This window comes from Pseudomonas sp. F007 (assembly GCF_057814275.1).
The window spans coordinates 617363-675033 of record NZ_JBVATA010000001.1 but is presented as its reverse complement, the minus strand read 5'-3'; the positions used below and the strand labels follow the sequence as shown (position 1 = coordinate 675033).

At 60.5% G+C, this 57671-nt stretch carries 50 protein-coding genes, 1 tRNA gene and 2 pseudogenes (2 of these 53 running past the window's edge); 37 read left to right on the top strand and 16 right to left on the bottom strand.

Going from position 1 to position 57671, the window contains the following annotated elements; all coding sequences use genetic code 11:
- Both ACZYR5_RS03180 and ACZYR5_RS03175 read left to right on the top strand, forming a co-directional pair.
- Positions 1-850, top strand: partial view of an HD-GYP domain-containing protein gene (locus tag ACZYR5_RS03180; RefSeq protein ID WP_017530054.1) — the 3' portion only. 266 nt of this gene lie to the left of the window's left edge; only the last 850 of its 1116 coding nucleotides appear in the window; the start codon falls outside the window, past its left edge; its stop codon occupies positions 848-850.
- A 254-nt stretch (positions 851-1104) separates the two neighbouring features.
- Positions 1105-1533 carry a hypothetical protein gene (locus tag ACZYR5_RS03175; protein ID WP_489061239.1) on the top strand — a complete coding sequence of 143 codons (429 nt, stop codon included), beginning with the start codon at positions 1105-1107 and terminating at the stop codon, positions 1531-1533.
- Positions 1534-1590: 57 nt separating this feature from the next.
- Here ACZYR5_RS03175 and ACZYR5_RS03170 read toward each other — a convergent pair whose 3' ends face one another.
- The 4 genes and pseudogenes from ACZYR5_RS03170 to ACZYR5_RS03155 all read right to left on the bottom strand — a co-directional run bounded on the left by ACZYR5_RS03170 (position 1591) and on the right by ACZYR5_RS03155 (position 5404).
- A complete protein-coding gene (locus ACZYR5_RS03170) occupies positions 1591-1866 on the bottom strand; it encodes a hypothetical protein (RefSeq protein ID WP_489061238.1) in 276 nt (91 codons plus the stop codon).
- Positions 1863-2842 (bottom strand): annotated as a pseudogene (locus ACZYR5_RS03165) (integrase domain-containing protein). Before ACZYR5_RS03165 ends, ACZYR5_RS03170 begins: the two are co-directional and overlap by 4 nt.
- Positions 2843-3827: 985 nt before the next feature.
- Positions 3828-5156 (bottom strand): tyrosine-type recombinase/integrase, encoded by a 1329-nt coding sequence (locus ACZYR5_RS03160; protein ID WP_489061235.1) that lies wholly within the window; start codon positions 5154-5156, stop codon positions 3828-3830.
- Positions 5157-5319: 163 nt separating this feature from the next.
- Positions 5320-5404 (bottom strand) — tRNA-Leu (locus tag ACZYR5_RS03155).
- Between the two features lie 106 nt (positions 5405-5510).
- Here ACZYR5_RS03155 and queA point away from each other — a divergent pair.
- The 6 genes from queA to ACZYR5_RS03125 all read left to right on the top strand — a co-directional run bounded on the left by queA (position 5511) and on the right by ACZYR5_RS03125 (position 11592).
- Positions 5511-6560, top strand: a complete 1050-nt coding sequence (queA, locus tag ACZYR5_RS03150; RefSeq protein ID WP_489087947.1) for a tRNA preQ1(34) S-adenosylmethionine ribosyltransferase-isomerase QueA — start codon at positions 5511-5513, stop codon at positions 6558-6560.
- A gap of 14 nt (positions 6561-6574) precedes the next feature.
- On the top strand, positions 6575-7690 hold the full coding sequence (tgt, locus tag ACZYR5_RS03145) for a tRNA guanosine(34) transglycosylase Tgt (RefSeq protein WP_162130301.1): 1116 nt from the start codon (positions 6575-6577) through the stop codon (positions 7688-7690).
- 43 nt (positions 7691-7733) lie between these two features.
- Complete coding sequence (gene yajC, locus ACZYR5_RS03140) at positions 7734-8069, top strand: preprotein translocase subunit YajC (protein ID WP_027619646.1); 336 nt, start codon at positions 7734-7736, stop codon at positions 8067-8069.
- A 62-nt stretch (positions 8070-8131) separates the two neighbouring features.
- Entirely contained in the window at positions 8132-10000 is a 1869-nt protein-coding gene (gene secD, locus ACZYR5_RS03135; RefSeq protein ID WP_489087948.1) for a protein translocase subunit SecD, read from the top strand.
- A gap of 9 nt (positions 10001-10009) precedes the next feature.
- Complete coding sequence (secF, locus tag ACZYR5_RS03130) at positions 10010-10924, top strand: protein translocase subunit SecF (RefSeq protein WP_489087949.1); 915 nt, start codon at positions 10010-10012, stop codon at positions 10922-10924.
- 119 nt (positions 10925-11043) lie between these two features.
- Complete coding sequence (locus tag ACZYR5_RS03125) at positions 11044-11592, top strand: glycine zipper 2TM domain-containing protein (RefSeq protein WP_489087950.1); 549 nt, start codon at positions 11044-11046, stop codon at positions 11590-11592.
- A gap of 50 nt (positions 11593-11642) precedes the next feature.
- Here ACZYR5_RS03125 and ACZYR5_RS03120 read toward each other — a convergent pair.
- A pseudogene (locus tag ACZYR5_RS03120) lies at positions 11643-11741 on the bottom strand (outer membrane lipoprotein carrier protein LolA); the annotation flags it as partial.
- Between the two features lie 89 nt (positions 11742-11830).
- Positions 11831-12649 (bottom strand): type III secretion system regulator SuhB, encoded by an 819-nt coding sequence (gene suhB, locus ACZYR5_RS03115; RefSeq protein WP_072388174.1) that lies wholly within the window; start codon positions 12647-12649, stop codon positions 11831-11833.
- Between the two features lie 146 nt (positions 12650-12795).
- On the opposite strand from suhB, the gene trmJ reads away from it, so the two are divergent.
- From trmJ to ACZYR5_RS03010, 21 genes are all read left to right on the top strand, one after another.
- Positions 12796-13566, top strand: a complete 771-nt coding sequence (trmJ, locus tag ACZYR5_RS03110) for a tRNA (cytosine(32)/uridine(32)-2'-O)-methyltransferase TrmJ (RefSeq protein ID WP_489087951.1) — start codon at positions 12796-12798, stop codon at positions 13564-13566.
- Between the two features lie 2 nt (positions 13567-13568).
- Positions 13569-14345: a serine O-acetyltransferase gene (cysE, locus tag ACZYR5_RS03105; RefSeq protein WP_489087952.1), complete on the top strand. Its 777-nt coding sequence runs from the start codon at positions 13569-13571 to the stop codon at positions 14343-14345.
- Positions 14346-14603: 258 nt separating this feature from the next.
- Complete coding sequence (gene iscR, locus ACZYR5_RS03100) at positions 14604-15095, top strand: Fe-S cluster assembly transcriptional regulator IscR (protein ID WP_027619653.1); 492 nt, start codon at positions 14604-14606, stop codon at positions 15093-15095.
- 50 nt (positions 15096-15145) lie between these two features.
- Complete coding sequence (locus ACZYR5_RS03095; protein ID WP_489087953.1) at positions 15146-16360, top strand: IscS subfamily cysteine desulfurase; 1215 nt, start codon at positions 15146-15148, stop codon at positions 16358-16360.
- A gap of 89 nt (positions 16361-16449) precedes the next feature.
- Positions 16450-16836, top strand: a complete 387-nt coding sequence (gene iscU, locus ACZYR5_RS03090; RefSeq protein WP_027619655.1) for a Fe-S cluster assembly scaffold IscU — start codon at positions 16450-16452, stop codon at positions 16834-16836.
- 34 nt (positions 16837-16870) lie between these two features.
- A complete protein-coding gene (gene iscA, locus ACZYR5_RS03085) occupies positions 16871-17194 on the top strand; it encodes an iron-sulfur cluster assembly protein IscA (protein WP_003227904.1) in 324 nt (107 codons plus the stop codon).
- Between the two features lie 8 nt (positions 17195-17202).
- Positions 17203-17724 (top strand): co-chaperone HscB, encoded by a 522-nt coding sequence (gene hscB, locus ACZYR5_RS03080; RefSeq protein WP_027619656.1) that lies wholly within the window; start codon positions 17203-17205, stop codon positions 17722-17724.
- Positions 17725-17775: 51 nt separating this feature from the next.
- Positions 17776-19638, top strand: coding sequence for a Fe-S protein assembly chaperone HscA (gene hscA / locus ACZYR5_RS03075; RefSeq protein WP_489087954.1), 1863 nt, complete (start codon positions 17776-17778; stop codon positions 19636-19638).
- A gap of 2 nt (positions 19639-19640) precedes the next feature.
- A complete protein-coding gene (gene fdx / locus ACZYR5_RS03070) occupies positions 19641-19982 on the top strand; it encodes an ISC system 2Fe-2S type ferredoxin (protein ID WP_027619658.1) in 342 nt (113 codons plus the stop codon).
- Positions 19983-19996: 14 nt separating this feature from the next.
- Entirely contained in the window at positions 19997-20197 is a 201-nt protein-coding gene (iscX, locus tag ACZYR5_RS03065; protein WP_027619659.1) for a Fe-S cluster assembly protein IscX, read from the top strand.
- 88 nt (positions 20198-20285) lie between these two features.
- Entirely contained in the window at positions 20286-20711 is a 426-nt protein-coding gene (gene ndk, locus ACZYR5_RS03060) for a nucleoside-diphosphate kinase (RefSeq protein WP_003227894.1), read from the top strand.
- Between the two features lie 28 nt (positions 20712-20739).
- The gene (gene rlmN, locus ACZYR5_RS03055; protein ID WP_027619660.1) at positions 20740-21888 is read left to right on the top strand and encodes a dual-specificity RNA methyltransferase RlmN; all 1149 of its coding nucleotides are present in this window, start codon (positions 20740-20742) and stop codon (positions 21886-21888) included.
- 12 nt (positions 21889-21900) lie between these two features.
- On the top strand, positions 21901-22659 hold the full coding sequence (pilW, locus tag ACZYR5_RS03050; RefSeq protein WP_489087955.1) for a type IV pilus biogenesis/stability protein PilW: 759 nt from the start codon (positions 21901-21903) through the stop codon (positions 22657-22659).
- On the top strand, positions 22659-23651 hold the full coding sequence (locus ACZYR5_RS03045) for a RodZ domain-containing protein (protein ID WP_489087956.1): 993 nt from the start codon (positions 22659-22661) through the stop codon (positions 23649-23651). Before pilW ends, ACZYR5_RS03045 begins: the two co-directional genes overlap by 1 nt.
- Positions 23652-23654: 3 nt before the next feature.
- Positions 23655-24764, top strand: coding sequence for a flavodoxin-dependent (E)-4-hydroxy-3-methylbut-2-enyl-diphosphate synthase (gene ispG / locus ACZYR5_RS03040; protein WP_489087957.1), 1110 nt, complete (start codon positions 23655-23657; stop codon positions 24762-24764).
- 22 nt (positions 24765-24786) lie between these two features.
- The gene (gene hisS, locus ACZYR5_RS03035) at positions 24787-26076 is read left to right on the top strand and encodes a histidine--tRNA ligase (RefSeq protein WP_489087958.1); all 1290 of its coding nucleotides are present in this window, start codon (positions 24787-24789) and stop codon (positions 26074-26076) included.
- A gap of 40 nt (positions 26077-26116) precedes the next feature.
- Positions 26117-26758 (top strand): YfgM family protein, encoded by a 642-nt coding sequence (locus ACZYR5_RS03030; RefSeq protein WP_489087959.1) that lies wholly within the window; start codon positions 26117-26119, stop codon positions 26756-26758.
- The gene (gene bamB, locus ACZYR5_RS03025) at positions 26751-27902 is read left to right on the top strand and encodes an outer membrane protein assembly factor BamB (protein ID WP_489087960.1); all 1152 of its coding nucleotides are present in this window, start codon (positions 26751-26753) and stop codon (positions 27900-27902) included. The genes ACZYR5_RS03030 and bamB overlap by 8 nt, the downstream gene beginning before the upstream one ends.
- Positions 27903-28058: 156 nt before the next feature.
- Positions 28059-29522: a ribosome biogenesis GTPase Der gene (der, locus tag ACZYR5_RS03020; RefSeq protein ID WP_027619667.1), complete on the top strand. Its 1464-nt coding sequence runs from the start codon at positions 28059-28061 to the stop codon at positions 29520-29522.
- Between the two features lie 143 nt (positions 29523-29665).
- Positions 29666-30814 carry a pyridoxal phosphate-dependent aminotransferase gene (locus ACZYR5_RS03015; protein WP_489087961.1) on the top strand — a complete coding sequence of 383 codons (1149 nt, stop codon included), beginning with the start codon at positions 29666-29668 and terminating at the stop codon, positions 30812-30814.
- Positions 30802-31593: an amidohydrolase gene (locus ACZYR5_RS03010; RefSeq protein ID WP_489087962.1), complete on the top strand. Its 792-nt coding sequence runs from the start codon at positions 30802-30804 to the stop codon at positions 31591-31593. Before ACZYR5_RS03015 ends, ACZYR5_RS03010 begins: the two co-directional genes overlap by 13 nt.
- Positions 31594-31749: 156 nt before the next feature.
- Here the strand turns inward: ACZYR5_RS03010 and leuA are convergent, their stop codons facing one another.
- From leuA to ACZYR5_RS02990, 4 genes are all read right to left on the bottom strand, one after another.
- Positions 31750-33429: a 2-isopropylmalate synthase gene (leuA, locus tag ACZYR5_RS03005; RefSeq protein ID WP_489087963.1), complete on the bottom strand. Its 1680-nt coding sequence runs from the start codon at positions 33427-33429 to the stop codon at positions 31750-31752.
- A gap of 334 nt (positions 33430-33763) precedes the next feature.
- Positions 33764-34585, bottom strand: a complete 822-nt coding sequence (locus ACZYR5_RS03000; protein WP_489087964.1) for a peptidoglycan DD-metalloendopeptidase family protein — start codon at positions 34583-34585, stop codon at positions 33764-33766.
- Positions 34586-34588: 3 nt separating this feature from the next.
- On the bottom strand, positions 34589-35968 hold the full coding sequence (gene xseA, locus ACZYR5_RS02995; RefSeq protein WP_489087965.1) for an exodeoxyribonuclease VII large subunit: 1380 nt from the start codon (positions 35966-35968) through the stop codon (positions 34589-34591).
- A 53-nt stretch (positions 35969-36021) separates the two neighbouring features.
- Positions 36022-36915, bottom strand: coding sequence for a LysR family transcriptional regulator (locus tag ACZYR5_RS02990; protein ID WP_489087966.1), 894 nt, complete (start codon positions 36913-36915; stop codon positions 36022-36024).
- Positions 36916-37015: 100 nt separating this feature from the next.
- Here ACZYR5_RS02990 and ACZYR5_RS02985 point away from each other — a divergent pair, with 100 nt between their 5' ends.
- The 4 genes from ACZYR5_RS02985 (at position 37016) to guaA (ending at position 41864) form a co-directional block, all read left to right on the top strand.
- Positions 37016-37783 carry a sulfite exporter TauE/SafE family protein gene (locus tag ACZYR5_RS02985; RefSeq protein WP_489087967.1) on the top strand — a complete coding sequence of 256 codons (768 nt, stop codon included), beginning with the start codon at positions 37016-37018 and terminating at the stop codon, positions 37781-37783.
- Between the two features lie 142 nt (positions 37784-37925).
- On the top strand, positions 37926-38474 hold the full coding sequence (locus ACZYR5_RS02980; protein ID WP_489087968.1) for a sugar ABC transporter ATPase: 549 nt from the start codon (positions 37926-37928) through the stop codon (positions 38472-38474).
- A gap of 245 nt (positions 38475-38719) precedes the next feature.
- Positions 38720-40189, top strand: a complete 1470-nt coding sequence (gene guaB / locus ACZYR5_RS02975; RefSeq protein WP_489087969.1) for an IMP dehydrogenase — start codon at positions 38720-38722, stop codon at positions 40187-40189.
- A gap of 97 nt (positions 40190-40286) precedes the next feature.
- Entirely contained in the window at positions 40287-41864 is a 1578-nt protein-coding gene (gene guaA, locus ACZYR5_RS02970) for a glutamine-hydrolyzing GMP synthase (RefSeq protein ID WP_489087970.1), read from the top strand.
- 104 nt (positions 41865-41968) lie between these two features.
- Here the strand turns inward: guaA and ACZYR5_RS02965 are convergent, their stop codons facing one another.
- Positions 41969-42694 carry a cache domain-containing protein gene (locus ACZYR5_RS02965; protein ID WP_489087971.1) on the bottom strand — a complete coding sequence of 242 codons (726 nt, stop codon included), beginning with the start codon at positions 42692-42694 and terminating at the stop codon, positions 41969-41971.
- Positions 42694-43446, bottom strand: coding sequence for a FadR/GntR family transcriptional regulator (locus ACZYR5_RS02960; protein ID WP_489087972.1), 753 nt, complete (start codon positions 43444-43446; stop codon positions 42694-42696). The genes ACZYR5_RS02965 and ACZYR5_RS02960 overlap by 1 nt, the downstream gene beginning before the upstream one ends.
- Positions 43447-43674: 228 nt before the next feature.
- Between ACZYR5_RS02960 and ACZYR5_RS02955 the strand changes: the two genes are divergently transcribed.
- On the top strand, positions 43675-45168 hold the full coding sequence (locus tag ACZYR5_RS02955) for an aldehyde dehydrogenase (protein WP_489087973.1): 1494 nt from the start codon (positions 43675-43677) through the stop codon (positions 45166-45168).
- A 52-nt stretch (positions 45169-45220) separates the two neighbouring features.
- Positions 45221-46699: an APC family permease gene (locus tag ACZYR5_RS02950; protein WP_489087974.1), complete on the top strand. Its 1479-nt coding sequence runs from the start codon at positions 45221-45223 to the stop codon at positions 46697-46699.
- A gap of 47 nt (positions 46700-46746) precedes the next feature.
- On the opposite strand, the gene ACZYR5_RS02945 is transcribed toward ACZYR5_RS02950, so the two are convergent.
- Complete coding sequence (locus ACZYR5_RS02945; protein ID WP_489087975.1) at positions 46747-49695, bottom strand: membrane-targeted effector domain-containing toxin; 2949 nt, start codon at positions 49693-49695, stop codon at positions 46747-46749.
- A gap of 209 nt (positions 49696-49904) precedes the next feature.
- Complete coding sequence (locus ACZYR5_RS02940) at positions 49905-54101, bottom strand: membrane-targeted effector domain-containing toxin (protein ID WP_489087976.1); 4197 nt, start codon at positions 54099-54101, stop codon at positions 49905-49907.
- Positions 54102-54315: 214 nt separating this feature from the next.
- Here ACZYR5_RS02940 and ACZYR5_RS02935 point away from each other — a divergent pair, with 214 nt between their 5' ends.
- The gene (locus tag ACZYR5_RS02935) at positions 54316-55692 is read left to right on the top strand and encodes a multicopper oxidase family protein (RefSeq protein ID WP_489087977.1); all 1377 of its coding nucleotides are present in this window, start codon (positions 54316-54318) and stop codon (positions 55690-55692) included.
- On the top strand, positions 55692-56189 hold the full coding sequence (gene tadA / locus ACZYR5_RS02930) for a tRNA adenosine(34) deaminase TadA (protein WP_489087978.1): 498 nt from the start codon (positions 55692-55694) through the stop codon (positions 56187-56189). The genes ACZYR5_RS02935 and tadA overlap by 1 nt, the downstream gene beginning before the upstream one ends.
- Positions 56190-56330: 141 nt before the next feature.
- Here the strand turns inward: tadA and cmoB are convergent, their stop codons facing one another.
- Both cmoB and cmoA read right to left on the bottom strand, forming a co-directional pair.
- Complete coding sequence (gene cmoB, locus ACZYR5_RS02925; RefSeq protein WP_489087979.1) at positions 56331-57287, bottom strand: tRNA 5-methoxyuridine(34)/uridine 5-oxyacetic acid(34) synthase CmoB; 957 nt, start codon at positions 57285-57287, stop codon at positions 56331-56333.
- Positions 57284-57671 carry the 3' portion of a carboxy-S-adenosyl-L-methionine synthase CmoA gene (gene cmoA, locus ACZYR5_RS02920; RefSeq protein ID WP_489087980.1) on the bottom strand. Its footprint extends 356 nt past the window's final position, so the window shows 388 of its 744 coding nt (coding positions 357-744); its start codon lies beyond the right edge, outside the window; its stop codon occupies positions 57284-57286. The genes cmoB and cmoA overlap by 4 nt, the downstream gene beginning before the upstream one ends.

The following is a 57671-nucleotide window of genomic DNA, read 5'->3' as shown; positions in this document are numbered from 1 at the left end:
CATCACCGCCATGGCGACAATGGAAGACGAGATCCTGGGTTTGCAGATGGGCGCCGTGGACTACATCACCAAGCCGATCAATCCACCCATCGTGCTGGCACGGGTGGAAACCCAATTGAAGGTCAAGGCGGCCGCCGACTTTTTGCGTGATCAGAAGGCTTACCTTGAGCAGGAAGTTCAGCGCCGCACCGCCGAGGTCATCGCCATCCAGGATGTGACCATTCAGGCCATGACCTCGCTGGCCGAAACCCGCGACAATGAGACGGGTAACCACATTCGACGAACTCAGCACTACGTCAGACTACTGGCCGAGATGCTTCGCGAACATCCGAGGTTCCAGCATTTTCTCAATGACGAGAGCATCCGCCTGCTGTTCAAGTCGGCTCCACTGCATGACATCGGCAAGATCGGCATACCCGATGGCATACTGCTCAAGCCGGGGCGCCTCACGCCGGAAGAGTTCGAGACGATGAAGACCCATACGGTACTGGGACGCGATGCCATCCGGAATGCCGAAGAGCAGTTAGGCACCTCGGTGGCATTTCTGCGCCTTGCCAAGGAGATCGCCTACAGCCACCATGAAAAGTGGGATGGTACCGGTTATCCCGACGGGCTGAGTGCCGATGACATCCCCATCAGCGCCAGGCTCATGGCGGTGGCGGATGTCTATGACGCGCTGATTAGCCGACGCGTATACAAGAAGGGCATGTCACACGATCAGGCGCTGGAGATAATCCGCCAGGGATGTGCTACGCATTTCGATCCAGAAATCTGCGAGGTTTTCCTGGCCAACCATGAGCAATTCCAGGCTATCGCGGTGCGTTTTGCTGATAGCGGTCAGGATGGCTAATCAACGCGTCGCCGTGAAATCAATGCCCAGGGCTTTTGGTCATTTTTTTTGAGGTTTTGAAATACCCCGTAGAGGCAATGCGCACTCCATCGATCATTTGGCATCACATCTGCTCGAACGTCCGTCATGGGTCGTTTTCTGCCTCTCGCGATGGACAGAAAACGGCCAGAAGCGGACAGCGCTTACCTAGAGCTTTGCACGGTAAAAATACTCTAATAGCCTGCTCAACAAACTTCGCTCCTGGCCCTCAACATATGCTCCCTTCCGACATCGAAGAATGGCTCCAATCTAACTCTTCCTCTGGCTATAGAGCACATTTGCTAGCTCACCAAGCTGACGTCTCGTTTTACGTCACCACGTTGGAAATCGAGGGTACTGAGCTAGCCGATCTTTATTTTCGTCACGGCGCAATGCCTGTTCGGGGATGGTATGAGTTGATCGAAATCGATCAGGTTGAGCAGGTGACTACCTACGCGATCAACGAGCTTGGAGTACCAGTTGGTTATCTGGCTCTTACCGGAGTAGTGGGGCAAGGCATCGTGCTCTACAACCGCTCATCCCAAGCTGTGTTTGATGTAGAGTTCGGTCAGTTCGACCTTCTTCTAAAGGGCGAATTAGCACCTATCGCAACTACGTTTAGTGGCTTCCTCCGGTGGTGTCGTGACCGCGATCAGGACGACTAAAGCAATGGGGAGCGGAAATAGTTTTTCGTCCGCTTCTGGCCGTTTTCTGACCTTCCCTTAGTGGGTGAACTGCCAGGATTTTCCTAGACGATGAGTGAGTAATTGTATGGTCAACAAATAGTAATAGCGCGTCGATTCAGTGCGCTGGTTTAGATGGTGATTCAAAAACCATGCAAGGTGTTTTCTCTGCCAAGTCCATGGATTGTCGCATTGCCAGCGCTCAGCGATCGCTGTTTGGATAGTCTTCGCCTGACGCAGGTGGCGTTGGCGTGTGGTGTGTGATCCGGTCAAGACGCCCGCCAGGAACAGCTCCATATCGAATGCCGTGTTCATGCTCGACCACCAATGTAAGCCGATACCACGCCGATACGGCCGTGCCCCAGCTCATAGCTGATTTGTACTCGGGCCTCCTGATCGAGGTGTCGGTTGAGCTGATAGCAATGGCCACCGTTGATAGGCGCGGGATGATGGGTGATTTGCTCGTAACGTTCGCATGCATAGGCTGCCCGCAATTCATGGAAGCCTTTGAGGTTGTTCTTGTGGAGGATGTCCCGTGCGGGGCCGACGATTCCCTGCAAGAAATCGAGGTAGCGTTCGTTCGGTGCAAGCAGGTTGCGGCTATCGTCGGGCGAGACCTTTTCGGCAAACTTCAGTGCGTCACGAATATGATCATCCTCCCTGATCCAGCGAGGTGCTGACGCGCCTGAACGGCCACCTTTGGTACCGTCCTGGATGTTGATCTTGCCGTATTGTTCGGCCTCATGCTTCAAGCGCGGAAGGTCGGCCAAAATCGCCTCGCGTAAGCGCATGCCTGTGGCTCGTGCCAGCTGCACGATGGCAGCCGCGCGCGGTAGTTGGTATTCGCAGAGCGCCTCGACGATCCGCTTCACCTGTTCACGATCCTGGCCTTGCGGGGCTGCTGTGCGGACGGTTGTGCGCTGCAGTCCTAAAGCCTTGCTCGGACTCGACACCTTCACATACTGATCACCTCGCAGCGCGGCCATGGTCCGATTCGCACTGGATAATCGGTTTGTGCAGTCGCGATAGCGAGCTCATCTTGTTCAACTTGCTGGCGCAGATAACCGGCGTAGTCCAGCAAGGTCTGCCGATCAATTTGTCGCGCATCGTTAAACCCTGGTCCATCCTCCGACCGACACCAGCGTACAAACGCCTGCCAGCGATCACTGTGCGCCTTTACCGTGCCGTAATGCCCACCGCCGAACATGTCTTTCAACGCCTGCGGCCCGGCGTAGCTCAATTGCCGGCCATAGCCAAAATTGCGCTCGTCCCGTTTACCGACCAACGCCATGATCAAACTCCTCTCGAAGTCAAAACGTTGAAGCTTTTCCCCACGTCATCCCGCTAAGAATGTTGAGTGTTATCAGGGATCAAGGCCCCTGCGACCTGTGAGGGTTGTCCACTAACGCGGGACTGGCGGCTCTTTACGACCGGGAGCTTGGGCATCTCATGATCTGGCCTCCTGAACACCGTTACCGGTGGGCGGGTGGAGGCTGCACTGGCTGACGAGACCAGTGCCGCGAGATCCTGAGTCAGGTGAAGGCAGTGAAGCGATGACCGGGGCATGCCTGACTGTCAGTCAGGTGCAGTCAATCCCGTGGGCTGCGGCACCATCATCTGCATCGCTGTTGCTGGTGACTTCGGTGTTTGTCATGCCGATTGTCACGTGGGGAAATGCCGCAATGCCTTGTACGAGTTGGGTTGCAGCAGCGGTAGGAGCGCCCGTCTCTTTCCGGGAGAAAGAGACGGGCGCAGGTTGGCGCAATGAAATGACCAAGCGGATAGGTTGCTGCAGGGCTGCTATGAAAGGGGGAAGTTGCCGCAGTGGGCACACTGGTAAAAGTAGGCATCCATCACATCGCTGTGACCGTGCGAGCCGCCGGACGCTAATCGCACTTTGGAAGAACCACCACGGTGTGGCGTAGCCTTAAAGGTTCTGGCTACCTGGGTTGCTGTCAACGACAGCGCTTGCCCGATCTTTTCTACGCCTGTCGATAATTCAGGTCAAGGCTCGAATTTTCCGGAGTTCTGCGGCGGTGGATGAAATTATCCACCGGTGGAAATCAGTGGTTTTCCACAGATAGCTGTATGGGCTTTAGGTTTTTTAAGTGAGGTCCATCCAAGCAGGGCGGCTTTGCAGCCCTGCTTGGATGGACCCGCGTGGAAGGCTGGGCTGTGAGATCTCACCGACTTACCAGTGTTGGAATGCGCCTCGGTAGTTTTGCAAGGCGATGATGTTGTCGTCGACCGGGTCGAATTGGTTAGGCGTCACGTGATCACTGAGTCGCCGTTGAGTCTGTCTCGATAGGCAACTTTTGGAGGTGATCATCTTTGTGTGCATGGGATGCTGTTAGAGGCGGTGCAGGAGGGCGTGCGAGGAACTGATTAACGCGAGTATCAAATTGATCGCGAAGGTTGGCTGTAATGCCTTCTTTGAGGGCGTCAAGATAGTCTGCATACCACTGCATCATGATCCGACGTTGCGGCAGGTATAGGGCTTGATTGTACTCGCCAGAGATGCCGCCCTCGACGTGAGCCAGCTGGCTTTCGACATGGTCCTTCAGCCAGCCATGTTCACGCAGCAGCGTGCTTGCGGTATGACGAGTGCCATGGCTGACGAGTCGTCCTTTATAGCCGATCTTGGCGAACACCAGGTTGATCGTGTTTTCACTGATGACTGGCTGCTTTTCACCATTGCCTGGGAATAGATACCGACTGCGGCCAGTGCTTTGGTTCAGTTTGGTAAGCATGGCGATCAATTGATGAGGTAGAGGGCTGACGTAGTCTCTGCGCATCTTCATGCGGGCGGCCGGGATGGTCCATATCCCTTCCTCAAAATCGATTTCCTCCCATTTTGCGTAGCGAACCATGCCAGGGCGGCTCGCCGTCAGAATTGTCATCCATGATGCAACCCTCGCTGGTAGCCGGCTGGTGGTCTTGCTTAAGGCCCGGAGAAACTCAGGTAGTTCGTGTTCGTGCAGATGTGGGTAGTGTTGAGTGGGCGGTGGGGCTATCGCAATGGCATGGAGTTCGGAGGCTGGATTGTGTTCGCACAGGCCGCGTGCAATGGCTTGACTGAAAATCTGTTTCAGCCAGGTCCGGGTCTTGTCCGCAACATTGAAGGCGCCTCGTTTTTCGATGCAGGCCTGCAGTTTTGCGCAGTCGCTTCGCGTGATGAGCTCCAGTTGCTTCTCGCCGAGAGCGGGCAGTAGATCCTTATCGAGATAGTCGCGGATCTTCTTCAGCGTCGCGCTGCTGCGGCCGGAGTCCGATTTGAATTGGTACCAGTACTCCGCGGCTCGCCTGAAGGTGTTGAGCCCGGCCTCCTGCTGTCGCAGTTTGTCATCGCGGCGTTTGGCGCCGGGGTTGGTGCCTTGCTTGAGTAGGTTGCGGCATTCTGCAGCTCGTTCACGGGCTTCCTGCAAGGAGATATGCGGATACACGCCCAGTGACATGCGCGCCGCCCGCCCCTGATAGGTGTACCGGAAGTGCCAATACTTGCTGCCGTTGGGTTTCACCAGCAAGGCAAGACCCGAACTATCACTCAACGTGAACGGTCTGTCGGCAGGCTTGGATGCTTTGATTTGCAAGACGGTCAATGGCATCGCTGTACACCTCCGGTTCTCGAACTGGAATATGTACAGAAAATGTACCAAAAAGAGGCTGGCTTGCAAGAGAAGGGGGTGGAACCCCAGAGACCAAAAAGCCCGCAGTTAGCGGGCTCTAGGGGTGTTACGTAGACGGTGGTAGTCGTCTATGTACTGCAAATGGTGCCCCGAGGGAGACTCGAACTCCCACTCCTTTCGAAAACGGATTTTGAATCCGCCGCGTCTACCAATTCCGCCATCAGGGCAATGGCCGCGGAGTATAGAGAGGTGATTACCGTCGGTCAATCAGGTACATAGAGAATTTTTGATATTTCCGCTAGACTTCCCGGCCCTGCTAGACGACACCCCATCATGCGCGTTGCTGACTTTACTTTCGACCTTCCTGATTCGCTGATCGCCCGCCACCCGTTGGCCGAGCGGCGCGGCAGTCGCCTGTTGACTCTCGATGGAGTCAGCGGCGCCCTGGCACACCGTCAATTCACTGATTTGCTCGAGCATTTGCGCCCGGGCGATTTGATGGTGTTCAACAATACCCGGGTGATTCCGGCGCGGCTGTTTGGCCAGAAGGCTTCCGGCGGCAAGCTGGAAATCCTGGTGGAGCGGGTGCTCGACAGTCACCGCGTGCTGGCCCATGTGCGCTCCAGCAAGTCGCCGAAACCGGGGTCGAAGATCCTGATCGATGGCGGTGGCGAGGCCGAAATGCTGGCACGCCATGATGCGCTGTTCGAGCTGGGCTTTGCCGAGGAAGTGCTGCCGCTGCTCGACCGCGTCGGGCACATGCCGCTGCCTCCTTATATAGACCGCCCGGACGAAGTTTCGGACCGCGAGCGGTATCAGACGGTGTACGCCGAGCGCCTGGGCGCGGTGGCGGCGCCGACGGCGGGGTTGCATTTCGACCAGCCGTTGCTCGAGGCGATTGCCGCCAAGGGCGTCGAGACCGCGTTCGTGACCCTGCATGTCGGCGCTGGCACTTTCCAGCCGGTGCGCGTGGAGAAGATCGAAGATCACCACATGCACAGCGAGTGGCTGGAAGTCGGCCAGGACGTGGTGGATGCGGTTGCCGCCTGCCGTGCTCGCGGCGGTCGCGTGGTGGCGGTGGGCACCACCAGCGTGCGTTCGCTGGAAAGCGCCGCGCGTGATGGCGTGCTCAAGCCGTTCAGTGGCGACACCGATATCTTTATCTACCCGGGCCGGCCGTTCCACGTGGTCGATGCCCTGGTCACCAACTTCCATTTGCCGGAATCCACGCTGTTGATGCTGGTTTCGGCCTTTGCCGGTTATCCACAGACCATGGCGGCCTACAAGGCTGCGGTCGACAACGGATACCGCTTTTTCAGCTACGGTGATGCGATGTTCATCACCCGTAATCCCGCTCCAAGCGGCCCAGAGGAAACCGTATGAGTCGCGAATGTCGTATGTCGTTTGAATTGCTGGCCACCGACGGCAAGGCCCGTCGCGGTCGCCTGACGTTCCCCCGTGGCACCGTCGAGACCCCGGCGTTCATGCCGGTGGGCACCTACGGCACGGTCAAGGGCATGTTGCCACGGGATATCGAGGCCACTGGCGCCGAGATCATCCTGGGTAACACCTTCCACCTGTGGCTGCGTCCTGGCACCGAAGTGATCAAGAAGCACGGCGACCTGCACGATTTCATGCAGTGGAAAGGCCCGATTCTGACCGACTCCGGCGGTTTCCAGGTGTTCAGCCTGGGCGCCATGCGCAAGATCAAGGAGGAGGGCGTGACCTTCGCCTCGCCGGTCGATGGCGCGAAAGTGTTCATGGGCCCGGAAGAGTCGATGCAGGTGCAGCGCGACCTCGGCTCCGACATTGTGATGATTTTCGACGAATGCACGCCGTACCCGGCGGATGAAGACGTCGCGCGGATTTCCATGGAATTGTCCCTGCGTTGGGCCAAGCGTTCGAAAGAAGCCCATGGCGACAACACGGCGGCGCTGTTCGGCATCGTTCAGGGCGGCATGCACCAGGACCTGCGCATGCGCTCCCTGGAAGGCCTCGACAAGATCGGCTTCGATGGCCTGGCCATTGGCGGTTTGTCGGTGGGTGAACCGAAGCACGAGATGATCAAGGTGCTGGATTACCTGCCTGGCATGATGCCGGCTGACAAACCTCGTTACCTTATGGGTGTTGGCAAGCCGGAAGACTTGGTTGAGGGTGTGCGCCGCGGGGTGGACATGTTCGATTGCGTGATGCCAACCCGTAATGCCCGCAATGGGCACCTGTTCATTGATACTGGTGTGCTGAAGATCCGTAACGCGTTCCATCGCCATGATGATTCGCCGCTCGATCCGACCTGCGATTGCTATACCTGCCAGAACTTCTCCCGCGCTTATCTGCATCACCTGGACAAGTGCGGCGAAATGCTGGGGAGCATGCTCAATACCATCCATAACTTGCGCCATTATCAAGTGCTTATGGCTGGTTTGCGCGAGGCTATTCAACAGGGTACATTGGCCGCCTTTGTCGATGCCTTCTATGCCAAGCGCGGCTTGCCTGTTCCGCCCTTGGACTGAGTTTCAAACGTTTAAGACCCTAATTCAGCAACTGGAGTGCTAAATGAGCTTTTTTATCTCGAACGCGATGGCGGACGCCGCTGCACCTGCTGCCGGTCCTGCTGGCACTGGTTTTGAGTGGATTTTCCTGGTCGGCTTCCTGGTCATCTTCTACCTGATGATCTGGCGTCCACAGGCCAAGCGCGCCAAAGAGCAGAAAAACCTGCTGGGCAGCTTGCAGAAGGGTGATGAAGTGGTCACCACTGGCGGTATCGCCGGCAAGATCACCAAAGTAGCGGATGATTTCGTGGTTCTCGAAGTTTCTGACTCGGTAGAGCTGAAGTTCCAGAAAGGCGCCATCGCTGCCACGCTGCCAAAAGGCACGCTGAAAGCGATCTGAGTTTCATCTTCTACCAATCGACGGGGCGCGCAAGGCGCCCCGCGTCATAAGCGGGCGGCGTGATGCTGAACAAATACCCTCTGTGGAAATACCTACTGATCCTGGCGGTGCTGGCGATCGGTCTGATTTATTCCGCTCCCAATCTTTACCCTGATGACCCGGCCATTCAGGTCAGCGGTGCAAGCACTGCGCTGCAGGTCAATCAGGCGGATCTGGATCGTGTGAGCAAAGCGCTCAACGATGCCGGGATCAACGTCAAGGCAGCCACCCTGGCAGCCAACGGCAAGGGCGGCCTGATTCGTCTGACCAAGCAGGAAGACCAACTTCCGGCCAAGGACGTCGTGCGCAAGGCGCTGGGTGATGACTATGTCGTTGCACTGAACCTGGCCCAAACCACCCCGCAATGGCTGCGCAGCCTTGGCGCGCACCCGATGAAGCTGGGTCTGGACTTGTCCGGTGGCGTGCACTTCCTGCTCGAAGTCGACATGGACAAAGCCATCGACGCGCGCATGAAAGTCTACGAAGGCGACGTCAAGAGCCTGTTGCGCAAAGAGCGTCTGCGCTATCGCAGCCTGCCGCAACTCAACGGTGCGATTCAGCTGGGCTTCACTGATGAAGCGGCCCGCGAACAAGCCCGTGGCCTGATCCGCAAGAGCTTCAACGATTTCGACATTGTTCCCGCCGACCTCAATGGTCAGCCGGTACTGCGTCTGGCGATGACCCCGGCCAAGCTGGCGGAAATCCGTGAATACTCCATCAAGCAGAACTTGACCACGGTCCGTAACCGGGTCAACGAGCTGGGTGTTGCCGAGCCTATCGTTCAGCGTCAGGGTGCCAACCGCATCGTGGTTGAGCTGCCAGGCGTGCAGGACACTGCCGAAGCCAAGCGTATCCTCGGCAAGACGGCCAACCTTGAGTTCCGTCTGGCCGCTGAGCCGGGCGCATCGAAAGCCACCTCCGAGATGTTCGAGTTCCGCGAGGGCAAGCGTCCTCCTGCGCAAATCGAGCGTGGCCTGATCATCACTGGCGACCAGGTGACTGACGCCAAGGCCGGTTTCGGTGAGCACGGCACGCCGGAAGTGAACATTCGCCTGGACGGTCACGGCGGCGAGCTGATGAACCGTGCGACCCGTTCCAATGTGGGTCGCAGCATGGCGGTGATCTTCATCGAGCAGCGTCCGGTGACCACCTACGTCAAGCAGGTAGTCGACGGCGTCGAGAAAGACGTGCCGGTGCAGACCTTCAAGGAAGAGAAGAAGATCATCAGCCTGGCGACCATTCAGTCGCCGCTGGGTGCGCAGTTCCGCATCACTGGCCTGAACGGCCAGGGCGAGTCCTCGGAACTGGCCCTGCTGCTGCGTGCCGGTGGTCTGGCGGCGCCAATGTACTTCGCTGAAGAGCGCACCATCGGTCCAAGCCTGGGTGCTGACAACATCACCAAGGGTATCGATGCGTCGCTGTGGGGCATGTTGTTCGTCTCGCTGTTCATCATCGCCATCTACCGCTTCTTCGGCCTGATCGCCACGGTGGCGCTGGGCGTGAACATGGTGCTGCTGCTGGCCCTGATGTCGCTGCTGGGGGCTACCCTGACCCTGCCGGGTATCGCCGGTATCGTCTTGACCATGGGTATGGCGGTCGACGCCAACGTGCTGATTTTCTCGCGGATTCGTGAGGAAATCGCCGCCGGCATGACCGTACAACGGGCAATCAACGAAGGTTTCGGGCGCGCATTCACTGCGATTCTCGACGCCAACCTGACCACCTTGCTGGTAGGCGGGATTCTGTTTGCCATGGGTACAGGTCCGGTCAAGGGCTTCGCCGTGACCATGTCCCTCGGGGTTCTGACCTCGATGTTCACGGCCATTATGGTTACTCGCGCGATGGTCAACCTGATCTTCGGCGGTCGTGACTTCAAGAAGTTGTGGATTTAAGGGGCTGCCATGTTACGTACAATCAACTTCATGGGCGTTCGCAACGTTGCCTTCGGCATCACGTTGCTGCTGACCCTGCTGGCGATGTTCAGCGTCGCCACCAAAGGCATGAACTACGGCCTCGACTTCACCGGCGGTACGCTGATCGAGCTGACCTATGAGCGTCCGGCCGATGTGACCAAGGTGCGCGAGCAGCTGGTGACCTCGGGTTACCACGAAGCCGTGGTGCAGAGCTTCGGCGCGACCACCGACCTGCTGGTGCGGATGCCGGGTGAAGACCCGCAACTGGGCCACCAGGTAGCAGAGGCGCTGCAGAAAGTCGGCGGCGACAACCCAGCCGTGGTCAAGCGCGTCGAGTTCGTTGGCCCGCAGGTCGGTGAAGAGCTGCGCGACCAGGGCGGCCTCGGCATGCTGATGGCGCTGGGCGGCATCCTGATCTACCTGGCGTTCCGCTTTCAGTGGAAATTCGCGGTCGGCGCCATTGTGTCGCTGGTCCACGACGTGATCGTGACCATCGGTATCCTGTCGTTCTTCCAGATCACCTTCGACCTGACGGTGCTGGCGGCGGTGCTGGCGATCATCGGTTACTCGCTCAACGACACCATCGTCGTATTCGACCGGGTGCGTGAGAACTTCCGCGTACTGCGCAAGGCGACGCTGATCGAGAACCTCAACATCTCGACCACCCAGACCCTGCTGCGGACCATCGCGACCTCGGTTTCGACCTTGCTGGCGATTGCTGCGCTGTTGATCTTCGGTGGCGACAACCTGTGGGGCTTCTCGGTGGCGCTGCTGGTGGGTGTGTTGGCGGGTACTTACTCGTCGATCTACATCGCCAACGTGGTGCTGATCTGGCTGAACCTGAGCAGCGAGGATCTGATCCCTCCTGCCAATACCGAGAAGGAAGTGGACGACCGTCCTTAAGACGTTTTCCTACCCTGCGGTACCCAAAAAAGGCGCGAGTATTGAACTCGCGCCTTTTTTTGTGCTCCAAGGCTGGGAGAAGCGCGGGCATGCCCGTATGTGATGGTCAGGAGGTTCATGTGAACAAGTCGTTGCTGGTTGGTGCAGTATTGGGTGCTGTCGGTGTGACTGCCGGGGGTGCTGTGGCCACCTACAGCCTGGTGAAAAGCGGCCCTGAGTATGCGCAAGTGCTGGCGGTCGAGCCGGTCAAGACACAGATCAAAACGCCACGTGAAGTGTGCAAGGACGTCACCGTGACCCGCCAGGCGCCGGTCAAGGACCAGCATCAGATCGCCGGTACGGTGGTCGGTGCGTTGGCGGGCGGCCTGCTGGGTAACCAGATCGGCGGCGGTACCGGCAAGAAAATCGCCACCGTGGCCGGTGCGGTAGGTGGTGGTTACGCCGGTAACAAGGTGCAGGAAGGCATGCAGGAGCGTGACACCTACACCACCACTCAGACCCGTTGCAACACGGTGAATGACATCAGCGACAAGGTCGTAGGCTACGACGTGCGCTATTCGCTGGACGGCAAGGAAGGCAAGGTGCGCATGGACCGTGATCCGGGTAACCAGATTCCGGTGGATAAAGAGGGTCGGTTGATCCTGTCGGAGAATCAGCAGGGTCAGTGATGCGCTGATGGCTGATGGTCAAAAAAGCACCTTTCGGGGTGCTTTTTTGTGCCTGCTGTCACCCGGCCCACTGTAGGAGCGAGCTTGCTCGCGAAAAACCTGAGATCGCCGCGAACATTCAGGCGGCCAGCGTTATCGTTGACGACCATCGCGAGCAGGCTCGCTCCTACAGTGGGCCGGGTGATATCGCAGGCATAAAAAAAGCACCCCGCAGGGTGCTTTTCATGTCGCGTGAAGCTTAGCGCTTCAGCGAGGCTGGCAGGTGCGGCTGGATGGCCGTCAGGACTGCCTTGAAGCACTTGGTGTTGCCGGCAACGATGTGGCCTTTTTCGAGGAAGTCGTGACCGCCGGTGAAGTCGCTCACCAGGCCGCCTGCTTCTTGAATCAGCAGGGCGCCAGCGGCCATGTCCCACTCGGACAGACCCGACTCCCAGAAGGCGTCGAAACGGCCCGCAGCCACGTAGGCCAGGTCCAGGCTCGCGGCACCAGCGCGGCGGATGCCGGCGGTCTGGCCAACCAGGGCGCGGAACATGCCCAGGTAGTTGTCGAGGTTGTCCATCTGGTCGTCACGGAACGGGAAGCCGGTACCCAGCAGGGCGCCGTCCAGGCTGGTGCGACCGCTGACGCGCAGGCGACGGCCGTTCAGTTGGGCGCCGCGACCACGGCTGGCGGTGAATTCTTCCTGGCGAACCGGGTCGAGGACCACGGCGTGTTCCAGGCGACCACGGTATTTGCAGGCGATGCTGACGGCGAAGTGCGGGATGCCGCGCAGGAAGTTGGTGGTACCGTCCAGTGGGTCGATGATCCACAGGTACTCTTCGCCTTCGATGCCGGTGCCCGCGTGCATACCGGTCTCTTCACCCATGATCGAGTGGTTCGGGTAAGCCTTGCGCAGGGCATCGACGATTTTCTGTTCGGCGGCACGATCCACTTCGGACACGTAGTCCTTGGCGTCTTTTTCATCGACCTTGATGGTATCCAGGCGCTCGATGGAGCGGAAAATCAATTCACTGGCGCTGCGGGCGGCGCGCAGCGCGATATTCAGCATGGGCTGCATGGATGTGTCACCTAACGTTGTTAAAGAAAGCCGAGCATTCTAACAGAAAGTTTCTACAGATGAACGACGACGTTCGCTTTCGTAGCTTAACTTTAGGATGGACTGTAAGATTTGCCGCCTAAATTCCCTGTCAGAGAGCGCCTCCCTTGCTGCAGAACATTCGTGTCGTCCTGGTCAATACCAGTCATCCGGGCAATATCGGTGGGGCTGCGCGTGCCATGAAGAACATGGGGCTGTCGCGGCTGGTGCTGGTCGAACCACGGGTTTTTCCTCATCACGAAGCCGACGCACGGGCTTCGGGCGCCGGCGATATCCTCGAAAACGCCCAGGTGGTGGCCTCCCTCGAAGATGCGCTGGTCGGCTGCAACCTGGTGCTCGGCACCAGTGCCCGTGACCGGCGTATCCCCTGGCCGCTGCTGGATCCGCGCGAATGCGGGACCAAAGTGGTGGAAGAGGCCGGGCAGGATGCGCAGATCGCCCTGGTGTTCGGTCGTGAAGATTCCGGCTTGACCAACGAAGAGCTGCAGCGATGTCATTATCACGTGCACATTCCCTCGGATCCTGAGTTCAGCTCGCTGAACCTCGGTGCCGCGGTGCAGGTGCTGGCCTATGAAGTGCGCATGGCCTGGCTGGCGGCACAAGGCCAGCCGAGCAAGGTCGAGAAGGAAGAGGTGGCCTCGACCAAGAGCGCCGAGTTGGCGACGATGGATGAGCTGGAGCGCTTTTATGAGCACCTCGAGCAGACCCTGGTGGCCATCGAGTTCCTCAATCCGGAACAGCCCCGGCACTTGATGGCGCGCCTGCGCCGGTTGTACGGTCGAAGCTCGGTCAGTCGGGCGGAAATGAATATTTTGCGTGGCATCCTCACGGAAACCCAGAAAGCGGCCCGTGGCGAGCTCTCTAAACGGAAGGATTAATGATGTTCGAGCGTTTGCGTGAAGATATCCAGAGCGTTTTCCACCGTGACCCGGCGGCACGTAATGCGTTCGAGGTGCTGACGTGCTACCCGGGCATGCACGCGATCTGGATTCATCGCCTGTCGGCAGCGTTGTGGGGCCGGAACTGGAAGTGGCTGGCGCGGTTGGTGTCGAACTTCGGTCGCTGGCTGACCGGGATCGAGATCCATCCGGGCGCCAAGGTGGGCCGTCGCTTCTTTATTGACCACGGCATGGGCATCGTCATTGGCGAAACCGCCGAAATCGGCGACGACGTCACTCTCTACCAGGGCGTGACCCTCGGCGGCACCAGCTGGAACAAGGGCAAGCGTCACCCGACCCTCGGCGATGGCGTGGTGGTGGGTGCGGGTGCGAAAGTGCTCGGTCCTTTCACCGTCGGTGCCGGGGCCAAGGTCGGCTCCAATGCGGTGGTGACCAAGGAAGTGCCGCCGGGCGCGACCGTCGTCGGGATCCCTGGGCGGATCATCATCAAGCCTGATCATGAGCTGGATGCCCGGCGCAAGGCGATGGCCGAGAAGATCGGCTTCGATGCCTACGGCGTCAGCGAAGACATGCCCGACCCGGTGGCGCGCGCCATCGGTCAGTTGCTCGATCACCTGCAGGCAGTGGATGGGCGCCTGGAGGGGATGTGCGGCGCGTTGAAGGATCTGGGCAGTAATTACTGCGCCAAAGACCTGCCGCAGCTGCGTGAAGAAGACTTTGCGTGTGTGAAGGACAAGGATCAGAGTCAGGCGGGTTGATCGCGAGCTATTTCGTAGGAGCTGGCTTGCCGGCGAAAGCTGCGTGTATGACGCAAGGCGGCGCCTGGTTCGCTGGCAAGCCAGCTCCTACACCGATGAACGATAACGCAGTACCGCTGGCCGATTGCAACCCGTCTTTGCTACAATTCGCGCGCTCTTTTACGGGTAATCCTGACTAAAGTACTAGGTCTTATAGTTGACTTAAATACTCGGGAATCGCATACTCGTCCCCATCTCGAAACTCCGCGGTAATTGTCCATGCGACTCACTACTAAAGGCCGATACGCTGTCACCGCCATGCTTGACCTGGCGTTGCATGCGCAGCATGGGCCTGTGTCCCTGGCTGACATCTCCGAGCGCCAAGGCATTTCCCTGTCCTACCTCGAACAACTCTTCGCCAAATTGCGCCGCAGCAACCTGGTGTCCAGCGTTCGTGGTCCTGGCGGCGGCTACCAGCTGTCGCGTGACATGCAGGGGATCCAGGTCGCCCAGGTGATCGACGCGGTTAACGAATCGGTTGACGCTACCAAGTGCCAGGGTCTGGGCGATTGCCATGGCGGCGATACCTGCCTGACCCACCACCTGTGGTGTGATCTGAGCCTGCAAATCCACGAATTTCTCAGCGGTATCAGCTTGGCTGATCTTGTCACCCGCCGTGAGGTGCAAGAAGTAGCCCAGCGTCAGGACCAGCGTCGTTGCAACAGCAAGGCGCCGCGTCTGGACAAGATTGAAGCGTCCGCCGTCGAATGACAGCCAAAGAGCTAGCGGCACGCCAGCCAGCCTGATTTAGGAGATAGTCCATGAAATTGCCGATTTACCTTGATTACTCTGCGACCACCCCGGTTGATCCGCGTGTCGCGCAAAAGATGAGTGAATGCCTGCTGGTCGACGGAAACTTCGGTAACCCGGCGTCCCGCTCCCACGTGTTCGGCTGGAAAGCCGAAGAGTCGGTGGAAAACGCTCGTCGTCAGGTCGCCGACCTGGTCAACGCCGACCCGCGTGAAATCGTCTGGACTTCCGGCGCCACCGAGTCCGACAACCTGGCAATCAAGGGTGCGGCACATTTCTATGCCACCAAAGGCAAGCACCTGATCACCACCAAGATCGAGCACAAGGCTGTGCTGGACACCATGCGCCAACTGGAGCGTGAAGGTTTCGAAGTGACCTACCTCGAGCCGCGCGAAGATGGCCTGGTGACGCCTGAGATGGTCGAAGCCGCACTGCGTGACGACACCATCCTGGTTTCGGTCATGCACGTGAACAACGAAATCGGCACCATCAACGACATCGCCGCGATCGGCGAGCTGTTGCGCGCGAAGGGCATCCTGTTCCACGTCGACGCCGCTCAGTCCACTGGCAAGGTCGAGATCGACCTGCAGAAGCTGAAAGTCGACATGATGTCGTTCTCCGCTCACAAAACCTACGGCCCTAAAGGCATCGGCGCACTGTACGTAAGCCGCAAGCCGCGTGTGCGCATCGAAGCGACCATGCACGGCGGCGGTCACGAGCGCGGCATGCGTTCCGGTACCCTGGCGACTCACCAGATCGTTGGCATGGGTGAAGCGTTCCGCGTGGCCAAGGAAGACATGGCCGCCGAGAACGTACGCATCAAGGCCCTGAGCGACCGTTTCTACAAGCAAGTGGAAAACCTCGAGGAGCTGTACGTCAACGGCAGCCTGACCGCTCGCGTTCCGCACAACCTGAACCTGAGCTTCAACTACGTTGAAGGCGAGTCGCTGATCATGGCGCTCAAGGATCTGGCTGTGTCGTCCGGCTCGGCTTGCACCTCGGCCTCGCTCGAGCCTTCGTACGTACTGCGCGCCCTGGGCCGCAACGACGAACTGGCCCACAGCTCGATCCGCTTCACCTTCGGCCGCTTCACCACCGAAGAAGAAATTGATTACGCCGCGCAAAAAGTCTGCGAGGCCGTTACCAAGCTGCGCGCTCTGTCGCCGCTGTGGGACATGTACAAAGATGGCGTCGACATTTCGAAGATCGAGTGGGCGGCACACTGATATTTAAGTCGCCGCACGCAGGCCCGGTCTTGAAACTTCGGTTGGCCGGGCCCAAAGAGCGACTCTCTGATGAGTGAGGATTGAGAATCATGGCTTACAGCGAAAAGGTCATCGACCATTACGAAAACCCGCGCAACGTCGGCAAGATGGACGCGGAAGATCCTGACGTCGGCACCGGCATGGTCGGCGCTCCGGCGTGCGGCGACGTGATGCGCCTGCAAATCAAGGTCAACGAGCAAGGCGTGATCGAAGACGCCAAGTTCAAGACCTACGGTTGCGGTTCCGCCATCGCCTCCAGCTCCCTCGCCACCGAGTGGATGAAGGGCAAGACCCTGGATGAAGCCGAAACCATCAAGAACACTCAGCTGGCTGAAGAACTGGCCCTGCCGCCAGTGAAAATCCACTGCTCGGTACTCGCAGAAGATGCCATCAAGGCCGCTGTTCGCGACTACAAGCAGAAAAAAGGCTTGATCTGACTTTCAGGTTCTGGCGACGAGTAAGGAGTCAACGATGGCTATCAGCATGACAGAAGCGGCCGCTCGGCACGTGCGACGCTCCCTCGACGGGCGCGGCAAAGGTGAGGGGATTCGTCTGGGTGTGCGCACCACAGGCTGTTCCGGCCTTGCCTACGTGCTGGAGTTTGTCGACGAAGTGGTGGCAGAGGATCAGGTGTTCGAGAGTCACGGCGAGAAAGTGATCATCGACCCGAAAAGCCTGGCCTACCTGGACGGCACCGAACTCGATTTCGTCAAGGAAGGGTTGAACGAAGGCTTCAAGTTCAACAATCCCAACGTGCGCGGTGAATGTGGCTGCGGCGAAAGCTTCAACATCTGAGGCGGCTTGTGGGAACTCCTTGTCATTTCGCTTTATTCGAGCTGCAACCGAGCTTCAACCTGGATCTCGATCAGCTGGCTACGCGCTACCGTGAGTTGGCGCGCGGCGTTCACCCGGACCGTTTTGCTGATGCTTCCGAGCGTGAGCAGCGCCTGGCGCTGGAGCAGTCGGCGAGCCTCAACGAGGCTTACCAGACGCTCAAGAGCCCACCCAAGCGTGCGCGATACCTGCTTGCGCTCGGTGGTGGCGAGTTGCCGCTGGAAGTCACGGTGCACGATCCGGACTTCCTCCTGCAGCAGATGCAATGGCGTGAAGAGCTCGAAGACCTGCAAGACAGCGCCGATCTGGCCGGTGTCGCGGTGTTCAAGCGTCGCCTGAAAACTGCCCAGGATGAGCTGAACCAAAGCTTCGCAGCTTGCTGGAATGATGCAGCGCAACGCGAACAGGCCGAACGCCTGATGCGGCGCATGCAGTTCCTCGACAAGCTCACCTACGAAGTGCGCCAGTTAGAAGAGCGCCTCGACGATTAACCCAGTGCCGCCTCGGTCGCACGCCTGATATACAGATAAGTCCTGATAACGATGGCCCTACTGCAGATCGCCGAACCCGGCCAAAGTCCTCAACCGCACCAGCGTCGCCTGGCTGTGGGGATTGACTTGGGCACTACCAATTCGCTGGTCGCTGCGTTGCGCAGTGGTCTTTCCGAGCCATTGGCCGACGCTGCAGGGCAGGTGATCCTGCCGTCTGCGGTGCGCTACCACGCCGACCATGTCGAGGTCGGCGAGTCCGCCCGCCAGGCCGCGGCCGCCGATCCGCTGAACACTGTGCTGTCGGTCAAGCGCTTGATGGGTCGTGGTCTGTCCGACGTCAAGCAATTGGGCGAGCAACTGCCGTATCGCTTCGTCGACGGCGAGTCGCACATGCCGTTCATCGACACCATCCAGGGGCCGAAAAGCCCGGTCGAAGTCTCTGCCGATATCCTCAAGGTCCTGCGCCAGCGTGCAGAAGCGACCCTGGGCGGTGAGTTGGTGGGCGCGGTGATCACTGTTCCGGCCTACTTCGACGACGCTCAGCGCCAGGCGACCAAGGATGCGGCCAAGTTGGCCGGTCTCAACGTTTTGCGCTTGCTCAACGAGCCGACCGCTGCGGCGGTGGCCTATGGCCTGGATCAGCACGCCGAAGGGCTGGTGGCGATCTACGACCTGGGCGGCGGTACCTTCGATATTTCGATCCTGCGCCTGACCGGCGGTGTGTTCGAGGTGCTGGCCACCGGTGGCGACACTGCCCTGGGCGGCGATGACTTCGATCACGCGATTGCTGGCTGGATCATCCAGAACGCCGGCCTGTCGGCTGACCTCGATCCGGGGGCGCAGCGTCATCTGTTGCAAACCGCCTGTGCGGCCAAGGAAGCGCTGACCAACGCCGCCAGCGTCGAAGTTGTCTACGGCGAGTGGAAAGCCGCGCTGACCCGCGACGCCTTTGATGCGCTGATCGAGCCGATGGTCGCGCGCAGCCTCAAGGCTTGCCGCCGTGCCGTGCGCGATTCCGGTGTCGAGCTGGAAGAAGTCAATGCGGTGGTCATGGTCGGCGGTTCGACTCGTGTCCCGCGTGTTCGTGAAGCCGTCGCCGAAGCCTTCGGTCGCCAGCCGCTGACCGAAATCGACCCGGATCAAGTGGTCGCCATTGGTGCTGCGATCCAGGCCGATACCCTGGCCGGCAACAAGCGCGATGGTGGCGAACTGCTGCTGCTCGACGTGATTCCGTTGTCCCTGGGTCTGGAAACCATGGGCGGACTGATGGAGAAGGTGATTCCACGTAACACCACCATCCCGGTTGCCCGCGCCCAGGACTTCACCACGTACAAAGATGGCCAGTCGGCCATGATGATTCATGTGCTCCAGGGCGAGCGCGAGCTGATCAGCGATTGCCGCTCCCTGGCGCGCTTTGAATTGCGCGGCATCCCGCCGATGGTAGCCGGTGCGGCGAAGATTCGCGTGACCTTCCAGGTCGACGCCGATGGCCTGCTCAGCGTGTCCGCTCGCGAGTTGGGGTCGGGTGTCGAGGCGAGCATCCAGGTCAAGCCGTCCTACGGCCTGACCGACGGTGAAATCGCGCGCATGCTCAAGGACTCGTTCCAGCACGCCAATGACGACAAGGTGGCTCGCGTGTTGCGCGAGCAGCAAGTCGATGCCCAGCGCCTGATCGAAGCGGTGCAGGCGGCCCTCGAAGCTGACGGCGAGCGCTTGCTGGATGCCGACGAGCGCATGGTCATCGAGTTGCAAGTGCAGGAACTGACCGAATTGATGCAAGGCACCGATGGTTTCGCCATCGAGCAGCAGACCAAGCGTCTGTCGCAAGTGACCGACGCTTTTGCTGCCCGCCGCCTGGATTCGACGGTGAAAGCCGCGCTGGCGGGGCGCAACCTGAATGAGATTGAGGAATAACGATGCCGCAGGTCATTTTTCTGCCCCACGAGAAGTTTTGCCCGGAAGGCCTGGTTGTCGACGCGGCCCCTGGCATCTCCATCCTCGAACTGGCCCATGAGCACCACATCGAGATGGAAAGTGCCTGTGGCGGCGTGTGTGCCTGCACCACCTGTCACTGCATCGTTCGCGAAGGCTTTGATTCGCTGGAAGAAGCGGACGAGCTGGAGGAAGATTTCCTCGATCGAGCCTGGGGCCTGGAAGCGCAATCGCGCCTGGCCTGTCAGGCCATCGTCGGTGAAGAAGACATCACCGTCGAAATCCCGAAATATTCGCTTAACCATGCGGCCGAAGCGCCGCACTGACTGGTAAGACTGTCATGAGCTACGGTTGGAATGATGTTCAACGCATCGCAGAAGAACTGGCTGAAGCCAAGCCGGATGTAGATCCGCTTTCGGTCAATTTCGTCGACCTGCAGCGATGGATCATGGAGCTGCCGGACTTTGACAACACTTCTGGCCGGGTCGGCGAGAAGGTGTTGGAAGCGGTCCAGGCGCTCTGGATTGAAGAAGTCGACTGATCGTCCTCGCAGGTTAGGCAATACCCAAGAACCCGCGTATAATTCGCGGGTTTAATTTTTCGCACATTACCGTTTCTGGAGTTACATCATGGCTGTTCAACGCACTTTCTCCATCATCAAGCCTGACGCCGTTGCAAAAGGCGCAGCTGGCGAAATCGTTACTCGTTTCGAAAAAGCAGGCCTGAAAGTTGTTGCTTCGAAAATGAAGCAACTGTCCAAAGCTGAAGCTGAAGGCTTCTACGCTGAGCACAAAGAGCGCGGTTTCTTCGGTGACCTGGTTGCTTTCATGATCTCCGGTCCAGTCGTTGTTCAGGTTCTGGAAGGCGAAAACGCTATCGCTCGCAACCGTGAGCTGATGGGCGCTACCAACCCTAAAGAAGCAGCTGCCGGCACCATCCGTGCTGACTTCGCTGAATCGATCGACGCCAACGCTGTACACGGTTCGGACTCCGAAGCCGCTGCTGCTCGCGAAATCTCGTACTTCTTCGCAGCTACTGAAGTAACCACTCGCTAAGCATTGGCTTAAGAGTGAAGGTGAATCCATGACTACATCGACTGTAAAAACCAACCTGCTGGGTCTGACTCAACAGGAAATGGAAAAATTCTTCGACTCAATCGGGGAGAAGCGTTTCCGTGCCGGTCAGGTAATGAAATGGATTCACCACCTTGGCGTCGATGATTTTGACGCCATGACGAACGTCAGCAAGGCCCTGCGCGACAAGCTCAAGGCCATTGCCGAAGTTCGCGGCCCCGAAGTGGTCAGCGAGGACATTTCCAGCGACGGCACCCGTAAGTGGGTGGTGCGCGTGGCGTCCGGCAGCTGCGTCGAGACCGTCTACATTCCCCAGGGCAAACGCGGCACCTTGTGCGTTTCGTCCCAGGCAGGCTGTGCCCTGGACTGCAGTTTCTGCTCCACCGGCAAGCAAGGATTCAACAGCAACCTCACCGCCGCCGAAGTCATCGGCCAGGTGTGGATTGCCAACAAATCGTTTGGCAGCATTCCGGCGACCGCCGAACGTGCCATCACCAACGTGGTGATGATGGGCATGGGCGAGCCGCTGCTGAACTTCGACAACGTCGTTGCCGCCATGCACCTGATGATGGACGACCTGGGCTACGGCATCTCCAAGCGCCGTGTGACCCTGTCGACCTCAGGCGTGGTGCCGATGATCGATGAGCTGTCCAAGCACATCGACGTATCCCTGGCGTTGTCGCTGCACGCACCGAATGACGCATTGCGTAACCAATTGGTGCCGATCAACAAGAAGTATCCGCTTAAGATGCTGCTCGAATCGTGTCAGCGCTACATGTCGTCCCTGGGCGAAAAACGCGTGTTGACCATCGAGTACACCTTGCTCAAGGACATCAACGATAAAGTTGAACACGCGGTTGAAATGATCGAGTTGCTCAAGAACGTACCGTGCAAGATCAACCTGATCCCGTTCAACCCGTTTCCGCATTCCGGTTACGAGCGGCCGAGCAACAACGCCATCCGTCGTTTCCAGGATCAACTGCATCATGCCGGCTTCAACGTCACCGTGCGCACTACGCGCGGCGAAGACATCGATGCCGCGTGTGGTCAATTGGTAGGGCAGGTGCTGGATCGCACCCGTCGTAGCGAACGTTATATCGCCGTGCGTGAATTGAGCGCCGACAACGATATGGCCCAAGACGCTGCGACCCGTAACTAAGAGAGGATCTCTATGTCCCTGCGCGTGGCGCTGCTCCTGCTGTTGGCCAGCCTTGCGACTGGCTGCGTGTCATCGGGCGGCAACGACCCGCTGCAGACCGGCAAGGGACGGGACGAAGCGCGAGCCGCCTATGTGCAATTGGGCATGGGCTACCTGCACAAGGGCATGACCGAGCAAGCGAAGGTACCGCTCAAGAAAGCGCTGGAGCTCGATGCTGCGGACGCCGATGCGAATGCTGCCCTGGGCCTGGTGTTCCAGGCGGAAATGGAACCGGCGCTGGCCGACCAGCATTTTCGCAAGGCACTGGCGGTGCGTCCCGGCGATGCGCGGATCCTGAACAACTACGGCAGCTTTCTCTATCAGCAGCAGCGCTACAAGGACGCCTACGAGCGCTTTGAGCAAGCCGCTGCCGACAGTCTCTACCCTGAACGTTCGCGGGTTTTCGAAAGCCTGGGCATGACGGCCATGAAGCTCGGCGAGCGTGATCTGGCCAGAGAACACCTGGAAAAAGCCCTGCGCCTGAATCGCCAGCAGCCACGAGCGTTGCTGGAAATGGCTGAGTTGTCGTTCGAAGACAGGCATTATGTGCCCGCGCGTGACTATTACGACCGTTTTAGCCTGCTCGCCGAGCAAAATGCACGTAGTCTATGGCTCGGCGTGCGGTTGGCCAGTGTGTTCGAAGATCGCGACAAGGCCGCCAGTCTGGGCCTGCAATTAACACGACTCTATCCCGGTACACCGGAATATCAGCAATACCTGTCGGAGCAATGATGAAAGCGGCGCATCCCGAAGTTGTAGCAGCGAATCGCGTGAACCCCGGTGAGACCTTGCGTCAGGGTCGCGAAAGCAATGGCTGGTCATTGGCAGAAGTGGCAGTAAAGCTCAATCTCACCGCAATCTCCTTGGGCAATCTGGAAGCTGGCGCGTTCGACAAGCTGCCAGGGCATACCTTTGCCCGCGGCTATATCCGTGCCTATGCCAAATTGCTCGGCATGGACCAGGCCGTTCTGGTCCAGCAGTTCGACCAGCACACCGGCACCGACGCCCAGGGCAGCAACGTGCACAGCCTGGGGCGTATCGAAGAGCCAAGCCGTATTTCCCATACCATTTTGCGCATCGTCAGCCTGTTGCTGCTGATTGCTGTCGTCGGCGGCGGTTTTGTCTGGTGGCAGGATCAAACCTCCTTGCGCACCAAGGACCTGATCGGTCTGAACCCGGAACACGTTGAAGTCGAGGGCGCCGACGGCACCACGCAGATTCATCCGCTCGACGAGCCGGAAGATCAAGCGGTGGTCGAGGCGCAAACCGAGGCGGCGACGCCGTTGGCTCTGCCTGAAGGCACCAGCACTGCACCGGCTGCAGAAGCGGCTCCAGTGGCACCTGCCGCGACGGCTACAGCGCCGGCAGTGACTGCGCCGGCCGTACCTGTGGCTCCGCCGGCGCCGGTCGCAGCGACGCCTGCTGTTCCCGCGCCCGTAGCCCCGGTTGCGACAGTGGTTGCGCCATCGACTCCGGTCGCCGGTTCTGGCCAGGTGAATATTCAATTCGTCGCCGATTGCTGGACCCAGGTGACAGACGGCAACGGAAAAGTGCTGTTCAGTGGTCTGAAGCGTAAAGGCGACAGCGTCGATGTCAGCGGCAAGCCACCGTTCGCCGTCCGCCTGGGCTTCGCCCGTGGCGCTCAGGTTTCCTACAACGGGCAGGCGGTCGATATCGCTCCGTTCACCAGTGGCGAGACTGCTCGCCTGAAGTTGGGTCAATAAGTCATGCACGGCGAATCTCCAATCAAACGTCGCGAATCCCGCAAGATCTGGGTCGGTTCGGTACCGGTGGGCGGTGATGCGCCTATCGCCGTGCAGAGCATGACCAACAGCGATACCAACGACGTCGCGGCCACCGTGGCGCAGATCAACCGCCTGGAAGCGGCAGGCGTCGATATCGTGCGGGTTTCCGTTCCAGACATGGACGCGGCCGAAGCCTTCGGCAAGATCAAACAACTGGTCAAGGTGCCGTTGGTTGCCGACATTCATTTCGACTACCGCATTGCTTTGCGTGTGGCCGAACTGGGCGTCGATTGCCTGCGTATCAACCCGGGCAACATCGGTCGCGAAGACCGGGTTCGCGCTGTGGTTGACGCGGCACGTGACCGCGGGATCCCGATCCGCATCGGCGTGAACGCCGGTTCCCTGGAAAAAGACCTGCAGAAGAAATACGGCGAACCGACGCCGGCAGCGCTGGTGGAATCGGCCTTGCGCCATGTCGAGCACCTTGAGCGCCTGAATTTCCAGGACTTCAAGGTCAGCGTGAAGGCCTCCGACGTGTTCATGGCCGTCGAAGCCTACCGCCTGCTGGCCAAGGAAATCGTCCAGCCGCTGCACCTGGGTATCACCGAAGCCGGTGGTTTGCGCTCGGGCACGGTGAAATCCGCCGTGGGCCTCGGTATGCTGCTCGCCGAAGGGATTGGCGATACTATTCGCATCTCGTTGGCGGCCGACCCGGTCGAGGAAGTGAAAGTCGGCTATGACATCCTCAAGTCCCTGCACCTGCGTTCCCGTGGCATCAACTTCATCGCCTGCCCGAGCTGCTCGCGGCAGAACTTCGATGTGGTCAAGACCATGAACGAGCTGGAAGGGCGCCTTGAAGACCTGCTGGTGCCGCTGGATGTCGCGGTCATCGGTTGCGTGGTCAACGGTCCGGGTGAAGCCAAAGAGGCGCACATTGGCCTGACGGGCGGCACGCCGAACCTGATTTACATCGACGGCAAGCCGTCGCAGAAGTTGACGAATGACAATCTGGTGGATGAGCTGGAACGGCTGATTCGCCAGAAAGCGGCCGAAAAGGTCGAAGCCGAAGCGGCGCTGATCGCCCGCGGCTGATCAAACGAATTAAGGAATCTTTGTGAGCAAGTCTCTGCAAGCCATTCGTGGCATGAACGACATCCTGCCCGATCAGACCCCGCTGTGGCGTCACTTCGAAGGCACCGTTTCGCGTCTGCTGGATAACTACGGTTACAAGCAGATCCGCATGCCAATCGTCGAGTTCACCGAGCTGTTCAAGCGTTCGATCGGTGAAGTGACCGACATCGTCGAAAAAGAGATGTACACCTTCGACGACCGCAACGGCGATTCCCTGACCCTGCGTCCGGAAGGCACTGCCGCCTGTGTACGCGCGGTGCTGGAGCACGGCATCACCGGTGGTGGCCAGGTGCAGAAGCTCTGGTACATCGGCCCGATGTTCCGCCACGAGCGTCCGCAGAAAGGCCGTTATCGCCAGTTCCACCAGATCGGCGTCGAAGTGTTCAACCTCGACGGTCCGGACATCGACGCTGAGCTGATCGTGCTGACCTGGCGCCTGTGGGGCGAGCTGGGCATCCGCGATGCGGTGAAACTCGAGCTCAACAGCCTGGGCACCAGCGAGTCCCGTGGTCGTTACCGTGAGGCGCTGGTGGCGTTCCTCTCGCAACACCTGGACAAGCTCGACGAAGACAGCCAGCGCCGCCTGAAGACCAACCCGCTGCGCGTGCTCGACACCAAGAACGCCGAGACCCAGGCGATCCTGGTCGATGCGCCGAAGATGGCCGACTACCTCGACGACGAGTCGCGCGCGCACTTCGAAGGCCTCAAGGCGCGCCTGGATGCCGCGGGCATTCCTTATGTGATCAACCCGAAGCTGGTGCGCGGGCTGGATTACTACAGCAAGACCGTTTTCGAATGGGTCACCGACAAACTCGGCGCCCAGGGCACCGTGTGCGCGGGCGGTCGTTACGACGGCCTGGTCGAGCAGATGGGCGGCAAGCCGACCACTGGCGTCGGTTTCGCCATGGGCATCGAGCGTCTGGTGCTGCTGCTGGAAACCCTGGAGCAAATTCCGGAAGAAATCTCCCGTCAGGTCGATGTCTACCTGTGCGCGTTCGGCGAAGCGGCCGAGCTGGCCGGGCTGGCGTTGAGCGAGCGGGTGCGTGACCAGTTGCCCAACCTGCGCCTGCAAGTGAATGCCGGCGGTGGCAGCTTCAAGAGCCAGTTCAAGAAAGCCGACAAGAGCGGTGCACTCTACGCACTGATCCTGGGTGACGACGAAATGGCCCAGCAAGTGGTAGGTTTCAAACCCCTGCGTGGCCAGGGCGAACAACAAAGCATTGCCTGGGACGCGCTTGCCGCTCACCTGGCCACCTGCGTCGTGCAGGGTTGAAGCTGTCAAACAGCCGATTTAGCGAATAAGGAGTATTGGGGTGTCGAGTACCGAAGATGAACAGCTGGCGGATTTGAAGGACTGGTGGACGCGCAACGGTAAACCCCTGGTCACTGGCGGCCTGTTGGCGCTGGTCATCGTGTTCGGCTGGCAGGCGTTCCAGAAGTATCAGAGCAATCAGTCGCAAGGCGCCTCGATGCTCTATCAGCAACTGCTGGAAACCACCCTGACCCCGGACGGCAAGCCTGACGCAGCCCGTGTAGCGGACCTGGCGAACAAGCTCAACAGCGAGTTCGGCGGCAGCGCCTACGCCCAGTACGGCAGCCTTTTCGTGGCCAAGGTCGCGGTTGACAGCGGCAAGCTCGACGACGCAGCGACTGAGCTGAAAGCGGTTGCCGACAAACCGGCCAATCCGGCCCTGGGCGAAGTGGCGCGTCAGCGTCTGGCTCAGGTTCTGGCTGCGCAGAACAAGCCTGAAGATGCCCTGAAGCTGTTCGAAGGCGATGCCGACAAGGCGTTCCTGGCCACGCGCGAAGAGCTCAAGGGTGACCTGCTGGTGCAGTTGGGTCGTACCGACGAAGCCCATGCAGCGTACGAAAAAGCCAAGGCGGCACTGTCGGATGAAGCGGCAGTCGGCGGCCTGCAAATCAAGCTGGATGACCTGGCCAAAGGGGATGCGTGACGTGATTCGTTGGAAACATGCAGCATTGCTGGCCCTGGCCATTCTGGCCGCGGGTTGCAGCAGCAACAGCAAAAAAGAATTGCCACCGGCCGAACTGGTCGACTTCAAGGAAGAAGTGGTCCTGCAAAAGCAGTGGAGTCGTTCGATCGGTGACGGTCAGGGCGAAACCTACAACATGCTGGTGCCGGCGATCGACGGCGACACCATCTATGCCGGCGACGTAAACGGCATCGTCGTGGCCATGGATCGCGGCAATGGCGACGTCAAGTGGAAGAAAGACCTCGAACTGCCAGTTTCCGGCGCCGTGGGCGTGGGTTACGGGCTGGTCATGGTCGGCACCCTGCGCGGCGAAGTGGTTGCCCTGGATGCCAACTCCGGTGATGAGCGCTGGCGCGCCCGAGTGACCAGCGAAGTGCTGGCGCCACCGGCAAACAACGGTGACGTGGTAGTGGTGCAGACCCAGGACGATCGCGTGATCGGCCTGGATGCCTCCACCGGTGACCAGCGTTGGGTCTACGACAGCACGCCTGCCGTTCTGACCCTGCGCGGCACCAGCGCGCCGATCGTGACCAACCGCCTGGCGCTGGCCGGTCTGTCGACGGGCAAGGTCGTGGCGTTGAACATCAGCAACGGTGTGCCCGTGTGGGAAACCCGCGTGGCAATCCCGCAAGGTCGTTCGGAGCTGGACCGCGTGGTCGATATCGACGGCGGCCTGCTGCTGTCGGGCGGCACCCTGTACGTCGCCAGCTACCAGGGCCGTGTTGCGGCACTGGACCTGGAGAGCGGTCGTCAGCTGTGGCAGCGTGATGCTTCCAGCTACGCCGGTGTCGCCCAGGGGTTCGGCAACGTTTACGTGAGCCTGTCTTCGGGCACGGTTGAAGGCGTCGACGAGCGTTCCACCACGGCATTGTGGAGCAACGACTCGCTGGCCCGTCGTCAACTGTCGGCGCCGGAAGTGTTCTCCAGCTATGTAGCAGTCGGTGACCTGGAAGGTTACCTGCACCTGTTGAGTCAGGTGGATGGCCGTTTCGTCGGCCGTGAACGCATCGACAGCGATGGCCTGCGCGCCCGTCCGCTGGTGGTGGGTGACACGATTTATGTGTATGGCAACAGCGGCAAACTGGAAGCCCTGACCATCAAGTAAGGACTATGCTTGGGGGTAATACCCCAGGCGGCTACACCTGTCTGTAGGAGCGAGCAAGCTCGCTCCTACAGGAATGCGTCCAGGGAAGCCCTCGAGCACCAGCCGCTGCCATGCAGCGGCTTTTGTATTTTCTGAAATATCGAAGTGGAGAGCCGCATGGTTCCCGTAATCGCCCTGGTGGGCCGACCGAACGTCGGCAAGTCCACCATGTTCAACCGCCTGACCAAAAGCCGCGACGCTATTGTCGGCGACCTTTCCGGTCTGACCCGTGATCGCCAATACGGTGAGGCAAAGTGGCAAGGGCGCTCCTATATCCTGGTCGACACCGGTGGTATTTCCGGTGACGAACACGGCATGGACGAAAAGATGGCCGAGCAGTCGCTGCTGGCCATCGAAGAAGCCGATGTCGTTCTGTTCCTGGTAGACGCCAAGGCGGGCTTCACCGCCGCCGACCAGATGATTGCCGAGCACTTGCGCAAGCGCAACAAACGTTCCCTGCTGGTGGCCAACAAGATCGACAACATCGATCCTGAAATGGCCCGCGCCGAATTCGCCCCACTGGGCATGGGCCACGCCATCGGTGTGGCTGGTGCGCAAGGTCGCGGTGTCAACACGTTGCTGGAAGCCGCCCTGGGCGAATTCCCGCGTGACACCGAAGAAGAGGATCTGAACGCCAACGTCGCCGAAGGCGAAGAAGCAGTGCGGATTCCTGGCCCGAGCGAAAAAGATGGCATCAAGATCGCCATCATCGGTCGCCCGAACGTCGGCAAGTCGACCCTGGTCAACCGTATGCTCGGTGAAGACCGGGTCATCGTCTACGATCAGCCAGGCACCACCCGCGACAGTATCTACATCCCGTTCGAGCGTAACGACGAGAAGTACACGCTGATCGACACCGCCGGTGTGCGCAAGCGCGGCAAGATCAACGAGGAAGTTGAAAAGTTCTCGGTGGTCAAAACCCTGCAGGCGATCAAGGACGCCAACGTGGTGATCTTCGTGATGGATGCCCGCGAAGGCGTGGTAGACCACGACCTGAACCTGCTGGGCTTTGCCCTGGAAGCCGGTCGCGCCATCGTTATCGCGCTGAACAAGTGGGACGGCATGACCCCGTCCGAGCGTGATTACGTGAAGGTCGAGCTGGAGCGCCGGTTGTTCTTCGTCGACTTCGCCGACATCCACTTCATCTCGGCCCTGCACGGCACTGGCGTGGGTAACCTGTATCAGTCGGTACAGAACTCGTTCAAGTCGGCGATCACCCGCTGGCCGACCAACCGCCTGACCCAGATTCTCGAAGACGCGGTCAGCGAGCACGCGCCACCGATGGTCAACAACCGCCGGATCAAGCTGCGTTATGCGCACCTGGGTGGGGCCAACCCGCCGCTGATCGTGATCCACGGTAACCAGATCGAGAAGGTCCCGAACTCCTACGTGCGGTACCTGGAGAACACTTACCGCCGGGTGCTGAAGCTGGTCGGTACGCCGATCCGCATCGAGTTCAAGGGCGGCGAGAACCCGTACGAAGCGAACAAGAACTCGCTGACCGACCGGCAGGTCAACAAGAAGCGTCGTTTGATGTCGCACCACAAGAAGGCCGACAAGAAGCGTCGTGATAAGCGATAAACGCAGCTATGAGTGGCAAGCTTTAAGCTTCAAGTAAAAGCAAAAGGGTCCCGTTCGGGGCCCTTTTTTGTGGGCGCGGTTTTGTGGCTTGACCGCTTGCAGCTTGTCCCTTGAAACTGGCTGTTCACCCCGGAGTTTCGTCGATGATCACCAGCAAATTGCCGAATGTCGGCATCACCATTTTCACGCAGATGTCGCAACTCGCGGCGCAGACCGGCGCGCTCAATCTGTCCCAGGGATTCCCCGATTTCGCGGCCCCCCAGGCACTGTGCGATGCGGTCGGCCGGCATATTGCCAATGGTCATAACCAGTATTCACCCATGACCGGGCTGCCGGTGCTGCGTGAGCAAATCGCCCTCAAGGTCGCCCGCAGTTACGGCGTTCAGGTGGACGTGGACACTGAAGTGACCGTGACTCCCGGCGCCACGGAGGCGATTTTCTGTGCGATTCAGGCGGTTATCCACAGCGGTGACGAAGTCATCGTGTTTGACCCTGCCTACGACAGCTACGAGCCCTCGGTGGAGTTGGCCGGTGGGCGTTGCGTGCATGTGCAGCTGGGCCTGGACGACTTCACTATCGACTTCGACAAGCTGGCCCAGGCATTGAGTCCGCGCACACGGATGATCATCCTCAACAGCCCGCACAACCCCAGCGGTGCCTTGATCAGCCGTGCTGAACTCGACCGGTTGGCGGCGTTGATCCGTGATCGCGATATCTACCTGATCAGCGACGAAGTCTACGAACACCTGGTGTACGACGGTGTGCCCCATGCCAGCGTCCTGGCCCATGAGGAGCTGTATCAGCGTGCATTCGTGGTCAGCTCGTTCGGCAAGACGTACCACGTCACCGGCTGGAAAACCGGCTATGTGGTCGCACCGCCGGCCCTCACGGCGGAACTGCGCAAGGTGCACCAGTACGTGAACTTTTGCGGGGTGACACCGCTGCAATATGCCCTGGCCGATTTCATGGCCGAGCATCCGGAACACATTGAAGAACTGCCCGGTTTTTACCAGGCCAAGCGCGATCTGTTCTGCGATCTGCTGGCGCCTTCGCGCTTCAGTTTTACCCGGTCAACCGGCACTTACTTCCAGCTGGTCGATTACTCACAGATCCGTCCCGACCTCAATGATGTCGAGATGGCCCTGTGGATGACCCGCGAGCATGGCGTAGCCAGTATCCCGATTTCCGTGTTCTACCAGACGCCGCCTGAGGGTCAGCGCCTGGTGCGCCTGTGCTTCGCCAAGCGAGAGGAGACCCTGCGTGAAGCAGCGGTGAAACTATGCGCGATCTGAGCAGCTTGCCCAAACTTACCGTGGCATTGATCCAGACCACGTTGGCCTGGCACGACCGCCAGGCCAATCTCGAGCATTTCGAACAACTGCTGGAGCAGGCCCGTGGCGCCGACCTGGTGATCCTGCCGGAGATGTTCACCACCGGCTTTTCCATGGAGTCTGAAACCCTTGCCGAGACAGAAAACGGCCCAACCAGTAAATGGTTGCGGGCTCAGGCCGCCAAGCTGGATGCGGTGATCACCGGCAGCGTGATCGTTCAGGCGGCGGATGGCAGTCACCGTAATCGCTTGTTGTGGGCACGTCCCGATGGCGAAGTGTGGCATTACGACAAGCGCCACTTGTTCCGCATGGCCGGCGAGCACAACCACTACACCCCCGGCGAGCGCCAGGTGCAGTTCGAGCTCAAGGGCTGGCGGGTGCGTCCGCTGATTTGCTACGACCTGCGTTTCCCGGTGTGGAGCCGTGATCCCCAAGACACCGATTTGTTGCTGTACACCGCCAACTGGCCGGGTGCACGTCGCTTGCACTGGAACCGGCTGTTGCCGGCGCGGGCCATCGAAAACCTGTGTTATGTCGCCGCGGTAAACCGTGTTGGCACCGACGGCAAGGGCTTCGCCTATACCGGCGACAGCCAGGTCCTGGACTTCCAGGGCGAGACGCTGCTCAGTGCCGGCGAGGCGGACGGGGTGTTCAAGGTAGTGCTCGATGCGGCCGAATTGGCGGCTTATCGGGCGCGGTTTCCGGCGAATCTGGATGCCGATACCTTTGAGTTCACCTGAGTTCTTTGTTGCCTGACAGATCTCTTCGCGAGCAGGCTCGCTCCTACAGGTAATGCGTTTCTCACTGTAGGAGCGAGCCTGCTCGCGATGGGGCCCTTGAAATCAACACAAAAAAAGGCCCCGAAATTCGGGGCCTTTTGCATTACGGCTCTTGTGTTACGCCGCCTTGGCCTGCGGCTGGCTCAGCGAGCGGTTCAGCGCGCTGAACAGGGCCTTGAAGCTGGCGGTGGTGATGTTTTCATCGATGCCCACGCCGTGCACGGCACGTTCACCGTTGACCCGCAACTCGATATACGCCGCCGCCTTGGCATTGGTGCCGGCACCGATTGCGTGTTCGTTGTAGTCCATGATTTCCACCGGGATCGGCAAGCCGGCCACCAGGGCTTCGAGGGCGCCGTTGCCCTTGCCGCGCCAGTGCAGGTTGGTCTCGCCCTGGCCCTTGCTCGACACCTCGACTTCGACCGCGCTGTGGCCGTTCTCTTCCTGCAGGCGATGGCTGACCAGCGCGTACGGGGTGTTGGCCTGCAAGTACTCGCTGTGCAGCAAGGCGTGGATCTGCTGTGCAGTCATTTCCAGGCCCAGGCGATCGGTTTCGCGCTGGACCACCTGGCTGAACTCGATTTGCATGCGGCGCGGCAAGTTGATGCCGTATTCCTGCTCCAGCAGGTAAGCGATACCGCCTTTGCCGGACTGGCTGTTGACGCGAATCACTGCCTCGTAGCTGCGACCGATGTCGGCCGGGTCGATCGGCAAGTACGGCACTTCCCACAAGGCATCCGGTTGCTGCTGGGCGAAGCCCTTGCGGATGGCGTCCTGGTGCGAGCCGGAGAATGCGGTGTGGACCAGGTCGCCGACGTACGGGTGACGCGGGTGGACGGCGATCTGGTTGCATTCTTCGACGACTTTGCGCACGCCATCGATGTCGGAGAAGTCCAGTTCAGGGTCGACGCCCTGGGTGTAGAGGTTCAGGGCCACAGTCACCAGGTCGACGTTGCCGGTACGCTCGCCGTTGCCGAACAGGCAGCCTTCGACGCGATCGGCGCCGGCCATCAGGCCCAGCTCGGTGGCGGCAACGCCGGTGCCACGGTCGTTGTGGGTGTGCAGGCTGATGATCACGCTGTCACGACGGTTGATGTGACGGCCGAACCACTCGATCTGGTCGGCGTAGATGTTCGGCGTCGCGCACTCGACGGTCGCTGGCAGGTTGAGGATCATCTTGTGTTCCGGAGTCGGGTTCCAGACCTCGATCACCGCATCACAGACTTCCTTGGCGAACTCCAGCTCAGTGGCGCTGAAGGTCTCTGGCGAGTACTCGAAGGTCCACTCGGTCTCTGGCTGCTGGGCTGCGTATTTGACGAACAGCTTGGCGGCGCTGACTGCGATTTCCTTGATGCCGTCCTTGTCCTGGTTGAAGACGATGCGGCGGAACGACGGCGAGGTGGCGTTGTACAGGTGGACGATGGCCTTTTTCGCCCCGCGCAGGGATTCGAAGGTGCGTGCGATCAGGTCTTCACGGCCCTGGGTCAACACCTGGATGGTGGTGTCGTCCGGGATGTGGCCGTCTTCGATCAGGGTACGCACGAAGTCGAAGTCGGTTTGCGAAGCGGCCGGGAACGACGCCTCGATTTCCTTGACGCCCACCGACACCAGGGTTTTCCAGAAGCGCAGCTTCTTCACCGCGTCCATCGGTTCGATCAACGACTGGTTGCCGTCGCGCAAGTCGGAGCTGCACCAGATCGGCGCGACATCGATGGTCTTCGATGGCCAGGTGCGGTCTGGAATGTCGATGGTCGGGAAGGCGCGGTATTTCGAAGACGGGTCTTTGAGCATGCTCATCTGGGTAATCCTTGTTCTGTGATCGGCCGAAAAGAGGCGGCCTGCCGGTGGATCAATTCTTGTGGGGTAAAGCCGGGGGCGAGGCGCTGCGATTCAGCTCGGCAGTCGTGCGCTGACGAGGCACAGGCTGCGGTGCTGGCGAAGCTGAATGAGGGTGTGAGAGGTTTTCATGCCCTCAACCCTAACCGCGCCGGGAAAGGATGGCAAGCAGTCGGAAAACTTTGAGAGGAATACCCGAAATGTCGCTAATCGCGAGATTTTATAATCGGTAATCTAGAAATTGTTATTGGTTATTGCGCAGACTTTTAGTCATGCGCAATCCATAAGGTAGGGGTTACGGCTGGAACGCACCAATGAAGATCGCCGGGTCAACCCGGGCGTCATTCAGGCTGACGTTCCAGTGCATGTGCGGTCCGGTGGCGCGCCCGGTGGCGCCCACTTTACCGACGACCGCGCCCCGGACCAGCGATTGGCCGACTTTCACGTCGATCTTCGACATGTGGCAGAACATGCTGATAAAGCCCTGGCCATGATCGACAAACACCGTGTTGCCGTTGAAAAAGTAGTTGCCGATCAGGATCACCCTACCGGCGGCCGGGGTCTTGATTGGCGTTCCCGCCGGCACCGCGAAATCCAGGCCTGAGTGAGGATTGCGCTCTTCGCCGTTAAAGAAGCGACGTACCCCGAACTTGCTCGACAACGGGCCGTTGACCGGCTTGTCCAGCAGCAGGTTGCTCGGGGTATTCGGACTGAAAGTGCGGTAGGCCTTGATCTGTTCCGCCAGTTCGGCCTCGATGCGCTTGAGGTTGGCCGGGTTCGGATTGACCTGCTGGGTGTTTTTCAGGGTGATGCGCTGTTCCGGGTACTTCTTGCTGCCCACGGTGAAGCTGAGGTTACGCCCGGCGCTGTTGATTTGCTGCGGGCCGGGTTTGACGGTCAGGGGCACGCCGACAATCGCCAGCCAGTTGTCCTGTTCTTTCACCACCAGCACTGGCTTGCCTTGGTAGCTGGCCTTGGGCGCCTGGGCCGAGACGCCGAGGCTGACCACGGCAACGCCACCGGGCACCGGTTTGTTCAGCAGGCGGGTGATGTAGCTGTCGGCGTGGGCGTTGAAGGTCAGGCAAAGCAACAGCAGGGGGGCGAGAGAACGCAGCATTGATCAATCCAGTAGAGAAAGGGTGACAGGCGTCAGGTGGTTGTCTTCGACCCGCACCTGCAGCTCGCCTTCGCCCAGCTGGGCTTTCAGGCGTTGGCCATTGTGGGTCTGCGCAGCGCTGCGGATCGCGTTGCCGCGTTCATCCAGCAGGATGCTGTAGCCACGGGCCAGGGTCGCCAGCGGGCTGACCACTTGCAGGGTCTGCACCTGGCTTTGCAGTTGCAGGCGGCGGGCTTTGAGCCCTTCGCGCATGGCCCGTGGCAGGCGTTCGCCGAGGCTGTCGAGGCGTTGGCGCAGCAGGGCCAGCTGGCGCCCGGGATGCTGGCCGGCGAGGCGGGTTTCCAGGCGCAGCAACAGTTCGCGTCGGCTGTTGAGCTGCCGTTCGAAGGCCCGGCGCATGCGCATGTCCAGGTCATCCAGACGCTGAGCCTGCTGGCGCAGACGCTCACCTGGATGACGCAGGCGGCGGGAGATGCCCTCCAGGCGCAGGCGATCACGCAGCAGGCGGTCGCGCATGCGCATCAGCAGCCGGCGATGCAGGCTTTCGACGCGGCGCACCAGGTCGCTGGAGTCCGGCGCCAGCAGTTCGGCAGCGGCCGATGGGGTAGGGGCGCGCACGTCGGCGACGAAATCGCTGATCGACACGTCGGTCTCATGCCCGACCGCGCTGACAATCGGCGTGACACAGGCGTCCACCGCGCGGGCCACCGCCTCTTCGTTGAAGCACCAGAGGTCTTCCAGCGAACCGCCGCCCCGGGCCAGGATCAAGGCGTCGAAACCCCGTGAATCGGCCAGCTTGAGGGCGCGGACGATCTGTGCGGTGGCTTCGCGACCCTGCACGGCAGTGGGGATCAGGGTCAGTTGCACCTGCGGCGCACGACGACGGAACACGCTGATGATGTCGCGGATCACCGCGCCGGTCGGCGAGCTGATGATGCCGATACGCTGCGGGTGGGCCGGCAGCGGCACTTTCCGGTCGGCGCTGAACAGGCCTTCAGCGCTGAGCTTTTCCTTCAGCGCATCGAACGCCAGGCGCAGCGCACCGTCACCGGCAGGTTCCACGGTGTCGAGGATCAGCTGATAGTCGCCGCGGCCTTCGAACAGTGAGACCTTGCCACGCACCTTGACCGCCAGGCCATCTTTCAAGGCCTGGCGCACCCGTGCGGCGTTCTGCCGGAACAGCGCGCAACGTACCTGGGCGCCGCTGTCCTTGAGGGTGAAGTACACGTGGCCGGACGCCGGACGGGCGAGGTTGGAGATTTCGCCTTCGACCCAGATGTTACTGAACACGTCTTCAAGCAACACCCGCGCACGGCCATTGAGCTGGCTGACGGTCAGGACTTCCCGGTCGAGGCCGAGTCTTGCAAAGGGATCTTTAATCATGGGGCGCAGTTTAAAGGCATTCGCTGGGGAATCTCCATGACCTTGGCCGGGGCTCAGTGATCATTGGCGTGGGTCAGGGTGTGGATCAACCGCTGGATCAGCGGCGGCGGGTTCTGGCGGTAGGCGAGGGCGACGGTGCTTTGGCAATTCTCGTCGGCCAGGGGTAAAAAGCGCACGCCAGGCGGAGCGATGTCCTGCATGGACTGTGGGAGCAGGGCGATGCCGAACCCGGCCTGGATCAACTGTAGCTGAGTGGTCTTGCGCGACACCACCCGGGCCGCTGTCGGAAAAAATCCCTGGCCCATGCACAACTCGGCGCATAAATAGCTCAGGCCGCCGCGTTGGGGATGGGGAATGGAGATGAACGCCTCGTCCTTTAATTGCGCCAACTCCACCGGGCTGGATGCGGCGAGTCGATGATCCGTGGGCACTGCCAGCAACAAGCGCTCGCTGAACAGCGGCACGATCTGGATCCCTTCGCGCTGGCGCAATACCGGCAGGCGCAGCAGACCAAGGTCGAGACGGCCCTCACTCAGTTCCTCAAGCTGCGCTTCGGAGGACAGTTTGCCGATGTCCAGCGACACGCCGGGCTGGCGCTCGATAAAGGCGCTGACATCCGCCAGTACCCGCCCGCTCAGCGGCACGGTGCTGGAGTGGCTCAGGCGCAGGGTGCCCAGTTGGCCGTTGCCGACCTGTGTCGCGATGTCGCTGGCCTTGGCCAATTCATTGAGCAGGCTGCGGGCACGCGGCAGGAAGGCTTCGCCGGCGGCGGTCAGGCGCGGTTGGCGGGCGGTGCGCTCGAACAGCGGGGTTTGCAGGCGGTTTTCCATGTCCTTGATCTGTCGGCTCAAGGCGGATTGGGCGACGAACAGGCGTTCGGCGGCGGCGCTGAAACTGCCGCATTCGGCGATTTCGACGAAATAGCGCAATTGACGTGTGGAGAGCACGAGTCATGCCTTTTAGAGATAGGTTGGCGACGCAGACGATATTAGTCGCAATGCTCGGTGCTGGCTAAAGTCATCAACATTACTCAAGGAAAGCCTGTCGATGAATGTGCTCGAGTTGTTGCAGCAATGGCCGCTGGGAGCCACGGAGTGGCTGTTGGTCGGGCTGGGGATCAGCCTGGCTTATATCGTGTTTGGCATCGCCGGCTTCGGCACGGCGCTGGTTGCCGGGCCGATTCTGATCCTGTTCATGCCCTTGTCGAAAATCGTGCCGCTGCTGGTGTTGCTGGATTTTGTCGCGGCGTTCGGCAATCTGCTGCCCTCGCGCAGGGACGTGGCCAAGGCGGAACTGTTGCGCTTGCTGCCGTGTATGGCAGTTGGCTGCACCCTGGGGGTGATCTTCCTGCTGAATCTGAAATCGGATCTGTTGCTGCTATTAATGGGGCTGTTTATCAGTGCCTATGCGGTCTACAGCCTGTGGGTGAAGGTGCGCCCAGCGCAGTTGTCCGCCGGCTGGGCCATTCCCATGGGCACCGTCGGCGGCCTGTTCGGCGCGCTGTTTGGCAGCGGCGGCTTTTTATACGCGATTTATCTCAACAGTCGCCTGCCCAAGGAGGCGGCCCGCGCCACCCAGAGCGCGCTGATCAGTTGCAGCACCCTGGTGCGTTTGAGCCTGTTCCTGATCGCCGGGGTCTATGCCGAGCTACCCTTGTTGATGCTGGCGGTATGCTTGTTGCCGGCCATGGGCCTGGGGCTGTGGATCGGCCGGCGCCTGGCCATGAGGTTGTCGCGCGAGGCGTTTGTGCGTTTGGTGACCTGGTTGGTGCTGGCCAGTGGGTTGGCGTTGATTGGTCGCTATTTGAGTACTTGACCGGATTTCGTCAGGGATTAAGCTGCCGGCCTTCAGGGCCTCATCGCGAGCAGGCTCGCTCCTACAGGGTTATGTTGGAGCCGGCTTGTCGAATCGTCACGCCGTCGCGATGAAGCCAGCCGCCATACAGCAGGACCCCAGCATGAACTCACAAAGTATCCTCGTCCCGAAAATCTCCACCCTGCCGGTGCACGAGCCCAGGGCGCGGGCGATTGTGCGTTGGCTGGTGCGCAAGAACATCATTGAAGAGCAGTTGAGCACCTGCGGCCGCACCGGCAACCGCATGGCCCACGCCATTGCTCCCGGCGCCCGCGAGGTGGTGCTGCACCCGCAGGCGCTGCCGTTTGGCGAGCCGATCAATGGCCTGGAAATCATCACCAAGCGCTGCATCTATACCCCGGCCAAGGGCTTTCTCGAGGAAGCCGGCTGTGCAGAGTGTCGCCAGGAAGTCGGTGAGGCGCTGTTCGAGAGCCTGGAAGACTGGATGCCGGGGCGCACCGATAACTTCACCTGCCCCGAGTGCGGGCATGAAGATGACATCAACGGCTTCCTGTTCCTGCAGGAGTGCGGGTTTTCCAATCTGGGCTTCATTTTCAACAACTGGGCCGAGGCGGGGTTCAAGCAGAGCTTTATCGATGAGTTCGCCGACTGGCTGGATTTGCCGGTGAGTTGGGTGAAAGTCGAGTTGTAAATTGCAGGAAACCTGTAGGAGCTGGCTTGCCAGCGAAGGACTCGGCGCCAACGAGCTCATCCAGGGTTTCCACAGCGAAAACGCAGCGCCCGGGCGATCTTCGCTGGCAAGCCAGTTCCTGCAGGTTTGGGGCGTGCAGCCCCCGTCGATCACCGCATCAATAATAGACAGACTTTTACATTGAGCCGGCGGGGGTGTCTGAGTATAATGGCGCGCTTCCATTTTCCCGCTCGGGAGCCCCCGCGATGCTGCGTATCAGCCAAGAAGCTCTGACCTTCGACGACATTCTTTTAGTGCCCGGTTATTCCGAGGTGCTTCCTAACGAAGTCAGTCTCAAAACCCGTCTTACCCGTGGCATCGAGCTGAATATTCCACTGGTTTCTGCCGCCATGGACACCGTTACCGAAGCCCGTCTGGCTATTGCCATGGCTCAGGAAGGTGGCATCGGCATCATCCACAAGAACATGACCATCGAGCAGCAAGCTGCCGAAGTGCGCAAGGTCAAGCGTTACGAAGCCGGTGTGGTCAAGGACCCGATCACCATCGTGGCTGACGCTACCGTGCGTGAACTGTTCGAACTGACCCGCATGCACAACATCTCCGGTGTGCCGGTGCTGCACAACGGCGACCTGGTCGGCATCGTCACCTCCCGTGACGTGCGTTTCGAAAACCGTATGGAAGCCACTGTCCGTGAAGTGATGACGCCTAAAGAGCGCCTGGTCACGGTCAAGGAAGGCGCCGACAAGAACGACGTGCGTGAGCTGCTGCACAAGCACCGCATCGAGCGCGTGCTGATCGTCGACGACAAATTCGCCCTCAAGGGCATGATGACCGTCAACGACATCGAAAAAGCCAAGGCCTACCCGCTGGCCAGCAAGGACGACCAGGGTCGTCTGCGCGTTGGCGCTGCCGTCGGTACCGGTAAAGACACCGGCGACCGCGTTGCTGCGCTGGTTGCTGCCGGCGTTGACGTGGTGGTGGTCGACACCGCTCACGGTCACTCCAAAGGCGTGATCGACCGCGTGCGTTGGGTCAAAGAGAACTTCCCGGAAGTGCAAGTGATCGGCGGCAACATTGCCACCGGCGCCGCTGCCAAGGCCCTGGCCGAAGCGGGCGCGGATGCGGTCAAGGTCGGTATCGGCCCTGGCTCGATCTGCACCACGCGTATCGTTGCCGGTGTCGGCGTGCCGCAAATCAGCGCCATCGCCAACGTGGCCGCTGCCCTCGAAGGCACTGGCGTGCCGTTGATCGCCGACGGCGGTATCCGTTTCTCCGGTGACCTGTCCAAGGCCATCGTGGCCGGTGCTTCCTGCGTGATGATGGGCTCGATGTTCGCCGGTACCGAAGAAGCGCCGGGCGAGATCGAACTGTTCCAGGGTCGTTCGTACAAGGCTTACCGTGGCATGGGTTCGCTGGGCGCCATGTCCCAGGCCCAGGGTTCCTCCGACCGTTACTTCCAGGATTCCTCGGCAGGCGCCGAGAAGCTGGTCCCGGAAGGCATCGAAGGGCGTGTTCCGTACAAGGGCACCCTGAGCGCCATCATCCATCAACTGATGGGCGGCCTGCGTTCCTCCATGGGCTACACCGGTAGCGCCAACATCGAGGAAATGCGCACTCAGCCAGAGTTCGTGCGCATTACCGGCGCCGGCATGGCCGAGTCGCATGTCCACGACGTGCAGATCACCAAAGAAGCGCCAAACTACCGGGTAGGTTGAGCCTTCAGTAAAAAGTTAACGACCGGGGCTGTTTGATTCAGCCCCGAGTTGTTTCTGAATCACGACTGTTTCTGAATTATCTAGACGAGACTGAATCATGGCCCTCGACATTCACGCTCACCGAATCCTGATCCTCGACTTCGGTTCCCAGTACACCCAGCTGATCGCCCGCCGCGTGCGTGAGATCGGCGTGTACTGCGAACTGCATCCGTTCGACATGGACGATGCAGCGATTCGCGAGTTCGCTCCCAAAGGCGTCATCCTCGCCGGCGGCCCCGAGTCCGTGCACGTCGCCGACAGCCCGCGCTGCCCGCAGGTAGTGTTTGACCTGGGCGTACCGGTCTTCGGTATCTGCTACGGCATGCAGACCATGGCCGAGCAACTGGGCGGCAAGGTCGAAGGTTCCGAGCTGCGTGAGTTCGGTTACGCCCGCGTCGACGTAGTCGGCAAGAGCCGCCTGCTCGATGGCATCGAAGATCACATCGACGCCGACGGCCTGTTCGGCCTCGACGTGTGGATGAGCCACGGTGACAAGGTCACCAAAATGCCGGAAGACTTCCACATCCTGGCCAGCACCCCGAGCTGCCCGATTGCCGGCATGTTCAACGACGAACGCGCCTATTACGGCGTGCAGTTCCACCCGGAAGTGACCCACACCAAGCAAGGCGGGCGCATCCTGTCGCGCTTCATCCTCGACATCTGCGGCTGCGAAGCCCTGTGGACGCCGTCGAAGATCGCCGAAGATGCGATCGCCAACATCCGCGCCCAGGTCGGCACCGACAACGTCCTGCTGGGACTGTCCGGTGGCGTTGACTCCTCGGTAGTCGCCGCGCTGCTGCACAAGGCGATTGGCGATCAACTGACCTGCGTCTTCGTCGATAACGGCCTGCTGCGCCTGCACGAAGGTGAGCAAGTGATGGCCATGTTCGCCGAGAACATGGGCGTCAAGGTCATCCGCGCCAACGCCGAAGAGCAGTTCCTCGGCAACCTGGCCGGCGAAGCCGACCCGGAGAAGAAACGCAAGATCATCGGCCGTACCTTCATCGACGTGTTCGATGCCGAATCCTGCAAGCTGGACAACATCAAGTACCTGGCCCAGGGCACCATCTACCCGGACGTGATCGAGTCGGCTGGCGCGAAAAGCGGCAAGGCTCACGTGATCAAGTCGCACCACAACGTGGGCGGCCTGCCGGAAGAAATGAACCTGAAACTGGTCGAGCCACTGCGCGAACTGTTCAAGGACGAAGTCCGTCGTCTGGGCCTGGAACTGGGCCTGCCGTACGACATGGTCTACCGTCACCCGTTCCCGGGCCCGGGCCTGGGCGTGCGGATCCTCGGTGAAGTGAAGAAGGAATACGCCGACCTGCTGCGTCGCGCCGACCACATCTTCATCGAAGAACTGCGCAAGGCCGATTGGTACCACAAGGTCAGCCAGGCCTTCGTGGTGTTCCAGCCAGTGAAATCGGTCGGTGTCGTAGGTGACGGCCGTCGTTACGCCTGGGTCGTGGCCCTGCGTGCCGTGGAAACCATCGACTTCATGACCGCGCGTTGGGCACACCTGCCTTACGAACTGCTGGAAACCGTCAGCGGCCGCATCATCAACGAAATCGAAGGCATCTCCCGCGTCACTTACGACGTGTCGAGCAAGCCGCCGGCGACGATTGAGTGGGAATAATCGCCAGACCGGCCTAAGCCAGTCCCGATAACCCAGGAAATACCCGGAAAGCCCGCATCTATTGCGGGCTTTCTGGTTTTTGGGTGTTGGCGCTTTACCTGGATCTAGCGTGCCGCTGGCAATTGCACCAGCGACCAATTGATCGATAACGGCTGAAGTTGGTGCACCCTGGCCGCCGCCGGGTGGCTGGCTCGGTTGCCGACGAACCAGTTGGCCGAGTTGGCGGCGACGATGCGGCCTTCGCCGTTGATGATGAAGGCTTCGTTCTTCATGCGCAGCAGGCAGCGGGTGAGCAGTTGGTCGAACTCGTGCAGGGCAATGTCCGCTGCGGCGACGCCGACAAAATGGCCGCCGGCGAAGATCGGCACGGAAAAGGCCAGGATGTAGAGTTCGGTGCCATAGAGGTCGACGAACGGTCCTTCGATCGATGGCTGGCCCGTCAGTTTGGGGCGGGTGAACCAGGGCATGCCCTGGTAGTTGTAGAAGTTTTCGCTCTGGCGATTGAAGTTGAGCATCATCGGCGCGATCTTGCCGCTGGCTGGGCGGTAGAACCATTCGAGGAACAGTTCCTGATCGGCCAGTTCGCCCGGTTCCAGCACCACGCCGGTGCCATGCACATAGGTGTCATTGCTCGACAGCCGCTCTTCGATGGTCGTCTGCAGGAAGGCCAGGTCTTTTGAGGTCGGCTTTCGATGCTCGATGGCCAGCGCGTCCCAGACGGTCACTACCTGTTCGGCCAATGCATTGAGCTGTTCGAATACCGTGCTGAATACCCCTTCCAGGCGCTCGCTGCACTGTAAAAGCTCGTCGTTGTGGGGGTGGCTGATCATCACAATCCGCTCTCCTGTGATTCCAGCAAGGCAAAGCGCAAATCCATCAGGCGCTTGATGCCTTCCTTGATATGGGCCTCGGTCAACGCGCTGGCCAGATTGGCTTCGCCGGCCGTTACGGCCTGGAGGATTGCCCGGTGCTCGGCCACCGCGGTGTTTTTCTGGGTTTCGTTCATGGCAATCCACAGCAGTTCGCCGATTTCCGCCTGCAGGCGCATTTCGGCATGGGTAAGACGCACGGACTGCGCGGCGACGGCCACTTCGATGTGGAAGCGTGCATCGGCGCGGCGCAGCTCGCTGCGCGTGGTAGCTTCCTGCAGGGCGCTGACGAAATGCTCCAGGCGCTGGTGCTGGACGCTGGAGGAGCGGCTGGCCGCCAGGCCGGCGGCGGTTGCTGAAATCGCCACCTGTTCGTCGCACAGATCGCGCAGCTCCAGCGAGCTCATTGCGCTCAACCTGAGCTTGAGGGTGTCATCGGACACTTCCACCGGGGCGCAGACAAAACTGCCGCCATTTCGTCCGCGTCGGGTTGCGACCACGCCGCGTTGACGCAGGATCGCCAAGGCATCACGCAGGGTCACGGTGGCCACCCCAAACCGCGTCGCCAGCTCGCTTTCGCTGGGCAATTGCTCGCCCACGCCAATCAATCCCAGGCCAATGACCTCGATCAGCCGCCGTGCCACTTCCTCGGGCTTGCCTTCCTGGCTGACCTGCAGCAGGGACAGGCGGTTCACTGTGTTCAGTTGAGTCATCCTGGTCGCCAAAAAATATGAAAGCAGGTTTCTTTTATCTTCATGGGCCTTGTCGCGCAACCTAAAGGCCGAACCTGGCGATAAATATGCTCGACTTATGTCGTTTTTAGATCAAAACGACAAGAGGTTTGGCAGGGAATTATTCATAAGATATGGTTTTAGATGTTTAAGCGGCTCCGGTTCTGGACTCCCTCCCGAGAGCGCACCCACATAGAGGAATGACCCGGCATGACGACTCCAACGCTAAGCATTTGGGAAGCACGCGCACAGACCCTGAAGATCGAAGGGCGTGCGTTCATTGGGGGGGACTATACCCACGCCATTGAAGGCGAAACATTCAATTGCCTCAGTCCGATCGATGGTCGCTTGCTGGCCAGGGTTGCCAGTTGCTCGGCCGCCGATGCCGATCACGCCGTGGAAGTTGCCCGCGCCACCTTTGATTCCGGCGTCTGGTCGCGCATGGCGCCGGCGGACAGAAAGCAGGTGATGATTCGATTCGGCGATCTGCTGCAAGCCAATGCCGACGAACTGGCGCTGCTGGAAACCCTGGACATGGGCAAGCCGATCAGCGATTCCCTGGCTGTCGATGTGCCGGGTGCCGCCCAGGCGCTGAGTTGGAGCGGTGAGGCCATTGACAAGATCTACGACGAAGTCGCCGCAACGGCCCATGACCAACTCGGCCTGGTGACCCGCGAGCCGGTGGGCGTGGTGGCGGCCATCGTGCCGTGGAACTTCCCGCTGATGATGGCCTGTTGGAAGCTCGGTCCGGCGTTGTCCACCGGTAACTCGGTGATTCTCAAACCGTCCGAGAAATCCCCGTTGACCGCCATCCGCATCGCCCAACTGGCGATCGAGGCCGGCATCCCGGCCGGGGTGCTCAACGTGCTGCCTGGCTACGGCCACACCGTCGGCAAGGCCCTGGCCCTGCACATGGACGTCGATACCCTGGTATTCACCGGTTCGACCAAAATCGCCAAACAACTGTTGATCTATTCCGGTGAGTCGAACATGAAGCGCGTCTGGCTGGAGGCGGGAGGCAAGAGCCCGAACATCGTGTTCGCCGATGCCCCCGACCTGCAGGCTGCGGCCGAATCGGCAGCCGGCGCCATCGCGTTCAACCAGGGCGAGGTCTGCACCGCCGGTTCGCGCCTGCTGGTCGAGCGCTCGATCAAGGACCGGTTCCTGCCGCTGGTGGTCGAAGCCCTGAAGGGCTGGAAACCGGGCAACCCGCTGGACCCGGACACCAACGTTGGCGCGCTGGTCGATACCCAGCAGCTGAACACCGTGCTGTCCTACATCGAATCCGCCCACCGGGACGGTGCCAAGTTGCTGATCGGCGGCAAGCGCACCCTGGAGGAAACCGGTGGCACCTACGTCGAGCCGACCATTTTCGATGGCGTCGACAACGCCATGAAAATCGCCCAGGAAGAAATCTTCGGGCCGGTGCTGTCGGTGATCAGCTTCGACAGTGTCGAAGAGGCCATCGAGATCGCCAACGACACGCCCTATGGCTTGGCAGCGGCGTTGTGGACCGCCGACATCTCCAGGGCCCACCGCACGGCCCGGGCGTTGCGTGCCGGCAGCGTGTGGATCAACCAGTATGACGGTGGCGACATGACTGCGCCGTTCGGTGGTTTCAAGCAATCGGGCAACGGTCGCGACAAGTCGCTGCATGCGTTCGACAAGTACACCGAACTCAAGGCGACCTGGATCAAGTTGTAAGTCAGAACAACAACAATAACTGCCGACGGGACAGTGTCCCCAGGATAACCACATGAACAGTTCCGAATTCACTGCGCCGGACAGCGATGCCGCGCAGCTCAAGGCGCTTGGCTATACCTCGAACTTTGAAAGAAGCATGAGCCTCTGGGAAAACTTTGCGCTGGGCTTTACCTACCTGTCGCCGGTGGTGGGCGTGTATACGCTGTTCGGCCTGTGCCTGGCAGCGGGCGGGCCGCCGATGTTCTGGTCGTATCTGCTGGTGGGCCTGGGGCAGATGCTGGTCTGCCTGATCTTCTGCGAAGTGGTGTCGCAGTTTCCGATTTCCGGTGGCGTCTATCCGTGGGCGCGCCGGCTGGTGGGCAAGCGCTGGGCGTGGATGGTGGGCTGGATCTACTCGGTCTCGTTGTGTGTGACCATCGCTGCGGTGGCGCTGGGCGCCGGGCCTTACATTGCAGCGATGCTCGGCTTCGAGCCGAGTCCGGTGACCAATACCTTTGTCGCGCTGGCGCTGGCAGTGATGGCTACCCTGCTGAACCTCAGCGGCACCAAGTTGCTGGCAAAAGTCGCCATGTTCGGCTTCATCTGCGAGCTGCTCGGCGCCATCGTGATTGGTGGCTACCTGCTGATCTTCGAGCGTCACCAGCCGTTCTCGGTGCTGTTCAACACCTTCGACATCCGCATCGATGGCAGTTATTGGCCAGCGTTCCTCACTGCTTCGCTGGCGGGCATGTTCCTCTATTACGGCTTCGAGGCGTGCGGTGATGTGGCCGAAGAGACGCCGAACCCGAGCAAGCGCATCCCCAAGGCGATGCGCATGACCATCTACATCGGTGGCGGCGCGGCGATTTTTGCCGCACTGGCATTGATTCTGGCGGTGCCGGATATTGCCAAGGTGATTTCCGGCGACGACAAGGACCCGATGTACACCATCATGGTCAACGCGTTCGGGCCGACCGGCTGGCAGCTGGTGACCGCGGTGATCACTGTGTCCTTCGTCTCCTGCGTGCTCAGCCTGCAGGCGGCGGCCAGCCGTTTGCTGTACTCCTTCGCCCGCGACGAAATGGTCATGGGCAGCCGCCTGCTCAAGCGCCTTTCGCCCAATACCCGGGTGCCGACTGCGGCCCTGATCACCTGCGGAGTGATTCCGGCGGCCATTGTCTGTGCGGGTTTCTATCTGGAAAATGCCATCGCGATCATCGTCAGCTTCGCCGCCATTGGCATTTACCTGTCGTTCCAGATGATTGTCGGCGGCGCGCTGTTCGCCCGGCTTCGCGGTTGGAAACCGGCGGGGCAGTTCACCCTGGGTGGCTGGGGCTGGATCGTGAATATCCTGGCATTGGTCTACGGCTTGCTGGCGATCGCCAACATGTCCTGGCCGCGCACGCCGGATGCGCCCTGGTACAGCAACTATGGGATCTTGCTCACTGCCGGCGTGGTCATTGCGATTGGCCTGGTCTATATGGCGCTGTTCAAGCCTTACGACAAAGGTACGGCACCCTTTGCCGATGCCTGGAAGTTGGGTAAATCCTAGGGGCGGCGTGTAAGCCCCGGGTCTGTCGACCCGGGGCTTTTTGTTTTTCAGGGTACTCGGGTCATTTTAAGGCCTTGCTTTATCAATGCCTCGCGCAGTTCGGCCAGATTGTTAAAGCGCTTGTGGTAAGTGCCGGGCCAATTGGGCCGGTCGATATAAATACCCGGGCCATCGTCATGGATCACTGTGCGCACCAGGGAGCCATCGCGGCTGCGATGAATCAGTTGCAGTTTGCTGCCAGCTTTCTCAAGGGTGATCATCCCGGGCTTGTTGAGTGCCGCGGCGATTGCCTGCTCCCGCGCTAACTCGGGGGAGGCGAGCTGCAGGAACAAGTCGTTCTTCACCGTTTCCACGGTGTTTGAAAGTCCGTCGGTCCCGGAGACTCCCGGGTCGGGTTCAATGGTGGTGGGTTGCCCGACCGGCGCACTTTCCACCCGCACGCCTATGCCTCCTTCCAGCTCACTGAGCCCGCTGATGTCGTGCCAGGTATTGGCGTGTGAGTTGCCCACCAGTGCCACCCAGCGATGAGCCCCCCGGGCGACCTGATCGGCATCGATGATGGTCTTGGCGTAATAATTCATCATTTCCTGCCGGCTATAGGTCGAGACGCCGATTAAGCCGTTGACCCGGTAGCTGCCGGCGCAGTCGATCGATTGCACGCGAATGTGGTTATCCCGCGCCGCCTTGACCAGGTTCAGGAAGGTGAAGCGCCCGGTCGGGTCGGTGTGCCAGCCCTGATCGAGATTATTCAAGTAATTCTCCAGGTCCTTGGACAAGGGTTTGCCCTGGTTGAACAGATCCAGGTCCGTCTGGTGGAAGTCATTGAGCAAGTGTTCCATGTACAGGGTTTTGACCTTCTGCTTGCTCAGGACTTCCATGTTCTCGATCAGGAACTGTTTGCTGCCGACACTGGAGTGCGCTTCACCGATCACCAGGCCGGGTGCTTCCTCGAGCAGCCGCCGGATGATGCTGTCGCTGCTGTTCGCCGCGCCGAAGCTTGGAATCGTGGGTCTAGGCCGGAGTGGCGGAAGGTTTTCATGGAACGCATGGGCGTCCGCGTACAAACGTCTCCTGAGCTTCTTGAAATCCTCCAGCACATTTTCCGGGTTGGTGATGTCAATGAAATGCTCTGAGAGTTCTTGCCGCGCACTCGCGTCACTGATAACCGGCTGCAGTTCTGCCCGCGCCGCCTGCGGCATGTCATAAGGGCTGGTCAGGGTCGGTATTTCGGGCAGCGGCGCCGGCGAGCGGCCCCAGGGCAGCTTGCCGAAAATTCTGCCGCCACCGTACAACCCCGGTCGAGTCAGCGGCTCCCACTCTCCGGCAGCATTCAGGCGAACCGGCAGGCTGCGGTGAAACGAGAAGGGGTTGGCGGGGTCGATAACCACCCAGGACTTCAGCTCATTGACGTAGCGCACCTGATAAAAGGTTTCGTCGATCCTGATGTAGTTCCCGCCCGTCTGCGGCTGATAGATGGCGCTGTACTTGCCCTCGGTCGCGACCGGCTCCAGGCCGTCGAGCACCTCGTTGGTCTCGAACGGCTGAAAGGGATTTTCACCTTCCAGCACATAGGCCCGACCGGGGGCCGCCAGGGCGATTTTCGGCACACCGGCCGGCTCCAACGGTGCTTCGCCGGCAAGATTTTCCTGCGGGGTGAAGGCATCGTTGGCTTCCTGGACTTCGGCCAACTCGGCGCTGCCACCCAGGGACGAGGCGTTGAACAGGGTATCAATGGTGGCGAATATCGCGCTGATCACACCACTTTTGCGATCGCTGGCCGTCCTGCCGTTGATGGCCTGGTCGAGATTCAGGCCGATGTTGGCCAGACCGGCACCCACGGCCGCCAGGGCCACCGGCCAGCCGGCCACCGACATGGCACCAAACAGGCGAGTGAAGACGCTGAGGTAGCCGATCCACATTTTTTCCCGCAGATCGCCATTGGAGCGCAGTGACAGCTCGGCGTCGCCGAGCATGCGTTCCTTGACCGAGTCGCGAAGCCACTGGAACGCATCGACCCTGAGGGCGGGGTAGCCGGGATCGAACAGGCTGTGGTCGTACTTGCCCCAGGTCACATACAGCAGGTCGATGGTGTGGTTGAGGCCGACGTTGTCGCCCTTTTGTTGCTGGGCCGACAGCGGGAAGTGCGACATGAAGCGCGCGCGGTTGTCCGCATGGTTGTTCTGGCACAGCAGCCACCAATGCAGGTCATGGGGCTTTTCGAAAACATGGAAAGCGTCCAGCTCGCCCGGGGTATAGAGAATCTGCCGGCCATTTTTATCGATGATGCGCAGGATGTCAGTGGCGACATATTCGCCCAGGCTCAGTGGCGTGACCGTCAGCGCTTCGTCGGGGACTTCGCTGGCCCGGAGCAGGTCAAGGGTCATGGGCCAGCTGACGTGACTGGCCACGGCCATGAGCACGGTCTTGAGGTTCTCGTTGCTCAGGCGCGAGCCTTCATGTTCCTCCAGGGCCTTGGCGATGAAGTTGAGCTTGGCCAGGGTTCGGTAGTTGTCCGAATGACGCCGCCAGAAATCTTCCATCTTGCTCCAGTAACGATCATGGAAGTCGATGCGCCACAGGTCTTTGATCACCCGGCTGGGGTACATCTTCACTTCATTGGTTTCGTTGTAGATCTGCGCGTGGGCGTCCTCGCGATAGAAACCGCCATCGCTGTCCAGCAGGTCGGCGTTGTCCTGGTCGTGGGTCTGAAAGCGCTGCATGACCAGTTGCGGCAAGGTCAGGGATTCGATCGGTTTGGGGTAGTGCTGCCAGAACAGAAAGGCCCGGGTGCTGCTGACCGAGGTGTTATCGAAGCGATGCCACCAGACCAGGTCAGGGTCCAGGTGCTGTATGCCGTACTTGTCGAGAATGCCCTGGGCCTCGGTGTGGGCCATGTCGTGCATGTCGGGGCAGGCTTCGACGAAGGGCACCACCAGTGTCTTGAGCGCTTGCTCGTCAGAGGGCTCGGGGAGGATGTTGTCGTCAGATGAATTCATGGCTCAGTCCTTGAGAAATGGGTCGTGAGCATGACCGCCAGGTACAAGGCCGATGCGATACATAGTTGTACCTGCTGCCGGCTTTGTGGCTGGCTGTTGCGCCATTGATGCCTCGCAAGATGCAGCCTTGCGCTGCATTGCCCGGAGCCCCGGTCGCGAGATCGGGGCTTTTGCATTTCATCGGCGCGCAGCGCGTGCAAACAGGCGGATCACTGCGGCAGTCGGCCGACCATTTTCATCCCCATGTTCTTCAGGCCCCAGTACAAATCGATGACGCGGGCGAAAGGGACTTGATGCAACTCGGGCCAGGCTGGACGGTTGATCATGTAGTCGCCGGTTGCGGTGCGTTCAACCGGTGTATGGATAAGCCGATCTTCCCGGCTGCGGTGGATCAGCGTCCACGTATCCTCGGACTCAACGAGGGTGAACGTGCCGGGCCGTAACAGCAGTCGATCGAGTTCTGCGTCGGTTCTTGCGTACAGTGGCGTAGGCAGTTGCAGACTCATGTCGGCGAAGAGCGTATTGGAACCGTCCAGGGTCGTTCCGCCGTAGGTGGACGAATCGTGCTGCACTTCAATGCCCGGATCGGTTTCGATCAACGCTGGCTGGTCCAGCGGCACTTCCTCGATCCGCAGGCTGATGCCGCCCTGCAGTTCACTGATACCTGGCAAATTGCGCAACGTGTTGACGCTGTCTTGATCGGTCAGCACGACCCACTTGCCGGATCCGTTGAGGGCTTTGTCCGCTTCCATGATGGTGTGGGTCAGGTAAGTCTTGACGGCTTGTTCTTCCAGAACTGTCATTGTCAGGCCTGGAAAGCGGTAGCTCGCCATGCAGTCCGTCGCTTGCACGCGGATCCCATTGGCGCGAGCGGCCTTGACCACGGCCAATGGCGTGAAGCGGCCAGTGGGGTCGCTCTGCAAGTCATCCAGGTAGACCTTGAGATCACTGTCCATCCTTCCGGTGTTGAAGAACTCATCAAGATCCAGTTGGTTGAAATCATTGAGCAGGCGCTGGAAGTACAGGGTCTTGACCTCCTGGGCGGCCAGGGCCGGCATGTTTTCGAGGAGAAACTGCATGCTGGCAATACGGTCCTGACTTTCACCGATCACCAGCCCGGGCGCTTCGCTGAAAACCCGCTCGATCAGCTCCTGAGCGGAGGTCGAGGTCATTACCCGTGTCAGATTGGGACGTGCGGGCAGAGGGCGGGACATGCCTTCCCGGGTAAAAAAGAACTCGCGCGTGTCCTTGAGCAGGCGGGTGCGTTTCGGTGCGACGTATTCGTCGTAGGCAGATATTCTACGAATGGTTCCATCGGGCTGGCGAACGATCCTGACGTGGTATTCATGCCGGCCAAACGCCACTTTTCTCAGGCTCGTCCGGTATTGAGTGTCGTATTGGGTGAGTGGACGGGATGATCCCGACGGCGTTTCGCCTGGTACGGTGGGAAGTGATCGTCCCGGCTGTGGCGCGACTGGCACTGGCGTTTCGGGTGGCGCCGGCTGCGGCAACGTCCGTGCGCGAGTTCGCGAGCGGCCCGGATGGATGTTGCCGCCCCCCTTCAGCCCGCCTCGTGGCGTCAGCTCCCATTCACCTTGATCATTCAGGCGCACAGGCATGGATCCGGAAAACGCATTGGGCTGTTCCGGGTCAATGATGGCCCAGGTGCCGCCGCCGTTGGCATCGGGTTCGTAGCGCACGTAATAGGCGCCGTCGTTGATCATGATGGCGTTGGCGGGGTTCGAATTGAGGCTATAGACGCCGTAAAACTTCCCGGGTGCCCGACCGGGGGTGAGCGCATCGAGCAGTTCGTTTGCGTGCCAGTTTTGCGGGATAACCGGCTGTTCGATGTCAGGCACTGTCGAGGTCAGATCTGTCGCCAGTGTGTCCAGGGCGTCAGCGGCAGACGGCCATCCCATGGGCTGCAGGCCTTTATCGATCAGGGCGTCTTTGAGCTCATCGAGCGTGTCCACCGTCGTGGAATCGTGCGCGGGGCGCATGGGGGTTTCCAGATTGATTCTCCCTCCCGGAGTGAAGCGCAGGACGCTATCCGCCAGGCGGCCCTCGGCGTTGCGATACACCACCAGTACGCTGTTTCGGTAACGCTGGAAGGTGAACATGCCCGGCTCCGGCAGCAGCGTGTGCAGGTCTTGTGGGCTTCTGCTGGCCCATAGCGTAGGAGACTGCATGCGCCAGTCAGCCTGGATCAGCTCGTTCTGGTTACCTGCAGGGCTTGGCTCGTTAGAGGAAGCGTCGGGGAGATCGTCATATTCAACCCGCAATCCGGGGTCGGCGCCGATCGATTGTGTCTGGCCGGGGGCTACATCATCGATGCGCAAGCTGGTCGCGCCGGTCTGCTCGCTGATGCCCCGATACCCTCCGAACGTGGTCATGTTGTCCTGATCGACCAGCGCCACCCATTTGCCAGGCCCGTTTATTTCTTCATTGGCGTTGATGGTCTCGCTGGCAAAAAAACTGCGGGCCATGCGGTAGTCCGGTTGCCAGTCAGCGTTCGTGTCCATGTTGAAAGTCGTCGAACTATCGATGGCCTGCACCCGGATCTGCCAGGCATCGGCCTCTCTCACCAGGCTCTGCAAATTGAACTCGCCATCGGGATCGTTACCGGCCATGAAATCCAGTTTTTGCAGATAGCTTTCCAGCTCCTGCGACATGTCCCCGGTACGTGCGAAAGCGTCCAGATCGAGCTGATTGACGTTGCTCAGCAACCGCTGCAGATACAGGGTCTTCACTCCCCGCTCAGCCAGGTCCGGCATGTGCTCGATCAGCAACTGTTTGCTGCCGATGCTGCCGCGGCTTTCACCGATGACCAGGCCGTTTTTTTCGGCAAAAACGCTGTCCAGCAGATCGACCGTGGTTTCAACCTGGCTTGTCAGAGGCGGCACGCGCGGCAGCGGTGGGTTGAGTGTGTAGTACGCCCTGGCCCGGGCCAGATCGAGCTCGCTCAATTCCTCGATCGGCTCGGGGAACGGTGGTCGAGAACCGGATGGCTGCGGGGCGGGTGAAACGGTTGAAGCGGGTTGGGCCGGTCCTTTCAGATCAGCCATTTCCTGCGCTTCGGCCGCATCGATTGCGGGCCCGACATCCTCCAGTGAACCCGGCCCTTTAAGCACCGCCAGATTGAACAACAGGTCGATACCGGCGAGCACCGCGCCGACGATGCCCGCCTTGCGATCCGCAGCGGTCTTGCCGTTGACCGCCTGATCGATGTTCAGCCCCATGCTGGCGATACTCGCACCGACGGCTGGGAGGGCAACCGGCCAACCGACCATCGCCATCGGTCCGAGTATTTTCACCCCGGCGCCGAGGTAGCCGATCCACAGCTTCTTGCGCAGATCGCCATTGGAGGTCAGGGACAGCGCGGCCTCAGCGAACATTGTGGTCCTGGTCGAGTCCCGTAGCCAACTGAAGGCGTCACCTTCGATGAGCTGGTTGCGCTGGTTGATCAAGTGGTGGTCGTACCGGCCCCAGGTCTTGACCAACTGGTTCATCAGGTCAGTGAGGCCTTCGGCAATTTTCTGTCGATCCGCCAGGGCGAAATGGCGCATGAAGTTCTGGCGCACCTCCTCCTTGTTCATTCGCTGCAAGACCCAGAAGTGCAGGTCCGTGGCGGTTTCCAGCACCTGGAAAGCCGCCGTCTCACTTGGCAGATACAGGATGTGTCGGCCCTTGGGTGCAACGAAGCGAAGCAGGTCAGTGGCGACGTAACCCGCGATATCGAACGCGCGGATACGATCATTGCCAGGCTGTTCTGATTGCAGCAACTGCAGCGTGACGGGCCAGGTGATCGGGCCGATGGCCGCTTCGCAGACAAAGCGGAAGTCCTCATCACTGAGTTGACGTTGATCCCGTGCCCGCACGGCGCTGAGCAGGAAGTTGGATTTGGCGAGGGCGCGAAAGTCGGTCGCGGATTTGTTCCAGAAGGTGCTGAGTCGACCGCTGTAAAGCGCACTGAAATCGATGCTCCAGAAATCCCGCAGAACGTCGTTGCCGTGCAGGCGCACCTCATTGGTTTCGTTGTAGGTGTCGGCGTCCGCACCGACCGAGTAAAAGCCGGCATAGACATCCAGCAGGTCGGCATTGTCCTGATCAGCGACGCGGAAACGGTGCGTCACCAACTCGGTCAGGGTCATCGAGGCGGTGGGCCTGGCGTGGACATGCTCCCAGCCGGTGAAAGCTTTCGAGCTGCTTTGTGACGCGTCGAATCGGTGGAAGTACACCTGGTCTGGATCAAGGCCGGTGACGGCGTATTTTTTCAGCAGGTCGCTCGCCACTTCATGGGCGCAGTCCTGCAGGCTGGGGCAGGTCTGGATGATGTCGGTGGCGATAGCCTTGAGCGCGGCCTTGTCGTCCGCGTTGGGCAGTGCCCGGGGTTCGGTCGTGGTCATGTTTTCGATCCTTGAGAAATGACCGCTGAACATGACTCAGGGGCGTTCGGTGCGTGCACTACATAGTTTCCACCTCGGCAATGCAGGTTTGCGCTGGAGGCGGGATCTGCGGCCATCCGCCGCGCTACTCTTACTGTTTCGCAATCGCAGGTGTATCGTATTCGCCTTTTGCGGGCGTTCCGGCCTGCGCAAGATTCGTGAGGTGGTTGAGTTCATGTCCTTTACCCGTCGTCAAATTCTCGGTGGCCTGGCCGGCCTGGCAGTGGTGGGTGTCGGGGCAGGTGGTGCGTCGCGGTACTGGCTGGGGAAAGTGGCAGAGGCCAACGCCGGCCATGACTATGAGCTGATCGCCGCGCCGCTGGACGTGGAGCTGGTGCCCGGGCACAAGACCGAGGCCTGGGCGTTTGGCCCGTCGGCACCGGGCACCGAGTTGCGAGTGCGTCAGGGCGAATGGCTGCGGGTGCGCTTCATCAACCACTTGCCAGTGGCGACCACCATCCACTGGCACGGCATTCGCCTGCCGCTGGAGATGGACGGCGTGCCCTACGTCTCGCAACTGCCGGTGCTGCCGGGCGAATATTTCGACTACAAGTTCCGTGTGCCCGATGCCGGCAGCTACTGGTATCACCCCCATGTCAGCAGCAGCGAGGAATTGGGGCGCGGGCTGGTAGGGCCGCTGATTGTCGAGGAGCGTGAGCCGACCGGATTCAAGTACGAAAAGACCCTGAGCCTGAAGAACTGGCACATCGATGACGAAGGCAATTTCGTCGAATTCAGCATCCCTCGCGAAGCGGCACGCGGCGGCACGGCGGGGCGGCTGTCGACCATCAATGGCGTGCATGCGCCGGTGATCGAGCTGCCGGCCGGGCAGATCACCCGTGTGCGCCTGCTGAACCTGGACAACACCCTGACCTATCGCATCAACATCCCGGGGGTCGAAGCGCAGATCTATGCGCTGGACGGCAACCCGGTCGAGCCGCGGCCGCTGGGCAAGGAGTACTGGCTGGGTCCGGGCATGCGTATCTGCCTGGCGATCAAGGCTCCGGCCGAGGGCGCCGAACTGTCATTGCGCAACGGCCCGGTGCGCCTGGGCACCCTGCGTTCGGTGGCCAACAACGATGCGCCGACCGAGTGGCCGCCGGCGCTGCCGGCCAACCCGGTGGCCGAGCCGGACATGGCCAACGCCGAGAAACTCAACTTCAATTTCGAATGGGTCGGCTCTGTCTCGGTGAATGTCGAGAACGGCAAGCCGCCGAGCCTGTGGCAGATCAACGGTCAGGCCTGGGACATCACCGACAAGACCTGTGCCGACCGACCGATCGCCAGCCTCAAGCTGGGCCAGAGCTATATTTTCGAATTGAAGAACATGACCCAGTACCAGCACCCGATCCACCTGCACGGCATGAGTTTCAAGGTGATCGCCTCGAACCGGCACAAGGTGATTCCGTACTTCACCGACACCTACCTGCTGGGCAAGAACGAGCGCGCGCAAGTGGCGCTGGTGGCGGATAACCCGGGGGTGTGGATGTTCCATTGCCACGTGATCGACCACATGGAAACCGGCCTGATGGCCGCGATCGAGGTGAAGTGATGCGCCAGATTCGTCCGGCGGCCATTATCGACCGCAGCCGCGACCAGCATTTCATGCGCGAGGCCCTGGCCCTGGCCGCCCAAGGCGCGGCCCTCGGTGAGGTGCCGGTGGGCGCGGTGCTGGTGCAGAACGGCGAGATCATCGGCCGCGGCTTCAATTGCCCGATCAGCGGCAGCGACCCCAGCGCCCACGCCGAGATGGTCGCGATCCGCGCCGCGGCCCAGGCCCTGAGCAACTATCGCCTGCCCGGCAGCACGCTCTACGTGACGCTGGAACCCTGCAGCATGTGCGCCGGGCTGATCGTCCATTCGCGCATCGCCCGGGTGGTGTACGGCGCGCTGGAGCCCAAGGCGGGGATCGTGCAGAGCCAGGGGCAGTTCTTCAGCCAGGGTTTCTTGAATCACCGGGTGTTGTTCGAGGGCGGGGTGCTGGCCGAGGAGTGCGGGACGGTGCTGAGCGAGTTCTTCAAGGCCCGAAGGGCCAAGCCTGCAGACTGAGTACAAGGCAAAACCCCCTCCTGGCACAGGGCTGTAGGAGCCAGCTTGCCGGCGAAGGCGGCAGGACAGCCGACATCATCGGTGGCTGACCCACCCTCTTCGCTGGCAAGCCAGCTCCTATAGGGATTTGCGGCGTGACAATTATTTGCGCGCGACAATCACCGCCCGCATCGGCGCCGGCAGGCCTTCGATGGTTTTGCTGTGGTCTTCGGGATCGAGGAAATCCTTGAGCGACTGGTACTTCATCCATTCGGTGCCGCGTTGTTCCTCGACTGTCGTGGTGCTGACATCCACACAGCGCACATCGCTGAACCCGGCGCGGCGCAGCCAGAGCATCAGCGCCGGCACCGACGGCAGGAACCAGACGTTACGCATCTGCGCATAACGGTCTTCCGGCACCAGCACCTGTTGCTCGTCGCCTTCGATCACCAGGGTTTCCAGCACCAGTTCGCCGCCCTTGACCAGGCAATCCTTGAGCGCCAGCAGATGCTCGATCGGCGAGCGGCGGTGGTAGAACACGCCCATGGAGAATACGGTGTCGAAACCTTCGAGGTTCGGTGGCAGGTCTTCGAAGGGGAAGGGCAGGTGCCAGGCGTTGGGCTCGGACAAGTAACGCTGCACCGCCTGGAACTGGCAGAAAAACAGCCAGTTTGGATCGACGCCGATCACGCTGTCGGCACCGGCCCCGAGCATGCGCCACATGTAGTAGCCGTTGCCGCAGCCGACGTCGAGGATGCGCTTTCCTTTGAGATCCAGGTGAGGCGCGACCCGCGACCATTTCCAGTCCGAACGCCATTCGGTGTCGACATGCACGCCAAACAGGTCGAACGGGCCCTTGCGCCACGGTGACAGGCCCATCAGCGCGGTACGCATCTGTGCCCGGGTCTCGGTATCGCAGTCGGTGTCGAGTGTCAGGCCATCGAGCAGGTCGACTTCGGTGGGCTGGATCTTTGGCAGGGCGTCCAGCGCGCTTTGCCAGCGCTCCAGGTCGCCGTGGCCTTTCTCCATCTTGACGTCGAGTTGCGCTTGCAGGGTCTTGGCCCATTCAGCCAGCGGGGTACCGGCCAGGCGGCGGGCGAGGGGGGACAGATCAATCATGGCAAGGCAATCAACGAGGCAAAGTTAAGACACTGGAACCACGGCACGACTTTCGAGAACCCGGCGGCCAGCAGGCGTTCGCGGTGTTCTTCGAGGCTGTCGGGCTTCATGACGTTTTCGATGGCGCTGCGTTTCTGGGCAATTTCCAGTTCGCTGTAGCCGTTGGCGCGCTTGAAGGCGATGTGCAGGTCGGTGAGCAGTTCGTGCTCCTGCGGGTCTTCAAAGCGCAGTTTTTCCGAAAGGATCAGGGCGCCGCCGGGCAACAACGACTGACGGATGCGCGCGAGCAATTCAGTGCGCTGCGACGGGGCGATGAATTGCAGGGTGAAGTTCAGTGCCACCACCGAGGCCGGCTGGAAGTCGAGGGCGAGGATGTCGCCTTCG

Excerpts from the sequence above, each read along its gene's own strand:
- ACZYR5_RS02960 (WP_489087972.1), bottom strand. The coding sequence starts at position 43,446 with ATGACTCAACTGAACACAGTGAACCGCCTGTCCCTGCTGCAGGTCAGC.
- ACZYR5_RS02955 (WP_489087973.1), top strand. The coding sequence starts at position 43,675 with ATGACGACTCCAACGCTAAGCATTTGGGAAGCACGCGCACAGACCCTG.
- xseA (WP_489087965.1), bottom strand. The coding sequence starts at position 35,968 with ATGATTAAAGATCCCTTTGCAAGACTCGGCCTCGACCGGGAAGTCCTG.
- ACZYR5_RS02940 (WP_489087976.1), bottom strand. The coding sequence starts at position 54,101 with ATGACCACGACCGAACCCCGGGCACTGCCCAACGCGGACGACAAGGCC.
- secF (WP_489087949.1), top strand. The coding sequence starts at position 10,010 with ATGTTACGTACAATCAACTTCATGGGCGTTCGCAACGTTGCCTTCGGC.
- ACZYR5_RS02950 (WP_489087974.1), top strand. The coding sequence starts at position 45,221 with ATGAACAGTTCCGAATTCACTGCGCCGGACAGCGATGCCGCGCAGCTC.
- ACZYR5_RS03170 (WP_489061238.1), bottom strand. The coding sequence starts at position 1,866 with ATGAACACGGCATTCGATATGGAGCTGTTCCTGGCGGGCGTCTTGACC.
- leuA (WP_489087963.1), bottom strand. The coding sequence starts at position 33,429 with ATGAGCATGCTCAAAGACCCGTCTTCGAAATACCGCGCCTTCCCGACC.
- ACZYR5_RS03000 (WP_489087964.1), bottom strand. The coding sequence starts at position 34,585 with ATGCTGCGTTCTCTCGCCCCCCTGCTGTTGCTTTGCCTGACCTTCAAC.
- hscA (WP_489087954.1), top strand. The coding sequence starts at position 17,776 with ATGGCCCTACTGCAGATCGCCGAACCCGGCCAAAGTCCTCAACCGCAC.
- iscX (WP_027619659.1), top strand. The coding sequence starts at position 19,997 with ATGAGCTACGGTTGGAATGATGTTCAACGCATCGCAGAAGAACTGGCT.
- ACZYR5_RS02935 (WP_489087977.1), top strand. The coding sequence starts at position 54,316 with ATGTCCTTTACCCGTCGTCAAATTCTCGGTGGCCTGGCCGGCCTGGCA.
- ACZYR5_RS03160 (WP_489061235.1), bottom strand. The coding sequence starts at position 5,156 with ATGCCATTGACCGTCTTGCAAATCAAAGCATCCAAGCCTGCCGACAGA.
- ndk (WP_003227894.1), top strand. The coding sequence starts at position 20,286 with ATGGCTGTTCAACGCACTTTCTCCATCATCAAGCCTGACGCCGTTGCA.
- ACZYR5_RS03175 (WP_489061239.1), top strand. The coding sequence starts at position 1,105 with ATGCTCCCTTCCGACATCGAAGAATGGCTCCAATCTAACTCTTCCTCT.
- iscR (WP_027619653.1), top strand. The coding sequence starts at position 14,604 with ATGCGACTCACTACTAAAGGCCGATACGCTGTCACCGCCATGCTTGAC.
- ACZYR5_RS03010 (WP_489087962.1), top strand. The coding sequence starts at position 30,802 with ATGCGCGATCTGAGCAGCTTGCCCAAACTTACCGTGGCATTGATCCAG.
- ACZYR5_RS02980 (WP_489087968.1), top strand. The coding sequence starts at position 37,926 with ATGAACTCACAAAGTATCCTCGTCCCGAAAATCTCCACCCTGCCGGTG.
- guaA (WP_489087970.1), top strand. The coding sequence starts at position 40,287 with ATGGCCCTCGACATTCACGCTCACCGAATCCTGATCCTCGACTTCGGT.
- cysE (WP_489087952.1), top strand. The coding sequence starts at position 13,569 with ATGTTCGAGCGTTTGCGTGAAGATATCCAGAGCGTTTTCCACCGTGAC.
- der (WP_027619667.1), top strand. The coding sequence starts at position 28,059 with ATGGTTCCCGTAATCGCCCTGGTGGGCCGACCGAACGTCGGCAAGTCC.
- ACZYR5_RS02965 (WP_489087971.1), bottom strand. The coding sequence starts at position 42,694 with ATGATCAGCCACCCCCACAACGACGAGCTTTTACAGTGCAGCGAGCGC.
- ACZYR5_RS03045 (WP_489087956.1), top strand. The coding sequence starts at position 22,659 with ATGAAAGCGGCGCATCCCGAAGTTGTAGCAGCGAATCGCGTGAACCCC.
- rlmN (WP_027619660.1), top strand. The coding sequence starts at position 20,740 with ATGACTACATCGACTGTAAAAACCAACCTGCTGGGTCTGACTCAACAG.
- cmoB (WP_489087979.1), bottom strand. The coding sequence starts at position 57,287 with ATGATTGATCTGTCCCCCCTCGCCCGCCGCCTGGCCGGTACCCCGCTG.
- iscA (WP_003227904.1), top strand. The coding sequence starts at position 16,871 with ATGGCTATCAGCATGACAGAAGCGGCCGCTCGGCACGTGCGACGCTCC.
- ACZYR5_RS03015 (WP_489087961.1), top strand. The coding sequence starts at position 29,666 with ATGATCACCAGCAAATTGCCGAATGTCGGCATCACCATTTTCACGCAG.
- tadA (WP_489087978.1), top strand. The coding sequence starts at position 55,692 with ATGCGCCAGATTCGTCCGGCGGCCATTATCGACCGCAGCCGCGACCAG.
- pilW (WP_489087955.1), top strand. The coding sequence starts at position 21,901 with ATGTCCCTGCGCGTGGCGCTGCTCCTGCTGTTGGCCAGCCTTGCGACT.
- yajC (WP_027619646.1), top strand. The coding sequence starts at position 7,734 with ATGAGCTTTTTTATCTCGAACGCGATGGCGGACGCCGCTGCACCTGCT.
- iscU (WP_027619655.1), top strand. The coding sequence starts at position 16,450 with ATGGCTTACAGCGAAAAGGTCATCGACCATTACGAAAACCCGCGCAAC.
- suhB (WP_072388174.1), bottom strand. The coding sequence starts at position 12,649 with ATGCAGCCCATGCTGAATATCGCGCTGCGCGCCGCCCGCAGCGCCAGT.
- ACZYR5_RS02985 (WP_489087967.1), top strand. The coding sequence starts at position 37,016 with ATGAATGTGCTCGAGTTGTTGCAGCAATGGCCGCTGGGAGCCACGGAG.
- secD (WP_489087948.1), top strand. The coding sequence starts at position 8,132 with ATGCTGAACAAATACCCTCTGTGGAAATACCTACTGATCCTGGCGGTG.
- queA (WP_489087947.1), top strand. The coding sequence starts at position 5,511 with ATGCGCGTTGCTGACTTTACTTTCGACCTTCCTGATTCGCTGATCGCC.
- ispG (WP_489087957.1), top strand. The coding sequence starts at position 23,655 with ATGCACGGCGAATCTCCAATCAAACGTCGCGAATCCCGCAAGATCTGG.
- guaB (WP_489087969.1), top strand. The coding sequence starts at position 38,720 with ATGCTGCGTATCAGCCAAGAAGCTCTGACCTTCGACGACATTCTTTTA.
- ACZYR5_RS02945 (WP_489087975.1), bottom strand. The coding sequence starts at position 49,695 with ATGAATTCATCTGACGACAACATCCTCCCCGAGCCCTCTGACGAGCAA.
- bamB (WP_489087960.1), top strand. The coding sequence starts at position 26,751 with ATGCGTGACGTGATTCGTTGGAAACATGCAGCATTGCTGGCCCTGGCC.
- fdx (WP_027619658.1), top strand. The coding sequence starts at position 19,641 with ATGCCGCAGGTCATTTTTCTGCCCCACGAGAAGTTTTGCCCGGAAGGC.
- tgt (WP_162130301.1), top strand. The coding sequence starts at position 6,575 with ATGTCGTTTGAATTGCTGGCCACCGACGGCAAGGCCCGTCGCGGTCGC.
- ACZYR5_RS03095 (WP_489087953.1), top strand. The coding sequence starts at position 15,146 with ATGAAATTGCCGATTTACCTTGATTACTCTGCGACCACCCCGGTTGAT.